43 protein-coding genes, 3 pseudogenes and 1 riboswitch (2 of these 47 cut by a window edge) are annotated in these 57,671 nt (G+C 47.4%); of the genes and pseudogenes, 24 read left to right on the forward strand and 22 right to left on the reverse strand.

The genetic code is table 11. The features are described 5' to 3' along the window. Window positions 1-862, reverse strand: partial view of an NADP-dependent oxidoreductase gene (locus LC073_RS13390; protein WP_319004730.1) — the 5' portion only. The gene continues 170 nt to the left of window position 1, outside the view; 862 of the gene's 1,032 nt are visible here — the first part of the coding sequence; its start codon is at window positions 860-862; its stop codon lies off the left edge, out of view. 258 nt (window positions 863-1,120) lie between these two features. Between LC073_RS13390 and metH the strand changes: the two genes are divergently transcribed. Both metH and LC073_RS13400 read left to right on the forward strand, forming a co-directional pair. Further along, window positions 1,121-4,816: a methionine synthase gene (gene metH, locus LC073_RS13395; protein ID WP_226647752.1), complete on the forward strand. Its 3,696-nt coding sequence runs from the start codon at window positions 1,121-1,123 to the stop codon at window positions 4,814-4,816. 4 nt (window positions 4,817-4,820) lie between these two features. Further along, window positions 4,821-5,042 (forward strand): DUF2970 domain-containing protein, encoded by a 222-nt coding sequence (locus tag LC073_RS13400; protein WP_226647753.1) that lies wholly within the window; start codon window positions 4,821-4,823, stop codon window positions 5,040-5,042. Between the two features lie 489 nt (window positions 5,043-5,531). Here the strand turns inward: LC073_RS13400 and LC073_RS13405 are convergent, their stop codons facing one another. The 3 genes and pseudogenes from LC073_RS13405 to LC073_RS21965 all read right to left on the reverse strand — a co-directional run. Continuing rightward, window positions 5,532-6,311, reverse strand: coding sequence for a hypothetical protein (locus tag LC073_RS13405; protein ID WP_226647754.1), 780 nt, complete (start codon window positions 6,309-6,311; stop codon window positions 5,532-5,534). A gap of 295 nt (window positions 6,312-6,606) precedes the next feature. Continuing rightward, window positions 6,607-7,146, reverse strand: a complete 540-nt coding sequence (locus LC073_RS13410; protein WP_226647755.1) for a hypothetical protein — start codon at window positions 7,144-7,146, stop codon at window positions 6,607-6,609. 189 nt (window positions 7,147-7,335) lie between these two features. Continuing rightward, a pseudogene (locus LC073_RS21965) lies at window positions 7,336-7,919 on the reverse strand (IS3 family transposase); the annotation flags it as partial. 430 nt (window positions 7,920-8,349) lie between these two features. Between LC073_RS21965 and LC073_RS13420 the strand changes: the two are divergent. From LC073_RS13420 to LC073_RS13430, 3 genes and pseudogenes are all read left to right on the forward strand, one after another. After that, a pseudogene (locus LC073_RS13420) lies at window positions 8,350-8,514 on the forward strand (transposase); the annotation flags it as partial. A gap of 869 nt (window positions 8,515-9,383) precedes the next feature. After that, a complete protein-coding gene (locus LC073_RS13425; protein WP_226647757.1) occupies window positions 9,384-11,045 on the forward strand; it encodes a nitrite/sulfite reductase in 1,662 nt (553 codons plus the stop codon). After that, window positions 11,029-11,577 carry a DUF934 domain-containing protein gene (locus LC073_RS13430; protein WP_226647758.1) on the forward strand — a complete coding sequence of 183 codons (549 nt, stop codon included), beginning with the start codon at window positions 11,029-11,031 and terminating at the stop codon, window positions 11,575-11,577. Before LC073_RS13425 ends, LC073_RS13430 begins: the two co-directional genes overlap by 17 nt. Before the next feature lie 154 nt (window positions 11,578-11,731). On the opposite strand, the gene LC073_RS13435 is transcribed toward LC073_RS13430, so the two are convergent. Both LC073_RS13435 and LC073_RS13440 read right to left on the reverse strand, forming a co-directional pair. Then, complete coding sequence (locus LC073_RS13435) at window positions 11,732-12,340, reverse strand: hypothetical protein (RefSeq protein WP_226647759.1); 609 nt, start codon at window positions 12,338-12,340, stop codon at window positions 11,732-11,734. A gap of 261 nt (window positions 12,341-12,601) precedes the next feature. Further along, complete coding sequence (locus LC073_RS13440) at window positions 12,602-13,393, reverse strand: DNA polymerase beta superfamily protein (protein WP_226647760.1); 792 nt, start codon at window positions 13,391-13,393, stop codon at window positions 12,602-12,604. Between the two features lie 637 nt (window positions 13,394-14,030). Next, window positions 14,031-14,147, forward strand: a riboswitch (TPP riboswitch). A gap of 57 nt (window positions 14,148-14,204) precedes the next feature. Between LC073_RS13440 and LC073_RS13445 the strand changes: the two genes are divergently transcribed. From LC073_RS13445 to LC073_RS13470, 6 genes are all read left to right on the forward strand, one after another. Further along, window positions 14,205-16,382 (forward strand): TonB-dependent receptor, encoded by a 2,178-nt coding sequence (locus tag LC073_RS13445; RefSeq protein WP_226647761.1) that lies wholly within the window; start codon window positions 14,205-14,207, stop codon window positions 16,380-16,382. 152 nt (window positions 16,383-16,534) lie between these two features. Further along, window positions 16,535-16,798, forward strand: a complete 264-nt coding sequence (locus LC073_RS13450) for a hypothetical protein (protein WP_226647762.1) — start codon at window positions 16,535-16,537, stop codon at window positions 16,796-16,798. Next, entirely contained in the window at window positions 16,791-17,456 is a 666-nt protein-coding gene (gene pnuC / locus LC073_RS13455) for a nicotinamide riboside transporter PnuC (RefSeq protein WP_226647763.1), read from the forward strand. Before LC073_RS13450 ends, pnuC begins: the two co-directional genes overlap by 8 nt. Before the next feature lie 28 nt (window positions 17,457-17,484). Continuing rightward, a complete protein-coding gene (locus LC073_RS13460; RefSeq protein ID WP_226647764.1) occupies window positions 17,485-18,360 on the forward strand; it encodes a choline kinase family protein in 876 nt (291 codons plus the stop codon). Between the two features lie 115 nt (window positions 18,361-18,475). After that, entirely contained in the window at window positions 18,476-18,937 is a 462-nt protein-coding gene (locus LC073_RS13465; protein ID WP_226647765.1) for a nuclear transport factor 2 family protein, read from the forward strand. A gap of 168 nt (window positions 18,938-19,105) precedes the next feature. Continuing rightward, a complete protein-coding gene (locus tag LC073_RS13470; protein ID WP_226647766.1) occupies window positions 19,106-19,549 on the forward strand; it encodes a YtoQ family protein in 444 nt (147 codons plus the stop codon). Window positions 19,550-19,642: 93 nt separating this feature from the next. Here the strand turns inward: LC073_RS13470 and LC073_RS13475 are convergent, their stop codons facing one another. Both LC073_RS13475 and LC073_RS21970 read right to left on the reverse strand, forming a co-directional pair. Further along, window positions 19,643-22,354, reverse strand: coding sequence for a putative Ig domain-containing protein (locus LC073_RS13475; RefSeq protein ID WP_226647767.1), 2,712 nt, complete (start codon window positions 22,352-22,354; stop codon window positions 19,643-19,645). A gap of 285 nt (window positions 22,355-22,639) precedes the next feature. Continuing rightward, window positions 22,640-22,882 (reverse strand): annotated as a pseudogene (locus tag LC073_RS21970) (Hsp20/alpha crystallin family protein); the annotation flags it as partial. Between the two features lie 405 nt (window positions 22,883-23,287). On the opposite strand from LC073_RS21970, the gene LC073_RS13485 reads away from it, so the two are divergent. After that, window positions 23,288-23,950: a class I SAM-dependent methyltransferase gene (locus LC073_RS13485; RefSeq protein WP_226647768.1), complete on the forward strand. Its 663-nt coding sequence runs from the start codon at window positions 23,288-23,290 to the stop codon at window positions 23,948-23,950. A 31-nt stretch (window positions 23,951-23,981) separates the two neighbouring features. On the opposite strand, the gene LC073_RS13490 is transcribed toward LC073_RS13485, so the two are convergent. Next, window positions 23,982-25,256: a hypothetical protein gene (locus tag LC073_RS13490; protein WP_226647769.1), complete on the reverse strand. Its 1,275-nt coding sequence runs from the start codon at window positions 25,254-25,256 to the stop codon at window positions 23,982-23,984. Between the two features lie 996 nt (window positions 25,257-26,252). Between LC073_RS13490 and LC073_RS13495 the strand changes: the two genes are divergently transcribed. Both LC073_RS13495 and LC073_RS13500 read left to right on the forward strand, forming a co-directional pair. Beyond that, complete coding sequence (locus tag LC073_RS13495; RefSeq protein WP_226647770.1) at window positions 26,253-27,383, forward strand: hypothetical protein; 1,131 nt, start codon at window positions 26,253-26,255, stop codon at window positions 27,381-27,383. A 2-nt stretch (window positions 27,384-27,385) separates the two neighbouring features. Further along, window positions 27,386-28,213, forward strand: a complete 828-nt coding sequence (locus LC073_RS13500) for a hypothetical protein (RefSeq protein WP_226647771.1) — start codon at window positions 27,386-27,388, stop codon at window positions 28,211-28,213. A 237-nt stretch (window positions 28,214-28,450) separates the two neighbouring features. On the opposite strand, the gene LC073_RS13505 is transcribed toward LC073_RS13500, so the two are convergent. Next, the gene (locus LC073_RS13505; protein ID WP_226647772.1) at window positions 28,451-29,458 is read right to left on the reverse strand and encodes a zinc-dependent alcohol dehydrogenase family protein; all 1,008 of its coding nucleotides are present in this window, start codon (window positions 29,456-29,458) and stop codon (window positions 28,451-28,453) included. Between the two features lie 220 nt (window positions 29,459-29,678). Here LC073_RS13505 and LC073_RS13510 point away from each other — a divergent pair, with 220 nt between their 5' ends. The 3 genes from LC073_RS13510 to LC073_RS13520 all read left to right on the forward strand — a co-directional run bounded on the left by LC073_RS13510 (window position 29,679) and on the right by LC073_RS13520 (window position 32,003). Then, window positions 29,679-29,984 (forward strand): hypothetical protein, encoded by a 306-nt coding sequence (locus LC073_RS13510; RefSeq protein WP_226647773.1) that lies wholly within the window; start codon window positions 29,679-29,681, stop codon window positions 29,982-29,984. Between the two features lie 483 nt (window positions 29,985-30,467). Then, window positions 30,468-31,340: a M91 family zinc metallopeptidase gene (locus LC073_RS13515; protein ID WP_226647774.1), complete on the forward strand. Its 873-nt coding sequence runs from the start codon at window positions 30,468-30,470 to the stop codon at window positions 31,338-31,340. A 288-nt stretch (window positions 31,341-31,628) separates the two neighbouring features. Beyond that, a complete protein-coding gene (locus LC073_RS13520) occupies window positions 31,629-32,003 on the forward strand; it encodes a SirB2 family protein (protein WP_226647775.1) in 375 nt (124 codons plus the stop codon). Window positions 32,004-32,068: 65 nt separating this feature from the next. Here the strand turns inward: LC073_RS13520 and LC073_RS13525 are convergent, their stop codons facing one another. The 3 genes from LC073_RS13525 to LC073_RS13535 all read right to left on the reverse strand — a co-directional run bounded on the left by LC073_RS13525 (window position 32,069) and on the right by LC073_RS13535 (window position 34,925). Further along, window positions 32,069-33,541: an alanine/glycine:cation symporter family protein gene (locus tag LC073_RS13525; RefSeq protein WP_226647776.1), complete on the reverse strand. Its 1,473-nt coding sequence runs from the start codon at window positions 33,539-33,541 to the stop codon at window positions 32,069-32,071. Between the two features lie 323 nt (window positions 33,542-33,864). Further along, complete coding sequence (locus LC073_RS13530) at window positions 33,865-34,719, reverse strand: 3-keto-5-aminohexanoate cleavage protein (RefSeq protein ID WP_226647777.1); 855 nt, start codon at window positions 34,717-34,719, stop codon at window positions 33,865-33,867. Window positions 34,720-34,769: 50 nt separating this feature from the next. Continuing rightward, complete coding sequence (locus LC073_RS13535; RefSeq protein WP_226647778.1) at window positions 34,770-34,925, reverse strand: hypothetical protein; 156 nt, start codon at window positions 34,923-34,925, stop codon at window positions 34,770-34,772. A gap of 87 nt (window positions 34,926-35,012) precedes the next feature. On the opposite strand from LC073_RS13535, the gene LC073_RS13540 reads away from it, so the two are divergent. Then, complete coding sequence (locus LC073_RS13540) at window positions 35,013-36,959, forward strand: S9 family peptidase (protein WP_226647779.1); 1,947 nt, start codon at window positions 35,013-35,015, stop codon at window positions 36,957-36,959. 38 nt (window positions 36,960-36,997) lie between these two features. Beyond that, complete coding sequence (greB, locus tag LC073_RS13545) at window positions 36,998-37,498, forward strand: transcription elongation factor GreB (protein ID WP_226647780.1); 501 nt, start codon at window positions 36,998-37,000, stop codon at window positions 37,496-37,498. Between the two features lie 131 nt (window positions 37,499-37,629). Here the strand turns inward: greB (LC073_RS13545) and LC073_RS13550 are convergent, their stop codons facing one another. Both LC073_RS13550 and LC073_RS13555 read right to left on the reverse strand, forming a co-directional pair. Further along, the gene (locus tag LC073_RS13550) at window positions 37,630-38,709 is read right to left on the reverse strand and encodes a hypothetical protein (RefSeq protein ID WP_226647781.1); all 1,080 of its coding nucleotides are present in this window, start codon (window positions 38,707-38,709) and stop codon (window positions 37,630-37,632) included. Continuing rightward, window positions 38,710-38,901 (reverse strand): hypothetical protein, encoded by a 192-nt coding sequence (locus tag LC073_RS13555; RefSeq protein WP_226647782.1) that lies wholly within the window; start codon window positions 38,899-38,901, stop codon window positions 38,710-38,712. A 168-nt stretch (window positions 38,902-39,069) separates the two neighbouring features. Between LC073_RS13555 and greB (LC073_RS13560) the strand changes: the two genes are divergently transcribed. Further along, window positions 39,070-39,528, forward strand: a complete 459-nt coding sequence (greB, locus tag LC073_RS13560; protein WP_226647829.1) for a transcription elongation factor GreB — start codon at window positions 39,070-39,072, stop codon at window positions 39,526-39,528. Window positions 39,529-40,045: 517 nt separating this feature from the next. On the opposite strand, the gene LC073_RS13565 is transcribed toward greB (LC073_RS13560), so the two are convergent. The 5 genes from LC073_RS13565 to LC073_RS21820 all read right to left on the reverse strand — a co-directional run bounded on the left by LC073_RS13565 (window position 40,046) and on the right by LC073_RS21820 (window position 51,489). After that, window positions 40,046-40,966, reverse strand: coding sequence for a helix-turn-helix transcriptional regulator (locus tag LC073_RS13565; protein WP_226647783.1), 921 nt, complete (start codon window positions 40,964-40,966; stop codon window positions 40,046-40,048). Window positions 40,967-42,343: 1,377 nt separating this feature from the next. After that, window positions 42,344-43,711, reverse strand: a complete 1,368-nt coding sequence (locus LC073_RS13570) for an alpha/beta hydrolase (protein WP_226647784.1) — start codon at window positions 43,709-43,711, stop codon at window positions 42,344-42,346. A 469-nt stretch (window positions 43,712-44,180) separates the two neighbouring features. Next, the gene (locus LC073_RS13575; RefSeq protein WP_226647785.1) at window positions 44,181-47,693 is read right to left on the reverse strand and encodes an amino acid adenylation domain-containing protein; all 3,513 of its coding nucleotides are present in this window, start codon (window positions 47,691-47,693) and stop codon (window positions 44,181-44,183) included. 1,156 nt (window positions 47,694-48,849) lie between these two features. Then, complete coding sequence (locus LC073_RS13580; protein WP_226647786.1) at window positions 48,850-50,100, reverse strand: CyaA/EF/ExoY family adenylyl cyclase toxin; 1,251 nt, start codon at window positions 50,098-50,100, stop codon at window positions 48,850-48,852. A gap of 684 nt (window positions 50,101-50,784) precedes the next feature. Then, the gene (locus tag LC073_RS21820; RefSeq protein WP_226647787.1) at window positions 50,785-51,489 is read right to left on the reverse strand and encodes a YopT-type cysteine protease domain-containing protein; all 705 of its coding nucleotides are present in this window, start codon (window positions 51,487-51,489) and stop codon (window positions 50,785-50,787) included. Between the two features lie 442 nt (window positions 51,490-51,931). Between LC073_RS21820 and LC073_RS21975 the strand changes: the two genes are divergently transcribed. After that, entirely contained in the window at window positions 51,932-52,168 is a 237-nt protein-coding gene (locus LC073_RS21975) for a GreA/GreB family elongation factor (protein WP_226647788.1), read from the forward strand. Between the two features lie 68 nt (window positions 52,169-52,236). Here LC073_RS21975 and LC073_RS13595 read toward each other — a convergent pair whose 3' ends face one another. Together LC073_RS13595 and LC073_RS13600 are read right to left on the reverse strand one after the other, a co-directional pair. Beyond that, the gene (locus LC073_RS13595; RefSeq protein WP_226647789.1) at window positions 52,237-53,460 is read right to left on the reverse strand and encodes an enterotoxin (HBL); all 1,224 of its coding nucleotides are present in this window, start codon (window positions 53,458-53,460) and stop codon (window positions 52,237-52,239) included. Between the two features lie 380 nt (window positions 53,461-53,840). Then, entirely contained in the window at window positions 53,841-54,275 is a 435-nt protein-coding gene (locus tag LC073_RS13600) for a hypothetical protein (protein ID WP_226647790.1), read from the reverse strand. A 325-nt stretch (window positions 54,276-54,600) separates the two neighbouring features. Between LC073_RS13600 and LC073_RS13605 the strand changes: the two genes are divergently transcribed. The 3 genes in view from LC073_RS13605 to LC073_RS13615 are tightly spaced (at most 18 nt apart) and all read left to right on the forward strand, a layout consistent with a single transcriptional unit that may run on beyond the window. Next, window positions 54,601-56,181 (forward strand): hypothetical protein, encoded by a 1,581-nt coding sequence (locus tag LC073_RS13605; protein WP_226647791.1) that lies wholly within the window; start codon window positions 54,601-54,603, stop codon window positions 56,179-56,181. A 10-nt stretch (window positions 56,182-56,191) separates the two neighbouring features. Then, complete coding sequence (locus LC073_RS13610; RefSeq protein WP_226647792.1) at window positions 56,192-56,554, forward strand: hypothetical protein; 363 nt, start codon at window positions 56,192-56,194, stop codon at window positions 56,552-56,554. An 18-nt stretch (window positions 56,555-56,572) separates the two neighbouring features. Then, window positions 56,573-57,671, forward strand: partial view of a hypothetical protein gene (locus LC073_RS13615; protein ID WP_226647793.1) — the 5' portion only. It continues 290 nt past the right edge of the window; 1,099 of the gene's 1,389 nt are visible here — the first part of the coding sequence; its start codon is at window positions 56,573-56,575; its stop codon lies beyond the right edge, outside the window.

Here is a 57,671-nt window from a genome sequence, read left to right on the forward strand (position 1 = left end):
CATATTGATCAAAAATAATGAACCCTTGAATTTTCAGGCGTTTCGTCAGGATTTCACGCATTAATAGGCTCAGGCGATCCGGGCCTTCAGGCAGGGAGGTGGCATTATAGTGCGCGACTAGCCCACACACGGGAATCCGGGCAAAGTCATTGAGAAGTGGTAAAACCGCATCAAATACGTCTCCCCCCACATTCTCGAAATAAATATCTACACCGTCCGGACAGGCCTCCTCCAGTTGCTCGGGAAACTCTTCGGCGCGGTGATTGAGGCAAATATCAAAACCCAGCTCCTCCACCGCGTAGCGGCATTTTTCTGCTCCGCCGGCGATACCAACTACCCGGCATCCTTTTATTTTGCCAATCTGCCCCACGGTGGAACCCACCGGCCCGGTGGCCGCGGCGACAACCAAGGTATCTCCTGCCTGGGGCTGGCCAATATCCAGCAGCCCGAAATAGGCGGTGATGCCCGGCATGCCCAAAACCCCAAGGGCATAGGAAGGATGACTGGGATTTTTACCCAAATTGATCAACCCCTCACCATCGGAGACCGCATAGTCCTGCCAGCCGCAGTAACCCAGCACCCAGTCGCCCTCCTCGAACCCATCCAGATGTGACTCAAGCACCCGGCTCACTGTGCCCCCCACCATAACGCCACCCAGGGGTACCGGCTCTGCGTAGGACTTGGCATCACTCATACGGCCGCGCATATAGGGGTCCAGGGAGAGAAATACGGTACGCAACAACACCTCACCACGAGCGGGCTCGGGTAACCCCAACTCCTCAATACTGAAATTATCTTCGCTTGGTGCTCCTTCGGGCCGGGATGCCAAGACTACCCGGCGGTTCTTATCCTTTGATTGCACGATTTTTTCTCCTTCCTAGAGCCAACCTTCCAATTGATGCAGCTGATACAGCCTTCAGTACCATTAGCAAAGCAGGCGCTCTCCTGGGTTTTTATGTCTACTGAAGGCCAAACTATAGATAGAAATTGCACGCCCTTAGTGAAAAATTACCGGTTATTGTGTCGTGGTAGTTTTTATCCATGAATTTAGCCCCTGATGGCAAGTTTCCTTGTGCTAAGATTGATGCCTTTCCCGCCATCGACAAATAAGGATTGGTCAATGTCTGCGCTGTCCCGCAATCAACGTCTGCAGCAACTCAAAGCCGCGCTCACTCAGCGCATCCTGATACTGGACGGCGCTATGGGAACCATGATCCAGCGGGAAAAATTACAGGAGGAAGATTACCGCGGCACCCGCTTTGCCGACTTCCACCAGGACCTTAAAGGCAATAACGATCTGCTAAGCATTACCCGCCCAAAGTTGATCGAACAAATCCACCGGCAATATCTGGAAGCCGGCGCCGATATTATCGAAACCAATACTTTTAATGCGACCGAGCTGTCCCAGTCTGATTACGACATGGAACATTTGGTGGTGGAGCTGAACCGCACCTCAGCGGAACTGGCTCGCCTTGCGGCAGACGCCCTCTCCACTCCAGAGCGCCCCCGCTGGGTGGCCGGTGTGATCGGCCCTACCTCGCGTACCGCGAGTATTTCCCCGGACGTCAACGACCCGGGTGCGCGCAATGTGACTTTCAACGAGCTGGTACACAACTATGTGGAAGCCGGCCGCGCCCTGGTTGAGGGCGGCAGTGACCTGATCTTGATCGAAACAATCTTCGACACGCTCAATGCCAAGGCGGCCATCTACGCCATGCAGCAGCTGTTTGAAGAGCTGGGCTTCGAATTGCCGATTATGGTCTCCGGCACTATTACCGATGCTTCTGGGCGCACTCTTTCCGGCCAAACCACCGAGGCGTTCTATTATTCCATCGCCCACGCCAAACCCATTTCCGTTGGCCTCAACTGCGCCCTGGGCGCCACCGAGCTGCGCCCCTATGTAGAGGCTTTATCCGGTGCCTGTGCCACTTATGTTTCTGCCCACCCCAATGCCGGGCTGCCCAATGAATTTGGCGAGTACGACGAAACCCCGGAGCAAACCGCTGCGATTGTGGCCGAGTTTGCCCGCAGTGGCTTTATCAATATTCTCGGTGGTTGCTGCGGAACCACGCCGGAACATATTCGCGCCATTGCCGAAGCGGTATCCGATATCCCTCCGCGCCAACTGCCCGAGGTCAAACCGGCTTTGCGTCTGTCCGGCCTGGAGCCTTTTGTCGCCGATGAGACCGCCCTCTTCGTTAATGTAGGCGAACGCTGTAATGTCACCGGTTCCGCCCACTTCAAGCGACTGATTCTGGAGGAGGACTACGATACCGCCCTGCAGGTCGCCGCGGCCCAGGTAGAAGATGGCGCGCAGGTAATTGATTTCAATATGGATGAGGCGATGCTCGATGCGCACGCCGCCATGCGCCGTTTCCTCAATCTCGCTGCCACCGAACCCGATATTGCCAAAGTGCCTTTTATGGTGGACTCGTCCAAGTGGGAGGTAATTGAGGCAGGCCTGCAGTGCATTCAGGGCAAACCCATTGTGAACTCTATCAGCCTCAAGGAAGGCAAAGAGGAGTTTATCGAGAAAGCGCAACTGTGCCTGCGCTACGGCGCCGCCGTAGTGGTGATGGCCTTTGATGAGCAGGGCCAGGCGGATACTTTTGAACGCAAAATCGAAATCTGTAAGCGCAGCTACGACGTTCTGGTAAAGGAAGTCGGCTTCAACCCCAGCGACATTATTTTCGACCCCAATATTTTCGCTGTCGCCACCGGCATAGAAGAACACAACAATTACGCGGTGGACTTCATCCAAGCCTGCCGTTGGATTCGTAAGAATCTGCCGGGTGCTCAGATCAGCGGTGGTGTTTCAAACGTCTCCTTCTCCTTCCGCGGCAACAACCCGGTGCGCGAGGCCATCCACTCCGTATTCCTATTCCACGCAATCAAAGCCGGCCTAAATATGGGCATCGTCAACGCCGGCCAACTGGCGGTCTATGACGAGCTTCCGGAAGAGCTGCGGGAAAAAGTGGAAGACGTCATCCTCAACCGCAATGCCGAAGCCACCGAGGCCCTGCTGGATATCGCCCCCAAGTACATGGGCGAAGGCGGCGGCACCGCACGCAAAGAAGACTTGAGCTGGCGCGAGCTACCGATCAACGAGCGCCTGGCGCACTCCCTGGTAAAAGGGATCAACAATTTTATCGAGGAAGATACTGAAGAGGCCCGCGCCAATAGCACTCGCCCCTTGGATGTGATCGAAGGTCCGCTGATGGACGGCATGAATATCGTTGGCGACTTGTTTGGCGAGGGCAAGATGTTCCTGCCCCAGGTGGTGAAATCCGCGCGGGTTATGAAGCAGGCGGTCGCCTATCTGCAACCATTTATCGAAGCGGAAAAAACCGAGGACAGCCGACCCAACGGACGTATCCTGATGGCCACGGTAAAAGGCGATGTACACGATATCGGCAAGAATATCGTGGGGGTAGTGCTGGCCTGTAACAATTATGAGGTGATCGACCTCGGCGTCATGGTGGCCGCAGAAACTATCCTGCAAACTGCCCGGGAAAAGAATTGCGACATTATCGGCCTATCCGGTTTGATCACCCCCTCCCTCGATGAGATGGTGCATGTCGCCGCGGAAATGGAACGCCAGAAATTCGATATTCCACTGCTGATTGGTGGTGCCACCACTTCCAAGGCACACACCGCGGTGAAAATTGACCCTCAATTCAACCGCAACCAGGTGGTCTATGTGGCCGATGCCTCCCGCGCCGTAGGTGTGGCCAGCAGCTTAATTTCCGATGAACTGCGCCCCGCCTTTGTTGAAAAGGTCCGCGCCGAGTACGAAAAGGTGCGCACCCGCACCGCCAATAGAAAGCGCAACGACACCCGCCTTACCTATGCGGAAGCCCGCGATAGCGCACCACAGTTCGACTGGCAGAATTACCAGCCCGTCAAGCCCAAAAAACTGGGCATCACAGTGATCGATGATTTTCCCCTGGAAAACCTGCTCGACACTCTGGATTGGACACCGTTCTTTTTATCCTGGGATCTGGCGGGTAAATACCCGGCAATCCTCAAGGACAAAGTGGTTGGTGAGGCAGCCAGCGATCTCTACCACAATGCCCAGCGCCTGCTGAAAGAGATGATTGCCAAGAAGCAGCTGCGTGCCCGCGCCGTATTCGGCCTATGGCCCGCCAACAGTGTTGGCGACGATATCATCGTGTATAAAGATGAGGAGCGCAGCGACGAGCTGGCGCGTCTGCACCATATTCGCCAGCAGGTACACAAGCTGGGCGGGGACGGTCTGTGCCGCTCTTTGGCGGATTTTGTCGCCCCACTGGATTCCGGTTACCTCGATTATGTCGGCGGCTTCGCAGTGACCACCGGCATCGGTGCCGACGAACTGGCACAGAGTTACGAAGCCAAACACGACGACTACAACGCGATTATGGTAAAGGCCCTGGCGGACCGGCTGGCGGAATCTTTTGCAGAAACCCTGCACCGCCAGGTGCGCAAGGAATATTGGGGCTATGCGGCCGATGAAGAACTGAGCAATGAACAGCTGATCAAAGAAGCCTACCAGGGTATCCGCCCTGCGCCCGGTTATCCCGCCTGTCCGGACCATTCGGAAAAGGCTACGCTGTTCAAACTATTGAATGCCGAAGAAAATGCCGGGGTCAGCCTGACCGAACACTTCGCCATGATGCCGGCGGCCGCGGTGAGCGGCTGGTACTTCGCTCACCCCCAGGCCAAATACTTCAACGTCGGCAAAATCGGCCGGGACCAATTGCAAAGCCTGGCCAAGCGGAAAGGTATCAGCGAACAGGAACTGGAGCGCTGGCTGCGCCCCAATCTCGAGGAGTGAGCCCATGCAGGAAAATAATAAAAAACAAACCGTAAAGCCACGCTTTGGCCAGATAGTGCTCAGCACCCTGGCCGCCGCCATTGGCGTGCAAAGCAACAAAAACCGTAAAAAGGATTTTCGCAGCGGCAATATGACCCACTATGTTGTCGCCGGAATTATTTTCACCGCGTTGTTTGTTTTGTCCCTGGCTCTGATCGTAGAGACAGTACTTAACAACATGGGCTGAGTCCCCGTCTTTGCCGAAAGCGGGCATCCGGCCCGCTACATCACGCATTCTCCGCACAAATACTTACCGAACCGGGTGGTTAACTCCACAGGGAAGTTTTGCTATGGAACTTTTATGAGTCTTAAAGAAGGATTACCCGGTACGGCTCAGCTCCGGGTTGGGGCTATTAATCGGGACTATTAATTAGCGGATGAATAGCGGATCAGCGGGTGGAAACCCAGAAAATACAAGTGGCGACAAAGATGGCGACGAGAGCCACAGCGGCGATGGCATCTACAAAATTGTCTTCTTCAGGGGTAACAGCTACTTCTTCATTCATCGAATTTCTCCGATTACGCATTATTGTTATTCAAAGTAGGTGGGCCGCAAGTAGCGGCTGATCAAGTAGAGCAAATTGAGTCTGCAGTTGCAAGGCGGTCTAGGGTTGGATCGTAGACTCATCCAATCATATCAATCAGACCCACCTCACCCATTATCTCATGACCTTTATTAGTCACGGTTATTACTCAGGTGATTAAAGACTCCCTCTCTGCCGGCATTAACCGTATTCGCAGGCGCGCCGGCAATCTGTTCACAGCTCAGTGCGTTGCGGCGTTTGCCCCAGGCATCAAAGCTGTAAACCGGCTTGTTGCCAGCAGTATCTTTGGCAACCAGACCCTTGCTATCGGTAATGACATCCAGGGAACCCTGCAAGTCTTTGTGTAAATACTGGGTGCTGGTACTGGTGATTTCATCCGATGCATTCAGCTCGACACGCTCGATAGCAATGCCTGCGATATTGCGGCGATAGAAGCTCTTGCTAGTGGCACCGGAGGTACTGCGCTCGATCACTTTCTCTACGCTGCCAATCTGCAGGGTGGTCACAGTGCCTTTGCCATTGTCGTCTACGCGCTTGTAACGGCTGCGGTCCGGGCCGTAAGTGAAGCGTGTATCGTGGCTGCCCTTAGTGACCAGGCTAGGTTTATCAAAGACGGGGTAGTCCTGCGTACGGCTGCCCGAGTCGCTACTCATGTTGCCGTTGTTGTCGTAGTGATAGCTGGTATTACCGGCTTTGGTTACCGCATGGGGGCGTGGGCCATTGTATTCATAGCTACCAACGCTAGTTTTATAGGTGATATTGCCGGCATCATCGTAGCGAACCTCTTGAGTGACAGTTTGACTGCCGGCTTGATAGAGGCGCCCATAGCGCTGGCGGTTGAGGCCGTCGTACTCAAAACGTTCCTGCAGTTCCTTACGGTGGCTACCATCGCCACTGAGGTCGATTTTCAAAAGTATTATGATGTTCCTCAGGCACAAGACCTGGCACTGAACTCGGTCAGGGTGATATACACTAAAAAAAACGGCAGATTACTCTGCCGGAGTTCATGAAGAATTACCCAGCTAGATAGAAAGTTTATTTTGGAGTCAATAATTTACTCTGACCTTAATTATTTCTATATATGGCGTCAATATTTTACTCTGACCCCAATATTTCATTGTTTCTACTAAACTTGGATAGTCCTTTTATTTAGCGCTTCGAGAAATAGAGCGCACTGCAAGTGCGTTCTATTTTTAATTGCTAAATTTAAGCTCCTCGATACTGATCAATGAGTGCTTTGATATTTTTTTTAAGTACAGCTTCGATATCTCCACCAGCACCACCCATCGATAAATCACTATCCGCGTGAGCTTTAAATTTAATAATGCCTGTTTCGGAGTCTTTAACAGTCAATACGGATTCAACGCCACCCTTCCCAGCACCAAAGCCAATAGCCCAGCGTAATGCTCGATTTCCATATTGAACATTCACATCAAGATCTACTAGTAACGTTTTGCCTTCAGCCTCACTTGAAGACTTGACAATTTGATAATTGCTTTCTCTGGCGTACTCCTCAAGTTTTTCACGAGAATATACTTCCCAACCCTTTAGTTTTTCTTGCAAGATGGAATTATTTTTGGCCGATCTTTCTTTTGAATACACCCTTACATCTTCTATTTGTATGTTCTTGTAGCCTTCAAAGCTTTGAGAATGAACATCTGTTTTAACATGCGCAACACCACATCCACCTAAAAGGGATAGCGTCATCATGAGAAAAAATAATCTTGGTGCTTTGTAATGCTTCATTCACTTTCCTTAATTTGAGTTTAAAATCTAACGCCTTTCGCACAGGCAGGCAAACTGTAAGTTTGATTGTCCAGTCGCGAGTCGGCAATTGTGCCACAACATGTATAGTTTTTCTTGCCCGATTCTGATACTGAAAATTCTTTTCGTAAACGGTCAAATTGATCCTACCCATCCACAACGGACACAGCATTAAGCAACTAGTTTTTCCTCAAACGCTTCAGGGCTGAGATAGCCATTAGCGCTGTGAAGTCGGGATCGATTGTAGTCTATCTCTATATATTCAAATACTGTTTCTCGCATTGAACACCTGGTGGAAAAGCGGTTTCCATGAATCACCTCCACTTTGAGTGAGTGGAAAAACGTTTCTGCACACGCGTTATCGTAGCAGTTACCCTTGGCGCTCATGCTGCTCTGAAGGTCATACGCTTTAATTAACGATTGATAATCTCTGGATCAATATTGGCTTCCCCTAGCAGTATGCACGATAACATTCTTAGGCTTTTTACGTCGCCATAAAGCCACTTGTAAAGCATCACAGACTAATGTAGCCGTCATTCTTTCGGACAGGCCCAGCCAATAACCAGCCCTCTTCTGTCCATAGGTAGGTGATATCCCCGACTATTTCTGATTCGGTGTCTCAGCGTATAAGTTCTGCTTAGCAGATTGGGAGCCATCGGCAGGTTATGTTTCGAGTAGATCGTGGCCTTATATTTCTTATCTGCTTTGACCTGAAGCCCCTGCTGACGAATACTGGCAGCCACTGCTTTCTGATTATATTATTTGTAATCACTAGCAAGCTCCTTCGTCAGGTGTGGTACGCCAAAACGCCCCCAACTGGCCATAAAGCTGCTTTCGGTATTGTAATCGCTTGGAACGGGTAGCAGCTCTTAGTACCCAGCCATAAAAGCCGCTACGAGATACACTTAACACCCTGGCCATTGCCTTGATGCTGAACTCTTGCCTGTGCTGTTGCAAAAAGGCCTACCTCATTTCAGTCTCTTTGCAAAGTACGTTGTAGCCTTTTTTAGGATAACTATCTCCTTTGCCTGCTCAGCTAGCTGTCGTTTCAGGTGAGCTTTCTCTGCGGTCAGCTCTCTTTCGGCATCTCCTTGGCTCTGATGCAACTTAGGGATCCTCTTGCAGAGAAGCGTAGTCGCCTGAAGCATCGCCCATGCCGAACTGAGTTACGAAAGGTAAAAAATAAAGGCGCAGGTTAGGGCAAAAGTAGAGCATCCATTCCGATATATTAAAAATATCTTCAGGTCTGGCAAAGTACGCTATCGAGGTTTAGAAAAAAACACTCAGCGCTTATTTCTGCTGGCTGGCTTTACCAACTTACTAATTGGGAAAAAGTATCTGCTGACCTAGGGTTAGTGTGCCTTAAATTCGCCAAACGCGGATCTAAGGCAGAAAAAATGGAGATAACTATGTATAGAAAGTAGGGTTTCGAGTAAAAAAGAGGCATTTATAGCTATAGGAAGCCTGATGCAAGGCTAAAGGCTGATTTTTCAGAGGATCCCTAGCATTATCAGCATACCACCCTGCAAGAATCCCATGAGTGGCCCTCACACAGCACTCCGGTTTGGTACGCATTGTTAAGGGGCCCGCGTGTGCTGGAATCTCAAATCAGGGGCGAAGGTGTACTCATAATCTACGCTCTTACAAGCGCGGCTCAGCTGCGTCAATTTCATATTAATTCTCTCCCTGCCAGCGAGGAGGGAATTACTTTCACAGTGAATACGCTGGGGAATCACTTGTAGTGTGATCCCCAGCGAGGCGCCATCATAGCTTCCTGGCCAACAAGATCAGATTCACAGTAATCCAAAACCGGCATTTGTGAGTGAACTACTCCCCTTAGAAACTTATTGTCAACGGCTTCTATAGCAAATGCCCATTATCAAAGACTATCAGGTGGGTACCCCGGCGCACTCACCCCCAGTGGTATCCCTGGGTTTCACGCGAGATACCCTAGCCACCTTCCAGAAAAGTGATGTCTCTATACTCAACAGAGACGGCCGCAATCAAATGTGATCAGTGTAAAGGGAAAGCACTTACCTGCAGCTCCGCAAGCCAACAACTCAACAGCGACCTGCTTATAACTGTTGGTTACAGACATAGCGGAAAATATTGTTATTTATTGCATAAGCCTACTGGTATGTTAGGCGCCAGCGGAGAACTGTCCGGGGCTTGCCCCTTTCTCCACCATCCGCGCACAAAGGCAATGGAATCAAGCTGTTATGTATCGATACGACGACCGGGATCGCGCCATCATCAACGATCGCGTTGTCCAGTTCCGCGGCCAGACGGAACGTTACCTCGCCGGCGAGTTGAGTGAGGAACAATTCCTGCCACTGCGCCTGCAAAATGGCCTCTATATTCAGCGACTGGCCCCCATGTTGCGCATCGCCGTGCCCTACGGCCTGCTCAACAGCAGCCAGCTGCGTCGTCTCGCGCGTGTCAGCCGGGACTATGACAAAGGATACGCGCATTTCACCACGCGTCAGAACCTGCAGTACAACTGGCCCCAACTGGAAGATGTACCCGCTATTCTGGCCGAGCTGGCCGAAGTGGAAATGCACGCGGTTCAAACCAGCGGCAACTGTATTCGCAACACCACCTCTGACCCTTATGCGGGTATTGCTCTCGACGAGATTGCCGACCCGCGTCCCTACTGCGAACTGATTCGCCAGTGGTCTACCTTCCACCCGGAATTCGCCTTTCTGCCGCGCAAGTTCAAGATCGCGGTGAGTGGCTCGGAGCAGGACCGCGCCGCGATTCGTGTACACGACATCGGCGTGCAGATTGTGAAGCACGGCGAGGAAATTGGATTCCAGGTGCTGGTTGGCGGCGGCCAGGGCCGCACACCGGTTATTGCCGAGACGATCCGCGACTTCCTGCCGGAAGAAGATCTGCTCTCCTACCTGGAAGCGATTGTGCGCGTGTACAACCAGCTGGGCCGCCGCGACAACAAGTACAAGGCGCGCATCAAGATTCTGGTGAAAGCCCTCGGCCCCGAAGAATTTGGTCGCCGTGTGGAAGAAGAGTGGCAGCACATTAAAGACGGGGTAGAGAAATTGACCCCAGAAGCTCTGCAGTGGGCCAAATCCTTCTTCACCGCGCCCGACTACAAGACCTTTGATGGCGCCGCCAGTGAAGCTGCCCTACAGCAACAGGCCGATAGCGACAAGGCTTTCGCACGCTGGTTGGATCGCAACACCTACCCTCACCGGGTACCCGGTTACCGCGCCATCAAGCTCTCCACCAAACCTACCGGTGTGCCCCCCGGTGATGTCACCGACCGACAGCTGGAGGCCATTGCCGATCTCGCCGATGCCTTTAGCTTTGGCGAAGCTCGCGCTACCCACGATCAAAATGTGGTACTGGCCGATGTGGAACAGGGCCAGCTTTACGAGCTGTGGCAACAGGCGCGCAAACACGGCTTTGCCACGCCGAATATCGGCACCCTTACCGATATGATCTGCTGCCCTGGTGGCGATTACTGCTCCCTGGCCAACGCTAAGTCGATCCCAGTTGCCGAAGCGATCCAGCGTCGGTTCGACGATATGGACTACCTCTACGACCTGGGCGATTTGAACCTGAATATTTCCGGCTGTATGAATGCCTGTGGCCACCACCATGTGGGCCATATCGGTATCCTCGGCGTGGACAAGAAGGGCGAAGAGTTCTACCAGATCCAGCTGGGCGGCAGCGCCTCCAACGAAGCCAGCTTGGCCAAGGTACTGGGCCCCAGCTTCTCACGGGCTGAAGTTCCCGAAGTAATCGGCAAGATCCTCGATCTCTACGTCGAGCAACGCCAGGCCGAAGAGCCCTTTATCGATACCTACAACCGCATCGGCCTGCAGCCCTTCAAGGAGAGAGTCTATGCCAAAGCCAATTAAGCTGGGCCCACAGCCGGGCAACCCCACCGAGTTAATTCTCAACGGTGAAGTGGCCACTAATGAGTGGAAGATACTGCCGCAGCTGGAAGAAGGGGAAACGTTTGATATAAACGCCCTGCCCCCCGGCAAAGTGATACTGCCGTTGCGTCAGTGGCAGGCACACCGGGAGGCCCTGGCCAAGCGCAGTGCTGAAGTGGGCGTCTGGCTAGATAGTGACGAAGGTGCAGAGCTTATCGGCAGCGAAGCCGCAAATTTACCCTTGATTGCCATTCACTTCCCCGCCTTCGCCGACGGCCGCGGATTTTCTGCCGGTCGTTTACTTCGCGAACGCTTTGGCTTCAAAGGAGAGCTGCGCGCGGTGGGCGGCTTTATGCGTGACCAGCTCACTTACCTTCAGCGCTGCGGCTTTAATGCCTACGCTTTCGAAGGCGAGCAGCCTCTCACCATCCTGAAAGAGTCCTTACACGATTTCGGGGATAGCTATCAATCTGGCGTGGATCAACCTCTGCCGATGTTCCGCAGACGCTTCTAAAGCCTACGCCACGTTAAGTGTGCCCTGCCTTCATTGACCAGGGCACACTATTCCCCTGCCACTCTTCATGCCAATACCCGACGTCAAAGCCCCACTTCAACCCGCTCTCAAACTAGCACCTTCTCCTCTCAAAGAAACTACTGCCCTCAATTATTTAAACCGCCGCATCCAGAAGCGCCAACCCATTACCATAAACAACATCAGGCCCCGCCCCCGATACACGAAATGGTATCTGATTTAAATCCCCACCGAGTGTACTAATGGCAAGTGCCACCCGCTTTAATTCCCGAGCACCCGGCCGATAGTGGCCACTGTGGTTATTGACCTCGAGTATTTGATAGCCGGCACCCAGTACAATAGTTCCTGCACCCAAGACCGGACCACCAGCCATAAATGAGGAATGATGAAAGTGACCTAAATTTTTTCTTCCGACATAAAAATTTCGCTGTGAATCCACAACATAAATAATGTTTCCCGCAGTATTTTGCAGGATACCCAGCTCAAACCTTCTTTGCGGAGGAATAACCAACGTGTTTCCTGTAAATGTTACGCGGTGTTTCAGCCTGTCCCGATCGGAGAGATAACGGACATTGCCATTGCGGCCATGGGTCGCCTGATGGTTGGGATGATGAACTTCCGGCCAATAAGGAGTGGCTACCATTTTTGCCCCTCTTGAGCGGCCTAAAAGTCCTAGCGTTGCCAAAGTGGAGCGCAGGTGCCTCCAGCGCCCTCTAGCTCTCTCTCTTTTTTCTTCCTCAGTCATTAGATGCTTCCTTCCATGAAGTGATTAAGATTAATAGGGGCGCTCTAGCCCCAAACATCACTTAATAGAATATTGAAAGCAGCATGAACAACTTATGAATAATACGTGTTAAAAGATGCCTCGTAAGGAGTTTTCCCTGGCCAGGCTAAGCTCTGAATAGAGATATGCAATGAGCGCTCGACGAAAAACCTCTATATTTCAGACACTTTCACCGAGCACAAACTATGGATCAATACTTAACGTTAGATACGTCACCCAATATTAAACACCTAGAACCCGATGAAAAAGCCTATCAAAATCCGTTATATCCAGCTTTGGTCGCTCCTCAATTGAGTTGGCCACCCCATGGCCCAAATTTTCTTGAATCCAGTTATCAAGGCGAGCATCCAGAACGACAAGACTGCCTTCATCCAGCCCTTTCTTCTTCTCAATCAAACTGGATATCAACTGCAGCAACCATTCCTCTTGTGCGTTCGCCAGCAACTCTTCGCACATCTGCAAAAAATCGACCGGGGGAATAGCCATAAATCTTTTTATGTAAAGTGCACTTAGGATAGAACGCATTACATAAAGCAGTTTTTTGACTTGAATTTCTTTGGAACCCTCATTATTGTTTCGAGCAAATTTTGAGTAACAATTAAATCCCATACTTATATAATGGTGCGCCAAGGCTCGTGGTTGCCAGCATTTTTTGGCAAGGCTGCGAAGTTCATCCAAAACCTCTTGCTGACTAAGATAAACTTTTGGAGAGAACAACCATTCAATCAATGTCGGGTTACTTCCCCGCAACAAACCCAATGCTTTGCTAATATCCCAGCCAACCAGATCAAGCTCATCACCCAGTGCTTTATCAAAGGGCACCTCCACAACATCCCTTGGGTTTCCAAGAGTCAGATAGTGGTTAAGATCTCGCTTGTAAATAAAACGTACATCCCAGTCACTATCTGGTGACTCAAAGCCCCATGCCCGGCTGCCAGATTCACAGGCATATAAAATCTCTATGCCTTTCTCCGCCTCAAGTGTTCTTAATCTATCCTGTATCACCAATTCCATAGAATGCTATCTATCAATTTGCCACTGTAGAGAAGTAAAACTAAACCGTTCACTGGAGGCTCCTTCCCTTTACCTTATAGCCACCAACCAAGTATCCCAGCAATGACCCAATAAGAACTGGAATAGAGATCAAACCCATTAACAACCAGCGATCCTGTTTAAAATGCACATCGAAGTGAACCAATGAAACATAAGCCACTGCGCACATCGCGACAACAATGGCAATCAGCACTCCCCAAGTCACAAGATTCGCCGACAAGACCGCACCGCAACTTTTACAGGCGCACTGTATCGAGTTGATGCCACTACACCAGCCAATCAAAGATATGGGCTTTTCATTACAACCAGGGCAATTTTTCATTTTTACATCAACCTCTAAATCTAAACTAAAACCTAGCTAGAGCCCCACCCCAGCGACCTGAAATTATATTTAATATTCTTCTATGCAGAAACTTCCCCTCTACATTAACCCGAGCTTTGGAGGAAAGAGAATAACAAGGAGGAACGCTGCCTATCACGCCTCTCCAATCCCTATAACACCGCTACCAATACCCAAAACGTCCCATAGAAACCCAAGCTCGAAGGATAGAGTGCCTTCTTCCCATAATGAGCGAAACATCTGCTATCATCGCGCCCGCAAAAACCTAAGGGGTGGCCAAGGCCTGAGATGCTGCGAGATCAAGAAGATCTGTTGAAGCAAACCCTTGAACCTGATCCGGTTAATACCGGCGTAGGAATAGGTAGGCATGCCAAAGCCCTCCCCTCGTCGCGCTCCGGGTCTCTTTCATTAGTGTTGATCCGAGAGAGAACCATGAAGAAACTGTTCACAATCCACCCGATTGCTTTATCCATCGGCCTTGTTGCGGGCTCGCCTAGTGGATTGGTTTTAGCTGCAGAGCCCATGAACAGGGGGCTTGAAGAGGTGGTAGTGACGGCTCAACTGCGCGATACCAACCTGCTCGATCTACCAAGCAGCGTCAGTGTGATGGACGCAAGCAGTATTGAGGCGCGAGGTGCTGGTAACTTGGACCAACTATTGAATATGGCACCAAATGTCAACTTCTCTACTGGCGCTTCACGGGGACGCTTTATTCAGATTCGCGGTATTGGTGAGCGCAGCCAGTTTATCGACCCAGTAAATCCTTCCGTAGGCTTGGTCATTGATGGGATCGACTTTACTGGTCTTGGTCTGGCTGCCAGCACCCTGGATATCGAACAGGTAGAGATCCTCCGCGGCCCTCAAGGCACCCTGTATGGTGCTAATGCCCTGGCGGGCCTGGTCAACATGCGCAGCGCCGCACCCACTTTAGAAACTACAGGCAAGGTCTCTGCCGAACTGAGTGAATATGGTGGCCGCAGCCTCTCTGCCATTGGCAGCGGCAGCCTGACCGAGCAGCTTGGCTTCCGTGTTGCCGCCAGCGAACGAAAGTCCGATGGCTATATGGAAAACCAGTACCTGGGCCGCGATGACACAAACAATATTGATGAGTCCGTGCTGCGTGGCAAACTGGCTTACTCACTCAATGATGACTTACAACTTGGCCTGACACTCTTCTACCTTGATGCCGATAACGGCTACGATGCCTTCTCTTTATACAATACCCGCGAAACCCTCTCCGACAAGCCCGGTCGGGACCAGCAGGAAACCTGGGCAGGCGCTATAACTGGGCAGTGGTCGGGTAACGAAAATTTCACTCTTGAAGCCACCCTAAGCCTCGCCAACTCCGATACCGAGTACGGATACGATGAAGACTGGAGTTATATTGGTTTTCATCCCTGGGGTTACAGTCAAACCGATAATTACCAGCGGGACAAAGACAATACCAGCCTGGATCTGCGCCTCCTCTCCACCGAGACCTCCAAACTCTTTGCGGGGCGCACTAGCTGGGTACTGGGGGTTTATCATCGCCATGAACAAGAAGACCTCCTACAGGTTTCAGGAGCAACTGAAGGCACAATCACTGAATACAGCTTTTTTAGCAGTGAGTTTGATACCAAAAACAGCGCAGTTTATGGGCAGCTGAGCACCACACTGAGCGACACCCTCAACCTGATTAGCGGGCTTCGTCTGGAAAGGCGTAGTGCAGATTATTTTGATTCCTATACCACCAAGGCAGATAGCAGTGAGGACTTGTGGGGGGGAAATATAACCCTGGAATATCATTATTCCGAAGACACTTTATTGTACGCCACCGTTTCACGAGGCTATAAGGCAGGGGGTGTAAACGGGGCAATCATCGCAGAGTTCGCGGGTAATGTAGAAACTTACCGTGAGATGTTCGAGTTTGATACAGAGCATTTACTTAACTACGAACTTGGGGCAAAAGGCAATTGGCTGGATAACCGTTTACAGGCCCAGTTAGCGGCCTTCTACCAGGACCGCAACGACGTCCAAGCCAAACAATCACTTTTTAACCCAGAGAGTAAAAAGTTTAGGGAGTACCTGGGCAACGCCGCAGGTGGTAAAACTTTCGGCTTTGAGGCGGAAATAAATTTCCAAGCGACTGAAGCTGTACGCCTCTTCGCCTCCGCAGGCTGGCTAAACGCCGAGTTTGAGGACTTTATTAGTAGCACCCACGTAGATACGGAGAAGGACGATAAAACCGGTACAGTACTACCGGTAAATCTGGATGGGCGTGATGTAGCTCATGCACCAAACTATCAGTTCTTCACTGGCACCGAGATTGATCTCAGTGCCCACTGGGTACTGCGCCTGGAATTGGAAGGCAAGGATGAGTTTTACTTCTCCAATAGCCACAATGAAAAATCCACTGCCTACGAATTGCTCAACGCCCGCCTCACCTACCGGGCTGACAGCTGGGAAATCTCCCTGTGGGGCAGAAACCTGACCGACGAGGACTACTACACCAGGGGTTTCTATTTCAGCAATGAATATGGCAATAATCCAGCTAATGACTATGCTCCGGAGCCTTACTATCAACAAGGTGAACCACGTATTGCCGGGGTAACCGGTACTTATACTTTCTAACAAATCACCGGTAATGTAGCCGACAAACTCCGATAACTGCCCGTGAAATATTAGATACATAGCGTACCTGCTATTCACGGGCTTAATCTGGTTAGGTAGCGAAGAATGAAGAATCGTTGCCACTAGGCTCTCTGCGGATAACGAGAAAATCTATGCAACTCTCTGTAGAAATCAGCATGTACCCACTAAAAGATGAATACATCCCTAGTATTCAAGTTTTTATTGAACGCCTGAATAGCCATTCAGGCCTGAGAGTGATCACCAACACCATGAGTACTCAGGTATTTGGTGAGTATGATTTACTAATGGATATCCTAAAAATAGAAATGCGTAAATCCTACGAACAGTTTGGACGCGCCATTTTTGTTTGTAAATTTATCGATGGCGACCTAGCTCCGGCAGAACCCCATGCTTGACCCCGAGTTTCTTGAAATTATTCGCACCTCAATTGCGGCCATGTCCCTGTGGGAAGTTGCAGCAGTTATTCTGGCCCTCGCCTACCTGTTGCTGGCGATGCGAGAGAAAATCAGCTGCTGGTATGCTGCATTTGCCAGTACCGCAATCTATTTGGTTTTATTCTGGGATGTCAGCCTACTGATGGAGTCGGCACTTCAGGTTTTCTATCTAGTCATGGCTGTCTATGGCTGGTGGCAATGGCGCCACCACAGGGATAAAAACAAAGATCTTAAGATTCACCGGTGGGGACTGCAAACCCACTTAATAATGTTCAGTGGAGTTGCCATACTAACCCTGATATTCGGTTATCTGCTGGATAACTTTACCAGCGCCGCCCTACCCTATCTTGATTCCTTCACCACCCTGGGAGCCGTGGTAACCACCTATATGGTGACACGCAAGGTCTTGGAAAACTGGATCTACTGGATTGTGGTGGATGGAGTCTCTATCTATCTCTACCTGGATAGAGGACTCTACCTCACCGCGCTGTTGTTTTTGCTCTACGTGGTGTTGGTTGTTATTGGTTTTTTCCAATGGAAATCCATCTATAACAGGCAGAATCAAGCTGAGCAAACCCGGTTTGCCCCAGCAAAGAGCGGCCAAGTTTCCAACGCTTAACAGCGATGTGATCTAGCCCCCAGTGCCTATGAGCGATACTCAGAATGACATTATTCCTTGCGACTGGCATCAGTGGAGCCAGTCCAGGCCAAGTTTTATACGAGCTTTGGCAGGTGGGCAAACCAATAGAACCTATCTAGTCTCATCAGGGGAGGTGCTTCTGGTTGTACGCCATAACTCCCCTCTCAGCCAGGCGCTGGACCTGAACCGGGCAGCTGAAGCCCAAGTCCTCAGCAGAGCCAGTCATGCCAGGCTCTGCGCGCCCCTTATTTATTGTGATCCTCAATACCAATATTTGGTAACAGGATTTATCCAGGGCCAGCCCTGGCGCACAGAGACCCCTGGCGCCTTGGAACGACTTGCCAAGCTGCTCCGTAATATTCACGCTCTCCCGGCAATAAACAGTCAACTCGATATTGAACTGAAAATAGACTACTACTGGTCATCAATTGATACTCAAGCCGATTTCTATCCACTTCTGGAACAGTTAAGCGATGAAGTATCAACTAGTATTAACGCAACAAAGGCTATTCATGATAACCCCTGCCTTTGCCACAACGACCTGACCAAAGAAAACCTAATTACAAGCAGTAGCGGGCAGCTTATCGCGATCGATTGGGAATATGCCTCCATGGGGGATCGGTTTTATGACCTTGCCGCACTGGTCGAAGAACACCATCTATCCACAGCACAGCAGCAACAATTACTGGCTATTTATCTTCAAAGAACACCAGTCAATAATGACTGGTGGCGCCTGCACCACTGGCGGTTAATTTATAAATACCTATGTGTACTTTGGCATGCTCTGCAGTGGAGTGCCAAAAAAGAACCCTGTGATTCAAGCGCCATTATCACTCAGTGCCAAGCTTTATTAACATTAGCCGCGTCCACTCCCGATCGCTAATTAAGGAATACCCTTTACAAACCAGCATTGACTGGTTATTGCTCTACAAATATATAATCGTTGCAATCCTGCACGGATTACCATCAACACCAACGAGTATAGGGAGATACCTGTTATGGCCAGAACGTTCTTTATCTTTTTACTACTATTTGCGACAGCCAGTAGCCATGCCGAGAAGAGACCGGAAGCATTCAACACTATCGACAAGCTTTTCGCGGCTATGTCGAAGTTTGATCATCAGGCAATGAGAAGTACAGTTACCGATTCCTTTATTCTATTGGAGCACGGCGAAGTCTGGACCATAGAGGATCTGGTTAAAGTGGTTAAGCCTTCTAGCTATACCAGAACGAATTACTTCAGCATCATCAACTACGAGCAGCAAGGTGATTTACTCACTGTGAATTACTGGAACAAAGCCAACTTTACCCAGAAAAACAACAGCGAGGAGGTTATCTGGCTTGAAAGTGCAGTACTGGCGAAGGTAGATGGGAACTGGTTGCTCACCCAAATGCATTCCACTAGGCTGCCAACGGGTAAAACTCCCGATAAGGTTACTTTTATCCAGCAAAAGCTCTAAGGCAAAGAAAAGCCAGTTCGAGTGGGCAGGCCTAACGGCCCGCCCATTATCCATTGTAAGGATCACCGCCAGTACCACCCCAGCGCCTTTCCCTCCTCCCCATGGCATCATGTAAAATATGCAGCAACAATACGATGCAAAGCGTTTATTACCCTAGGAGGCGGCTTTATGAAGCTAAGAGTGTACCTTTCCGGTGAAATTCATTCTGACTGGAGAACCCAAATCATCGAGGGTTGCAAGAAACAAGGATTGGACATCACCTTCTCATCCGCAGTTACCAATCACGATGCCAGTGACGCTGCCGGAGATGGTCTTGGCCAGGAGTCCAACTCCTTCTGGCGGGATCATAAGTCGGCCAAAGTCAATGCCATTCGCATCAAACACTCGATTGAGAGCTGTGACCTGGCCATTATTCGCTTTGGTGAGAAGTACAAGCAGTGGAACGCTGCATTCGATGCAGGCTACTGTGCGGCCCTAGGGAAACCTTATATTACCCTGCATGATGAATCTCTGGTTCACGCCCTGAAAGAGGTCGATGGTTCTGCGCAGGCCTGGGCCCAGAACCCAGCACAAATAGTCGACATTCTGAAATACCTCTCTACCCAAGCCTAATCTCCTGTATTGCCACCGCCAGCCAATGGCGGCGGTGGCTTATGAAATATCAGTATCCCAGCCTATTTGTACCGGTATTTAATGGACAAATCCTTAATGGAAAAGGATATACCCGGCTCTTTCCGCGGAACCATGTTTTCTTCCGGTTCCACTTTCATCCACTTTTAATGAAAGCGAACCCGTCGGGCTTCCAGGGTCTCCATTCAACACTAGCCAACCACCATCACGACCATCAACGCCCATAATTGAGGCAATAGCATGGCTACCCACTGCCGTTGGATACAAAGACTCTCCGCTATTAAGCATGCCTTCTATGAGATCCGGCCCTACCGCTGCCGTGAACTGCACACCGGAAACTACATAAGTACCTGCTTCAACAACAATCAGGCCAAGCTGCTCATTCAAACGGCTTCCCGAATTGGTACTGATCCCCTTTCCAGCAACAAATGCCGTTTCAACGGGCAACCCCAGATCTTTAATACCTGACTCACTGGCACTCCAGAAATGAGAAAAATTGCTATCGTTATAGGTCATTACCTGTCCTATAACCACCGGTTCTACATAATCCTCTGCATTAAGCATTTGCCGATCCTCGGCTTCCCAGTTTCCCTTTTGCCCTGTAAGGCCGGAAGTCACTCGTTGCGCTTCCATTTTAACTCCATGCTCCTGTTCCGTATAAATCCCTTGCTCCACCACAATATAAGTTAGAGACACCGATACGGTACTACCGTTACCCCTGACATCCTGAGCCATTACCTGAAAGGTATTACCTTGTGCATTACGTATCCGTGGTACCGTTGCCACATGAACAGAGGTATAAACTGGTGTTGCGACTACGACCATATTGTCATAGTGGTTTTCAAGCGTAACCGTTTGCCAGTTGCTAGTGACATTCGTTAAAACGCCATGCTCCATTTTTAAGCCGCACTGTGTTCCCTCAACTACCATCGAAAATACTTTGGAGTTATTCGTTGCGATGCCATCCGATATTTCAAAATGTATACCGTTAGTGATTCCCAAGTCCGAACAAGAGGGCGTACCAGAAATTTCGCCCGTTCTGCTATCGATTACCAACCATTCTGGCGCATTAACAACTGAAAAGGTCATATTGACCGTATCCTGCTCGTCTCCGTCATGCCAGGAAGGAAAAAAGTAAAATGAATCGCCCACCTGTACTGTATGATCTTTTATAGAAGCATCTATAAAAACTGGAGCTTGGTTAGCAACTAAAGCATCTTCAATATCCACATACCAAATGCCCGAACCAACAAGCCCTCCTCTCTCCCCCCGATGAGAGGCCATTAACAAATCCCCATTGTTATCAGAAAAGACATCAAGTATCCCATTTAAAAACTTAGTGTCTTGAGGTTGATGTGGACCGGAGGAAATTAATCGGTCCAGTGACCAGATACCTCCTGATTGATTTAATAGAAATACCGCATTTTGTTCACTCCAACTCCCCATAACTACACTCTGAAAATAGCTTCCAGCCGCCGTCACAAAATCAATTCCACTGGGAGGTATCTTTTCTCCGTTATATTCAAGCATTAAAACAGGCCTCCCTTGTTGAGAGGGGTCTGGCTCTATCAGTCCCAGCGACTGAGCCACAATCACATTCGGCTCCCCACTTTGTTCATCACGCCAGTCACCCACAGTACTATTCCGCTTAGGGCAACCATAATCGGTTCCCCGTATCAGCTGATAAAATTGATCCCTTGGGGTCCCATCCTCGGCAGTAGGGTTAGGACAGCGGAAATTGATTGAAGAAGCATCATTTACTGCATGCATTGTGGTATACAAGCTTCCTTGAGAATCTGCAGCCAATCCAAATGGATTGCGTAATCCCTGGGCGTAGCTACGTATCTTCCCGGTATCCTCGCTGGTAAACACCTGAATATCACGGTCATGTTCCTGACGCAGTGCCGATAGATATTCAGCATGACTACCAAAACTGTCAGGGTCCAAATCACCTCCAATATCGAACCAAGCAATATTTGAACTTGCGGTATCTTCCAGCTTCAGTAGATTTTCAATAAATAAAACGGCTGCCGTATAAGCATGCTCATTGGTTTGCGTATCACCTCTTGACCCCAGAGAAATAAAGAGAGAGTTACCACTGACATGCAAGTGTTGGATTTGGTGATGGGCGACACTTATGGACTCGGCAATAACTTGGCGCACCTCATCAACTGCATTCCCCTCGGCCTGGGTTTCTCCCCAAATACGATCCCCATCATCATCACTGAGCCGGATAATATTCTGAAAGAAGTTACTGCCACCACTATTGTGTAAGACCACGGTAGGGGCTAGGTACATAAAGACCTTTCCAGGAAGGCCCGTTTGTGAATTGATCGCATTGGGGTCATAGTGAAAAGCCATACCAATCGCACCATGGCAACTATCTCCTGGAGACCGGCCTGGGTTGCCCTCATTACAGTTCCCGTTAAGGGGATTTCGGGTGCTCTCAAACACAGACCCAGATACGGCAGTCAAGAAATCATCCTCGAACCCTCCTTCCACTTTGTCTGCTACCTGGTAGCGATAGGCAATTACCCCATGAGTTAATGTGGCGGCGTAAACATACTCCGTATCTCCCGGAGCCATGGAAATTTGTGTATAGCTCGGCTGACTAAAAGATTCATCAGAAGTTGGGTGCTCAATCAAAGTAAAGGTCTGCTCACCAAATACAGACTGCTTATCTTCATCTATAACAAAATACCTTGCATGCAGCGGAGGACTCAAAAAAGAAAAATTAGCCACTAGGACAAGACAAATATATCCAATATAAGATCTAAGTAAAATCATCTGTTCCTCAACAACTCACAAAATTTAAAAATTTCAGTTAAATGCACTAGCAACCTAACAGCCAGGTACTGAGCATTAACCAGTAATGCAGATAAAAACCAGCCCTAGATATGAAAGTAAAAAAAGTGGAACTCAAATCTAAGAGGTAAAGAGATAAGCAATTGTTGCTGGACCGTTGCAAATAGGAACTAAATCCATCGAAAATCAACAGCCATCGCCAGACTACATGCAGGCAATTACTGAATAGTAACTTTTTAGGTTTATAAACCTCACGCTTATCGATACTTACCGTTCAAACACCATCTTTTTAACTTTGGCAGAAATATTCTCTGGATCGACAGCCCCAAGAAGGTAGTAGCGTCTACAATGCATTCCTCTGGCACACTTAGCACCTATAGACTTATCTTTTTTGATCTCATGATTCCATTTACGCTCACCCCGGATCAAAAGATTGCCGTTATCCAGAGTAATATCAATATCACCAGGATCGAATTCAGGAACATCCGCCTTTACAAGAAAACGAGCATCTTCTTCAGCCGTATCAACCTATGGCGTTCACTCACCCCCCTCTTCTTCGAAAAAGGGCGGCTAGCGTACTGATCTCTTCATATATTGCATTCTCGAATTGGAGTTAATTAATCTATCAAGGGTTGGTATGGACGCAAGCTAGTATAGCCATGAGAATATAAGCCGAATAAAAATGGCGCTAAATTCAGACTATAGATACTGTCATTAAAAAACACAAAGGCATAACGTTGATGAGTAAACTCAAAGAACCTACTCAGGAGAAGTCGAGATAACTTTAACGCCACTCTGACCCTGCCTGATAGAAGCGTTAAGGTTTACAGATAAAAGATTTGACCAGAGTGAACTCTAAACCAATTTGTGATGAGCCCATCACAAGTTATCCCATTAATTATCCTGGAGGGCATCGTGACGATTAGCAAAGAGGTGTGGCAAGGCCAAGCCGTATATTCCAAGGCACATTTATGGCTCTATGATTTTTGGGTGCTTTATTTGTCAAATCGTTATATCTGGCACTGTCCAACCCCAACAATCCTTGAACAATTCAATCAATACACCAGTGCAAACCATTTGGATGTGGGTGTTGGGACCGGCTACTTTATGGATAATTGTCGCTTCCCATCTTCTCAGGTTAGGCTTGGACTTATGGATTTGAACCCGAACTGTTTAGATGTTTCCGCCAAACGAGTGGCAAGATATAAGCCTATAAAGTTTCGCACAAATGTTCTCGATGAAATGCCTAGCAATGTCGAGCCTTTTGACTCCATTTCTCTCAACTATTTGTTCCACTGCTTGCCGGGCAGACTTTCAGAAAAGCTTATAGCGATCGACCACCTTAATACACTACTTTCAGATCACGGCATCGTCTTCGGCTCTACACTATTACATGAGGGGGTACACAAAAGTGCTATCGCCAAAAAATTGATGGCCTTTTACAATAAGAAGGGAATATTCTCTAACACCCAAGACTGCAAGGAAGATTTAGAAGAATTTTTACAAAGTAGGTTTTCTGAACACTCTATTAGAATACAGGGCTGCGTTGCACTTTTTATGGCAAAGAATAAAAAGTAATCACAGCCCCAATTGTTGAAAATAAACAATCTTATTGTTTTTTAGAGCCTCGCAGCCATACACCTTCCTTGTTTTGGTCATGGTAAGCCAACCAAACCACAGAAATTCCGGCCGCACTCTTGGCCTTCATAAGGCGCGCATTGTCATAACCATTGTAGGGAACATCAAAAACAGATCCCGGATACTCATAAGCACAAGCGGCCTCTCCTTGGGACCAATCAGCCTCAGTGAAAGTAACTTTCCAATCGCTTCTATCACGACAGGCAAAATGATAACTATTCAGGCAAGGGACATCATTAAAACGGCCATTAGCCTTAGAAACAGCACAATTCTCATTTCCACGCCAGTTATTAGGCTCTGTGCTTTCCCAAGACCAGAGCAAATCGTCAGGCTCAAGGTGCCCCGCACTACCACCGCCATTGAACCAGAACATCTCAAAAATGTTGAGGCCACAGGAGAGGTAGCCACTCACATTGGATTCGGTAATTTCTTTGTCTTGCGGCCCTTTACCACCGCTACCAATACCATAGAGGGTGCTTGGATCATGCAGCCGAGTCATTTGCTTCCTAACATCAGATGTTATCAGCTCACAGGCGTTAGAATCAGACGGCTTGCTAAATTTATCCTTATAGAAATTCCTATATTGCAGGCCCAAATGAACCACTGACCTAAACCTTTCGGACTGCGGACATACGGAATCTGTATTAATAGCAATTACATTCTTTCCGGCATCCAACACATCCTGCTTGCTTATAGAATCCACCGGCAAACCCACACAGCTATTCGAGCCCCCACCTGAGCGATTAGCTTCATAAAGATAGTTGCCCAACTCACCACGTAACTGGTCTGCTATCTGGCCATAATGATCGGAGTTAATTTCAAGCTTTAGCATTATCACTGACTGAAGATTTCCCTCCTCCAACCACCGAACAATGCTTTCCAACCCCCTGCGAAATTTCTTTTCACCACCAGCACAGATACCATGACATAACCGTAATTGGTTTTCTCCAAGGAATGTTCCGTAATCACCGACATCTAAGGTAAGCTCTCGCACCCCGGAGTTTAGCTGGTCATAGATCGATATATCCTGATTGGGATCAGCCCAATAGGCGCTATCCCACTCACGCGCATTATAGGAGTTGTGGGTACCCACCCACTGGGAATGGTTGAAAGGTACATCTTTATCCAACTGTTCTTGTAGGGATAATTGCATCACACCCTGAGTGGTAGTCGATTTAACAACTGAAGCCAGAAGCAGGCCTGTTATGAAAATCACTAACCGCCCAAAAGATGACACTTGGGCCATTTGGTTTTTTCTTATCATGATATACCTGTGTCACTATCGTGACATTATTGTTAATATTTATTTTTATTTTGCCCTACAAAAGACCGCGGACCCCAAGTCAGAGCTCTTAGATATTAACCAAACCGATAATCAATTCATAGAGCCGAATCAAACCTGACTGACCGGTTAGAAACACCAGAAATTAAAGCCCATAATTTATGCAAAAAGGAAAACAAATTTCCAGTAGCATATTCTTAATTAGACTATATGAGCGTCATATAAATAATAATAGTGGCAACCCCTGCAAGCCGCACAACTGATCTGTACGTAAATCCATATTTTGAACCGCACCGGCAAGCAGGTTAAGACTACCCTGCGTTTAACCGGCCAAACTAGTTTATTATTTTATTAGAATCTCAATTTAACAAGCCAAATAAAAACAGAATTTGTATTTTAACAGAAAAAATAAATTCAAGCCTCGGATTTGCAAACCAACCAAAAAACAGGGCAGTAACTTCACAGATGAGCACCATCTTAATAGACGCTCTCATATTTTCCATAAAACCGGCTACATGAAAGGAATAGAACTTGGATTAAGTGGCAAGCAATTGTTTACAGTAGATTCTCCACACAAAAAATAACAGCAACTATTTTCGAAACAAAAAAAGTACGCACCACAACACCACAAAAAAATTACCAAGAAGACGAGAAATTAAGACTTTAAACAATAAGCATAACCTAACAAACCCAAAACCAACCCCCTCCCAAATAACTATGTCAAGGTTACTCTCAACAATAAAAATTACAGCCACTTACACTTAAGCAAGGCATTCAACTTGTCACCCACAACCCAAAATATTACATGCGTACCAGGTTTTCCCCATGTGAAGCAAATCACACAAAAACCCTCATGGGCGATAGTAAAGACTGGCGGGTATCAGATCATTTTATGATAAGATCGCGTAATGGATTTAGCGCCTAAGCGCTAAGATGAACAATTATCAGGGATGAGAATATATGGCTAACCCTCACAATACGGACTATACACACTTTATCTTTTTCCACGAAAAAACTAAAGGACAAAATGGAAAGCCTGTCTTTATCGATCCCAAATTACTTCCCCGGTTTATTGATTTGATCGATCTCAATTCGGAGGCAGGCATAAAAACGGCAAACCAAATGAATCTGCTCAAGGGTCCCACTGCCGGGATTACCTCTGACAGCAACCAAAGTAACGGCTTTGAACATCGCGAATATATAGGAACTGTACAGGTTACCTATATCGTGTATCAAGAGAGCAATAGTCATAATAGAGGTCCTGGTGTTTATATCACTGAGCTCAAGCGAGCCAACGGAAGTTCAGACGGTAAATCTCTACCGGCAGGATTTTACCAATCAGAATTTGAGGGTGAAAATTGGAAGCTGAACTCGATTAAAGACGATATTATTCCTACAGCAATAGGGGCAATTGGCGCCTTCTTTGATGGTACTAAATATGATGCGTTGTCTACCGCTAAAGAATATGGTAGCTACTTAAAGAGCACAGGAAATGCGGACCAAAAGCAACTAAACAACTGTTTTTCACTCTACTATGCACCAAGCTATCTCGTCGATGAGCTTGGTGTATGGAAAACATCGGCTCAGAAACTCTCTGGGCCGGACGCAGGACCTCGAGAGCTTGCCCGCCTGCTATATAAATCGCTACCTTGGGATGAGAGAGATGAAACCTTAAAGCATCATTGGTATGTTTTCGGAGAGGGTGCCAAGATGCTTCACCGTACCTTGAAGGAGTTTAGCCAGATAGCTGGAGGAAAAAGGCTACAACAGCATTGTTTTTATTTTGTCAACCCACGAGAAAATATTGGACTTTTGGTGCAGGAAGTTGAAAAAGTAGGTGCACAGACGAAAAAGACCAGTTACAGGCATAGCCTAGATGATATAGCCAGTAAAGTGCATCAAGTGAAGGATGGCAATAGCGCTACAACCGGTCTACAGAAAATTGACGCCTCCTGGACTAAGTTTGACAAAATGATACAGGGGAGCAGCAATTATTATCAAAACAAATATATTAATAGCCTTGATAATAATCGTACTTTTGCAGATGCGGCTATAAAATTTGCAAGAAACTTCAAAGATGGATGGGGTTAAGTATGGCTAAGGTAGATTCACTTGACTTAAGCCACCCTATTATTGAGCAACTTGACGATATTTACTGGCTACCCTTTGATACGCAACCCGTACACCATTACGACTTAGGCGATTGGCACCTATCTTTTACAGGAAAGTTAGTAAAGCATATTTATGGAGGCAATCATTATGTTCCATACACTACACCAATCGACAAAGAAGATAGCTATCCAAGGTTCTATGGTGGACAGCCACTTTGGGGCAATGAAAGCCCCTACATTTGGTTGGAATTTCACTCAATCAATGTCGGCTGCAGTGTAGATGTGGGATCTGATGATGTATGGATTGTTGGCACCGCTAGCTTTGAGATCCGAGTGATCCAAATACGGGACCCATCCAAATCTGGAGTCTTCGACCTCTCTGATCACAACCAGTTAAAGCAATTTATATTTACAAAACATAAGGATTCTCTAGATCGCCTGCTAAAATCGGGGCATGAGGATCGCTTTAGTGCCTGGAATTTAGACGAAATTGTTAACTACAAGGTCAAAGGAAGGAACTGGTATGAAATAATTGATGGTAACCGAGGCGTAAATTGGTGCTTCAACCTATATACCAACCTGTCAGACAAGCATCTTTTATATATTAAATATATCCCCAGCCAGTTCTGGCCTCCATATCATATTCCCAGCGAAAAAGCCCTGCACATTAGCAAATCTCCTTTGTGGGACTTTATGGATAACCTGGAGCTTTCCAAAATGGAAGAAGGCAGCCAGGTTGTTACCGGTACTATAGAGCGGGAGACTACTAGCTCCTGGGGAGAGGGCACAGAAGATCTGAGCAGCTGGTAAACTATTTTATTTAGCGGACTTTCTTAGCTCAGATTGCATATTTACACATTATTCATTTCGAAAGCTATACTTTATAGATTCTTGATTTCTTCGAAGAGATCTTAACCAGCTGGCTAGGAAGCAAAGTTTGGATAGCCTAAGGTTTTTGAGCTACTGTCTCAATTCCTGTTGTATGGTGCCCCCAAAGGGCACCAACAGGTAAGTGGGCGCTTTTACGACCAGCCAAATGTTCGTGATTTAAACGTTCAGCGACTCACCAATTAAAAGAACCTTGCCATTGCGCTCACCTGCCGCAGCGACTTTAACTGCTTCCTTCACATCACTAAGGGGGTAAGTAGCATGTACCGGTGCTGCCAACTTACCTTCAGCGACCAACTTGGTAATCGTTCCAAAAACTTCCCGCTGTCGCTCTGGGGAAGCATTAGCAAACCACTTGGCCAGCCAGAATCCACGTACGGTAATATCTTTAAAGATAATCACTCCTGGCGCGAGGAGACAGGGCTCACCACTCAGAGCGCCATAGTTTACCAGCGTGGCGCCTTCACTAAGGGTCTCGCCCAATCTAGCAGTAGCCATTCCCCCGACGGCATCTATGCCCAAGCGAATCTCAGCACCTCCGGTTGCAGCTTTAACCCTTTTAGCAAGGCTCTGCCCTTCCTGCTCACCATCCACCAGCACCACATCGGCACCGGCTTCCAGCATAGGCTCGATCAGTGAGGATCTGCGCACAACATTGACTACCTTAAGTCCGCGAGCTTTTGCCAAGCTGGTCAGATAGGTTCCCACCGCAGAGTTTGCTGCGTTTTGAATCACCCAATCCCCTTCTTTCAGGTCGACAAACTCACTGAGCAAGAGGTAAGCCGTGGGGGGGTTAATAGTGATCATAGAGAGCTGTATGGGATCTACCTCATTTGGCAGAGGGATAAGCCCTTTGGCATCCGCCACCATATGGCTAGCCCAGGTGCCACTGCCAACAGGTAACAAGACGGTTTGACCTATTTCCGGCGCCAACACATTTGGACCATGCTTGACGACCTTGGCAACTCCCTCATTCCCACCGACGGCAGGCAAAGGCGGCAACATGCCGTATTCACCTGTCAGTGTGAGTACATCTGAGGGGTTAATGGGTGTGGCCAGCATTTCCAACAATACTTGCCCCTCTTTCAGCTCCGGCTCACTAAATGAAACCGCCTCAATCACATCTTGGGGTACTGGGCCGCGCTCATGATATTCTGCCTTTAGCATGTCACCTTATCCTTTAATAAGCCTTGTATTCACTTAACCGTAAACAATCTCTGTTTCACGGCCAGTCGAAGCGGTTAAGTCTACTTAACATGAGAGAGAGTTCAAGAATATCAATCGGGCACAGATAACCTGAGGCAACCGTTCAAAGTTATCTGTAAGTTTCACTTCAGCCTAGACAAAGGCTACTTTTATTAATATATGTCATGTTTTTGTTAGTGACATGACGCCATTAATTCAGGATCATTATGTAAGAGAGGGAGATGCCACAAGAGCATTTTGTAAACCTGGAGCAATTACGGAAGGCAAGCTGACTAACAAGCATTTGCATCGAGTGAAATTAAAATTAACTCCTCTGTCCCACTATATCTTTGCTTGCCCCTCACATTTAAAATGTAAAATATTATCCACCGCTTCTATCAACCTCCCCAAGATCACAGACTTAGCTTCAATTAAAAATTACAACCTAGAAAGCACACTCAACGAAAACCGAGGCAATACCAAGATGCAGCACTTTGCAGAGGAATAAAATCTTTAGGAAAATTTTATTGAACAAGGAACTCGCCCCAACCTGATCAAGTATTACGCCTACAGTATCGCCCCCCTAAACCGACCACCCTGCCCACAAAAACATCAACCAACAATAAGAAAACCCAGCACTAAGCAAATATTTTTTGAATAAAAGTAAAGTTTTATAAAAGTATGGCAACTTGTACCAAATGTTAGTAAGGTTTGAAAAAGTGCCAAATAAGTCTTTCTCTTGGTCAATTATCAATGGAAGTACTGGCTAAGCTGTATTTTCTGCTCCAGAAGCAGGATCGTTTTTCCGATCAGAGTGGTGGGATAACTGGGCATATAGAGCTCTCAATCCCCTTCCTGCTTTTGGCCTCTGCTCTGAAACGGATACCCCTCACTCCCTCAGAAAATTCACAATGGGAATTTTCATTCCCAATTTTTCCACACCAAAAAACTCTTATTTCAAGATCTGCCATGAAGTATAAGGAGAATAAAAATGGGACTCTGTATTGATTCAAATAACATCGTCTTTATTACCCAGGTGAGAACGGCGCTTAACACCCTGTTAGGCGGAGTTGGCACTGCTCTTGCCTACACATCCGAGAAATATCGTACCGGTGGTCGCAATGTGTTACGAGTGAGTGAAGGCGCGGGGATTCTGACTGCTGCTGGACTCAGGGCCAACAGCACAACACTGGTAAGACGCCTGATTGCCAGCCGCCACGATACACGAATTACCGAACATCATTCGCTGGGATTCAGGCCCGATAAATGGCTGAAAGACCAGATCTGGAGTGGATTCAAGAATTATATTCCCTTGATAAGTGCCGACCAGGGCTTTATGGCGAAAGTGATGAGCACTGGCGCCAGCGGTGTAGTTATGTGGAATAACAATGTTTTTCAAACAGCCAATCTTACCAATACCGGAACTGTAGTTATGGGCAACTGCCCAAGCTATATTACGCTGGCCCATGAACTGGTGCATGCCGACCGCTGCAACCGTGGACTGCACCTCTCTGGCGCTACCAATTCCACCTACCTTGCCGACCAAAGGCAAAATCCCATGAATAGTGTATTCCGTCAGCAAGGTAATGGACTGCTTATGGCCAGGGTTACCAATGGTGGCAACAACCTCGTATATAACAATACGACAGTGTCCAATCTCAATAATATGATCACAACCAGAACCGCAGGTTGGATTTGGGTTGGAGGGTCTATGGAGGCGAAAGAAGAGATAGCCACAGTAGGCCTGAGTGATGACCAGAATAATGTCCCCAATGACCTTTTAGCCATCAATGAAAATATGATACGTGCCGAGCACAATGTTCCCCGTAGGATGAAGTATGGGCGTATCGGCAACTTGAACTAACCCAGCCGTTAATATCAAAAGAATGAATCAGGCTAGCCCGGCACAAGGATGTGCAAACTTTTCCGGCTTTCGCTTTTAAACTTCTGCTGAATCAGTAATCCCCACCAACAAAATCAAAGCGATGGGTTCTTCCACTTACCTCACTATTGCATAGAATTGCAAAGGGCCGTTATCATCAGCAACAACTTGAACTGCGCTCTTAGCAAACCCAGTGACCTTTTACACCGTGACCTTTTACACCGTTTCCAAGAACTGCATTTATTTGAATTAACTCATTAGCCGTATAAGATGTTTACCTACACACTAATTAAGCATACCCATATCACCGCTGCAGTACTTAGCATCTCTCTTTTTCTGCTGCGAATGGGAATGGAATTCTCTGGTAAGACGCACTGGCGAAAGACCTTCCTGCGTTGGATGCCCCACGCCAATGATACTCTGCTGTTATCTGCTGCTATAGCCCTGGTTATTATTGGTAGCTGGAACCCGGCTGTTTTTCATTGGCTCGCGGTGAAGATCGCACTGGTTTTCGGTTATGTGATTGCCGGTTTCTTCGCACTTCGCCAGTCTGCGTCTCAGCGCACCCGTATGATTGCATCGGTTTTGGCAATAGTACAAGTTGGTTTTATCCTCTATCTAGCAATTCAAAAGCCTGTTCTCTAATATTGATTTTTTCTCTATTCTGCCTGCCCGCGAAGCCAGTGCTCACAGCTCTGCGGGCAGTGCACTTAATCTTGATCCCACACTTCGTGGTCTATCCCCTTAATGTCGCATTTCCGGGCATCAAATACTGGCTCTTTCACCCCCCTGTTAAGTTGTGCCTCATAATCCCCTAATACTTTGAAGGCGACACCGGAAAGCAGGGTAATAGCCAATATATTGGTCGAAGCCATAAACCCCATAGCGACATCTGCCATCCGCCAAAGCAGGGTAAAGTTCTCAGTACTTCCACTGTAGGAAACCCAGGCTCCAAGCAAGATAAACAGTAAAAAAATTATCCGGTAACAAAAGATAGAAACGGGGGTGTGGTAAAGATAAAAAATATTGGTCTCACCGTAATAGTAATTACCAATAATCGAGGTAAAGGCAAAGAACAGCAGTGCAAAAGCCACAAAACCACTTCCCCAGGAACCCACCTCGCTGGCGAGGGAATCCTGAGCCAGCTTAACCCCCTCCACATTACCCACCATATAGACATCAGCGACTAAAATAATCGCCGCGGTACAGGTGCAGATAACAATGGTATCCAAAAAAACGGAGGCCATTTGCACATAGCCCTGTACCAATGGATGCTTAACATCTGCTGCCGCGCCAACATTCGGTGAAGACCCAAGCCCTGCCTCATTGGCGAAGAGGCCACGTTTAACCCCATTTGAAACCACCGCTCCCAGGGCTCCGGCACCGGCCTGCTCCAGGCCGAAAGCATTTTTCAGGATCGTGCCCAGTATCTTGGGCAAGTCCCCCAGATTCATCAGTAGAACCGCCATTGCCACAGCTAAGTAAGCGATAGCCATAAAAGGCACCACCACTCCAGCAAAGCGAGCGATAGAGCGGATACCTCCAAATACAATAATGGCCGCAGTCACAGCCACGACAGTCCCCACCAACATTGGGTTGATTGCCCAGGCGTCATTGAGGGCCGTGGCCATGGCATTCGATTGAATAGAGTTGAAAATAAAGCCGTAGCACATCAGCAAAAAGATGGAAAAACTTATTGAGAGCCATTTCCAGTTAGGACCAAGGCCTTTATTGATGTAGTACGCAGGCCCCCCTCGAAAGGTTCCCGGCTGCTCCCCTTTCTCTTTGTAAACCTGTGCAAGCGTGTTTTCGACCATACTGGTAGCCATGCCGAGCCATGCCACCATCCACATCCAAAAAACCGACCCTGGCCCTCCAGCAGTAATGGCCACGGCAACGCCCGCCAAGCTGCCGGTGCCAATTCGAGCGGCGGCACTGGTGGCAAATGCCTGGAAAGCGGAAATTGAGCCCGGATGATCTTTGTGGATACCGCGCACCATTACCATGGTCATATGGCCAAAGTGACGGAATTGGATAAAACGGCTGCGGATAGAGAAGTAAAGGCCAATGGGCAGCAGCGCTATAATCAGGACACCGAGCCACCACTCCCCTTCAATCCCCCCCCACAAAAGCCGGTTGGCCCAATCAATCGCCCTGATTATTCGGTCCAACAACTCTTGCATTCACTGCTCCCTACTACAGACTGTTTTTTATTGATCGGCCAACGACTGGAAAGGGCTTTTCCCACTAAAGACTAGCAGCCACTGCAGTGCTAACTGGTGGATAACCATGCAGGCCAAGTACAGACATCGAGGAAAAGAAATGCCTTCTTTGCTGGCACCTGAGAAATCCAGTCAGGCTTACAAGGACCAAAGAAAAGAAAACACGGCGCTCAAAACTCACTTTGAGCCCTAGAAAGCAGTGGAGAACCGGAAGGAAAACAATTCCCGAGGGATAATTAGGCGACACCGATAGCGCCGCTCTAATTTGTGTATGGAATAATGCGCTAGCAGAAGATTTCCCGCGCCCGCTCTGGAGAGACCACCTTGCGACCACACTCTTCAGCGACCACAGCCAAAGCCTCAATCAGCTGGCCATTGCCAGAGGCGCGCTCGCCACCGGGCAAATAGAAGGTGTCCTCCACCCCGGTGCGTAAATGGCCTCCCAATTCTGCGGTCTTGCGATGCACCGGCCAGATTTCCTCACGCCCAATCACCGTGCTCTGCCACAAGCTGTCCGCATGCATGTATTTAGGCAGCAATGCCAACAACTCCGGGTCGGCAGGCATACCAGAGGCCACCCCCATCACCAGGTTATAGTTGGGTTTATCCACCATACCCACATCGGCATACATACCTACAGAACGGACGATACCCACATCAAAGCACTCGAACTCAGGCCTGGTACCTGTTTCGCGGCAGACCTCGAGCAGCTCCTCTACTTTGTCCACCGGATTATCAAATACCATCGGCGGCCAGGCCCAACTGCCGTTGGATCGGGCTTTCAAGTAATTCAAACTGCCAGCGTTACAGGCGGCGATTTCCGGCTTACCGGCACGCAAGCACTCAAGCGGGCCGCGCTGGTCCCGGCCAATAGTGCCCGTGGAGAAATTTAAAAGTACGCCGGGGCACTTATCACGGATGGCATCGGCTATCTCCAACGCCACTTGCGGGTCCCAGCTGGGTAGGTGCCCCTTGCCCGGCTCCTGAACCCGAAAGTGCACATGCATTACCGAAGCCCCGGCATCAAAGGCCTCGCGAGCCGAATTTGCCATTTCTTCCGGCGTTACCGGAACCGGATGTTGTTGCGGATTGGTGAGCACCCCGGTTAGGGCGCAGGTGATTACCACTTCATCGGACATCGCAGGCTCTCCTGAATTATCTTTATTTGGGCCGCTTTAGATTCGGCGCACTAAGCTTTGCCGAATTCCGCTGATTGCCATGCTCTCAGTACCTGCGCTTCAACCATGCGCGAAATACCCAGAGCCGCATCCATACTTTGGGTTTGTTGTGGGGTGGTATCAACCCCCAGCACCAAGCGCTTGCTTGGTTCCCGAGAGACTAACACAGGCCTCTACCTGTAAAAAGGCAACTTGTGTCGTCAAAACAGGCCCGGCAAAATGCGAAAAAATCTAATTAAGGAAACCGGTACCCGATGAGTAATAACCCCAAGTCAATCTCCACCCCTTACGGCAGCTGGAAATCCGCGATCAACGCCGAACTATTAGTAGAAGGCAGCGTGCGCCTTGCGGAAGCCAGCCTGGTGGGTGGGCGTTATTACTGGCTAGAGTCGCGCCCCTCAGAAAAGGGGCGCAATGTTCTGGTGCAATATTGTCCGCAAAATGGACGGCGCGACCTCACGCCCGCCCCACTGAGTATTCGCTCTAAGGCGCACGAATACGGCGGTGGTAGCTACCTGGTTCACGGCGATACCCTGTATTTTGTACTGGCGGAAGATCAGCGTATTTACCGTATGGAGATCAGCAGTAACTTGCCCGAAGCCATCACACCAGAAAACGAATCCCGCTATGCAGACCTTCACCTCGATATAAAAAGAAATCGCCTCATTTGTATTGAAGAAGACGACAGTAGTCACGCTCAGGGACTAGAGGCACGGGCACGGATTATCGCCATCGACTTGCAGGCGCCTCTGGCTACAACGCCCACGGTATTGGTTGAGGGAGCAGACTTCTACTCAAACCCCACCCTGGATACCAGCGGGGATCAATTGGCTTTCTTACGCTGGCATCACCCCAACCTCCCCTGGGACGGCACCGAGCTGTGCCAGGCCAGTTTGAATGAACAGGGAGAGATCACCGAGATTACGCAAGTGGCTGGCGGAGATAACGAATCCATCTTCCAGCCACAATGGTCCCCGCAGGGAGAGCTTTACTATGTCTCCGACCGCAACAACTGGTGGAATTTATATAAGCTGGGGCAAGATACACCTCTGTGGAAAAAGGATGCTGAATTTGCCACCCCGCAATGGGTGTTTGGCATGTCCACTTATGGTTTTATCAGTGCCGAGGAAATTCTCTGTACCTACACCGAGAATGGTCTTTGGTACCTAGCCATCCTGAATACCCGTACTGGCGAACACCAGCTGATTGAGCAACCCTACTGCGATATCGAGAGCCTGCGCTGTGAAAGTGGCAAAGCGATAATGATTGCCGCCGCAAGTGACAGCTTCCCTGCAATCGTCTCTTTTAACCAAGCAAGGGAGGCGCTTGAGGTTATCGCCAGCAGTAACCACCGTGAACTGCCCGCCGAACTTTTCTCCCGTGCCCAAGCAATCACTTACGATGTCGATGGGCGGGTGGTACACGGCTTTTACTATCCACCGCAGAACCCAGACTTCAAGGCACCTGAGGGCGAAAAACCTCCGCTTATTGTTTTTAGCCACGGCGGTCCTACAGGTGCCACCTCTGCCGGTCTCAATTTAAAAGTACAGTATTGGACCAGCCGAGGCTTCGCCATTCTGGATGTGAATTATTCCGGCAGTACCGGTTATGGACGAGAATACCGCGATCGCCTTACCGATAAGTGGGGCATCTACGATGTGGAAGATGTTTGTGCCGGCGCCGACTACTTGGTCAATCAGGGCCTGGCAGATCCTAAGCGACTGCTGATAAAAGGTGGCAGCGCAGGCGGTTATACCGTATTAGCGGCGCTAACTTTTCACAACACTTTCAAAGCCGGAGCTAGCCATTATGGAATCGGCGAATTGAGCAGCCTGGCTAAAGACACCCACAAGTTTGAATCCCGCTACTTGGACAAGCTGGTAGGCCCCTGGCCATCGGCTGAAGCAATTTATCAGCAGCGCTCTCCTATTCATCATGTAGAGCAGCTGAACTGCCCGGTGATTTTTTTCCAGGGCATGGAAGACAAGGTGGTACCACCAAACCAAGCGGAAACCATGGTTAAAGCCCTTAAAGAGCGTAATATCCCGGTTGCCTATATCACCTTTGCCAACGAAGGACACGGCTTCCGCAGTGGAGACAGCATCAAAATGGCCCTGGAGGGAGAGCTGGAATTTTACAGTCGTATTTTCGGCTTCACCCTGGCAGAAACCGGCCCCGGTATTACCATTGAAAACCTGTAATCAATCATCCCAGACCTTGAGAGGAAGCCAATAACACCATGGGAAGATGGAGACCGCCGCGCCCGCGCGGCTCCCGCTATATCACTGCGGAGGGCGCGCGACGTATGCGTGCCGAAGTAAAGTTCCTTTGGGAGGAAGAGCGCCCCAGAGTCACCCAGGCGGTCAGTGACGCCGCCAAGCTGGGCGATCGCTCGGAAAATGCTGACTATATCTACGGCAAGAAACGCCTGCGGGAAATAGACAGCCGTGTGCGGTTTTTAACCAAGCGCTTGGAAGAAATCACCATAGTTGACCAGGTGCCCGAAGATCGCGAAAAAGTCTTCTTCGGTGCCTGGGTCACGTTGGAAGATGAAGAGGGGGTAGTCGTAAGCTATAGAATCGTTGGGCCAGATGAGTTCGACGTAAAGGCCGGCCTGATTTCCATGGACTCCCCTGTGGCTCGTTCACTGCTAGGGCGCAGACTCGATGATGAGGTGGATATCCGTCAAGGCGAAAAATGGTGTACCTACTACATCATCGAAATTCGTTATGAAGAGTAGAGAGTCGAGATGACAGTAGTTAGAGCTAGCAAGCTTTGCTAGCTCTTATTAAGCTTCCGGTTTTCTATAATACAATTCTTTGTTTTTTATCCAACAATACTATAATCCCGCCTGCAACCATAACTTGGCCACTAAGGTAGGGTATGTGGCGAAAACCGTTTTAATAATTCATGTTTTTTATCGCCCAATGTTTTTCTTTGCTGCGCAAGATTTCGATCTCTGCGAATCGGCTGTATAAATTTTCCGGTCTTGATGACATCATCGATTAGATTTGCGCGATATTGCCTTTCAAAATACTCTCGATAAAATTTTGGCATCCAATACTGCCCTTCACCTTCGTATTCCTGTTTTAGCAGTGTTTCAATTTTCTTTTTCTCAAGACTTTCCCAATCAAAAGGCTGTAAATTTTCTGCCTGTACTATTCTCGCATATAGGTATACCACCCAGGCATACTGGTGATACCTGGCTGAATCAGCTGTACCCCAGGGGACTGGATTCTCGTAGAGATCCAAGTAATCAGTAATTTTAATGCCCCGTTCAGCCATATGGTACGCTTGTATTTGTACTTCGGCATCCTCTCCTCCAGAAAAATGATTTTTTACAAAATCATTTAATACATCTCTCTCATCTTCCGTCTTCGTATCAAAGCCCAATGGCCGAATTTTACGCGACCTTATCTGACCATAGTGGCGCAGTGCAATTTCATACATTGTCATCCGAGACGGCAGATGGAATCTCAATGTGTGCAATAAACCGAGCAATTGCTCTACCTTTTGTACATCGAGTTCCGAACGTCGACTTTCTAGGAATTCAAACGCACTGTATAAGATGTTGTTACAGATATTGATTTTTACAACTAGGTTTCCCCAGGCGCTTTCTGTATTTATCCACTGGTCAAGCTTCAATAAGTCTTCGCTGGCCGCCAACCACTGATCAAACGGCAACTGATAATAAGCAGGCTGTTGCTGTTGCAGAAAATGCAATAGATCTCGAGTCGTCTGTCTAAGGTCGGCATTATCTAAAAGGAGAAGATTATTTTCGATTGTCTTCTTTGAGTAAACAGCTGAGCTTTCATAAAAAGATATACTGGATTTCAGAGCATGTGTATGCTCTTCCAGCCCGTCTTTGAATGACCCGTAATCATCAGCCAGCGTCCATACGGGTAATAAGGCGGGCACTACCAGAGACATTACCGTTAACAAAATTTTCACTTAGAAATCTCCTGTAGTTTCGAATTTATAACTAAAAATTACCTCAGTGACAAAAATTCCACCGGTGATCCTAGAAGCCTCATAACCCAATTGTATCCATGCCCCATCTGAATTTAAATCGAAAATAGATGTAATTTTGCCCATATTAAAGCCATAGAAATTAAATACCTCACCTTGCGCCTCAATGGTCAACTCGTAATCCAAAAACCCACACACACTTTCTTCGCCCGCACATGCAATGTTGCCTAGAACCTAAGGCAGCGGTCAAATCTGCAGCAGTAAAACCGGTCACATAGAAGCTAAACACTACATCGATATCATTGTGAAACGAAGAGAACAGGACCGTGCGGCTCCCGCTATATCACTGCGGAGGGTGCGCGACGTAAGCACGCCGAAGTAAAGTTTCTTTGGGAGGAAGAGCGCCCCAGAGTCACCCAGGCGGTCAGTGATGCCGCCAAGCTGGGCGATCGCTCGGAAAATGCCGATTATATCTACGGCAAGAAACGCCTTCTGGAAATAGACAGCCGTGTGCGGTTTTTGACCAAGCGCTTGGAAGAAATCACCGTAGTTGACCAAGTGCCCGAAGACCGAGAAAAAGTCTTCTTCGGTGCCTGGGCCACGTTGGAAGATGAAGAGGGGGTCGTCGTAAGCTATAGAATCGTTGGGCCAGATGAGTTTGACGTAAAGGCCGGCCTGATCTCCATGGATTCTCCAGTAGCTCGTTCGCTGCTAGGGCGAAGACTCGACGATGAGATAGATATTCGTCTGGGAGAAAAGTGGCAGACTTATTTTATTACTGAAATCCGTTACGAGGAATGAGGGATAGTGGTAAAGCTACGTTGCCAATATAAGTGGCGTGCTATCCGGCAAAAATCTCTAGAGACTTTGGTTATTTGGTTATTTATCACTTTATCATGTCTTGATGTTGAATTAGAGCATCGCCTCCTCAATAGGTATTTGAGGTAATTTGCCAAACTCCTTCATCCTCGGGAAGAAATGTTGTAGTGGCACTCTGTGGGCAATCAACAACTTGGAGGCTCGCCTAACCAGTGTCACCAGATGGCTCTGCGACCCTTAAACTGTAGCGTCTTCCCAGTTTTTAATTTTGGTATTTTCATCAATATCTGCAGAACCCTTATCAATGTCAATTCGGCCAAAAATTAACCTAGCGCCCGCTTCAGAGCCTACACTTTTACAATAAATTTTTTTGTTTGGTAAGCCGGCCGGGCAATTAAGCCATCTGATCCAAGAATATATAGCAAGAGCTACTTCATAATTTAAATCGTATAATAACTACTGATTTTATTTACACTGCAATTCAGTGCGAAAAAAATATTTAAACCCATGAAACACACTCTTTCCTTACCAGAGAAGGTGAGATTCGATATTTTGACTTATATAATTGTGTAAAATACGACTGACTAGAAAAACCACTCTCCAACGCAATATCCACTAACCGTTTACTTGTAGTATGCAGTTGAACATCCGCGTATCGGAGGCGCCTTTCGTTAATCCATGATTTTGGAGAAGACCCCCTAAAAACAAGACTAAACATATTCTTAAATGAAGTCAGGCTCATACCTATCTGCTTAGCATAATCGGCCAAAGACCAATTATTAGTAATATTTGTCTCCATGAATCTCCTAAAAGCTTCCTGCTCCGGATTTACCTGATTAAGCAATTCATTAGCCAGCATCTTCCCATGATCACTGTTCAACTTGAGTAGCAATAACTCCTCTAACTTTAGAGCATTTAATCCGTCATTATCCAACTGACCAAACAATCTAAATGAATCCAATGTTAGCTTTGTCAGTTCACAACTTGGGAAAATAAAAGGTGCTTTACCCCTAGGCAGAACTGATTTCATCATATTAGGTGCCTGTTTTTTATGAAGCAAGGCATTATCGTATCTTTCATAGAATCTAGATAGCATTGCTGCACGAACACCAACACATATTACAACTGCATCCTGATTTTTGTGGATATTACCTAACCGAAAACTCTCATCTGAACTTGCCAACCAAACTTGCCCCATTTTCAATTCAAAGTTCGATTGGCGATTCGTAATATTAGCAGTTCCGGACACCATCATAACTAAATTAAAAAAAGGTGAAGATGTAAGAGCAATAGATTTACCACTTGGAATTGAGAATATCTTAAACTCATATAAATCTCCACAATGCTGACACTCGACAACCTCTTCCCCATTGGTGATATCATCTTGCCACTTACAGGAGGGAATATTCATTTCTTTCATTACCCCTTATAGAGTCACTATCTAATGTTGGAAGACCGGAATTTATTAGCAACATCTTTAATATTATTTAATACTTCCCTCAAAACTTATAATTTCCATTAATAGGTAGCTGGATCAATCGACCAAAACTCTTTGTTTATTATTAATTTCTAAGATAGCTCCACCTACGGCCACGTGACACCTGAAAGGTGAACGCCATCTAAAATTAAAACCAGCTTGTTGGTATTTGGGGCAGACTTTATCAAAGGATGAGTGTTACATTTTTTATCTATCAACCACATAACAACAGAATATATTTTGAACAAAATGCCTTTATTACGGTCAACTTAGAATACATATACTTAGGTTGAAACATAAGGCTATCCATTGCCCTACTATTGGCGCTCCTAACTTGGTCACCCTCTGTCAACTCAGAGTAACGTTAGTAAAACCTATTCCCGTTTGAACCATCGTTTGAACCACCGTTGTAATTACCAGCTATCCTTACCCTTTCTTTATCACCTCGTCAGCTTGGTGATACTCCCGAGGGGCCTAGCCTACTGAGAGCGCTAGAAAACTGCCATTGAGTTGGTACTAAGGTCATAATGGATAAAGCTTATGAAGGAGATGATATATGGCCGTCGGTGCTGAATCTAAGCATAATTCCGGTGGTCCCTCCGAGAGTTAACCAGTTGAGACCGCGGGAGTATGATCGAAAAGCATACAAGAAGCGGAATGAGGTGAGGTGCTTATTTCGTCGACTAAAAGGATTCCGTAGAATTTCCGTCGCCTTGATAAATTGTATTTTTATATTCTTTCTTTGCTTTTCACTTATTGCAGGCAGATTTATTAGAGTAGGCAGTAAAGGCGTGCAAAATATAAAGACGTAGAAAAATGTCTTGGTGAAGCTTCTGAATACCTAGAACACTGGATATTATATGTGGGCAGTAATTCACCATCTTCCAGATCATAAGATAATAATATATCATTTATAATATCTATAATAATTCCCTTACACTAATCCCCTGGCACTAACTCTTTTACACTGATCACACTTAATATGAAACCTGGCCCGTTGAAGACAGGCCATATTTGATTTCAATATAAGATTTTGGCCTCACTAGAGATCAAGAAGCCAGTAAACTATCTAACCCTCGGAGTTCCAATAAATAAGCCTTTATCAAGTAGTCGAGATAAACTTACGCACTTCCTCAAGAAACTCTTTTGAAGCTGGTTCACGTCCCAGTAACAAATGCCCATCACTATCTAGACCAACAAATCTAGCGTTTGGAATACTTGATGCGATATCGCATGCTGTTTTTACCGGAATCCGTTGATCTCCTAAAGAATGGATAACCAATGTAGGAACAGTGACTTTACTGAGTTGATCACGAACATCTATGCTGCTAAACACAGAAAGAAAGCGAACTGCATTTCTGGAGAAGTTGTTAGGCGTTGAAATTCATTGAACCAAGCCAACTCACTAGTATTAGCCCTTGGCATAAATGTTGAGGAGAATATCTGTCGGTATGCGGGGTTATCTTGCCCCCAGCCGGCTTTAGTAAGAGTCATTACCGCTTCTCTCTCTTTTATCACAGACTCTGTAGCCCCAATCCGCCAGCCGGCTGCGTAACCACCAAATAAAATAAGTTGCTTTACCTTTTCCGGGTGTCTAACTGCATATTCGATAGAGACAGCCGCTCCTTGAGAAATACCAAGTAGCGTAAAGTTATCAACGTCGCAAGCATCAATAACAGTTTCAAGATCTGTTACGAATGATTCAAAAGAGATATTGTCAACATCCCAGTCTGAAAGACCATTTCCACGTTCATCATAGCGTATAAACCGATGGTCAATAGATAGTTCCCGGAACAAAGGGCTCCAAATTGGAGAGTCCCAATCATACTCCAAATGACTCAACCAATTAGCGGCCTTTACGATTGGTGGGCCATCACCAATCGTTGCGAACGCGATGCGGGCGCCATCCGAGACAGTACAAAATTCAATTTTCTGTTCGCTCAGAAGTTTTCTTTCGCGAAGTTGTTCATTGGTGTGAACATTGCAGGTCTCTACCTCCGCTGGCTTATATGGTGACCAGGCGATTCCAGCCTTTCTAAACCTTTCCACCAATTGTGGTCTAGTACTCGCCATTTCCCGTGTAAGCCCCAGCCTATCCATCTTTTCCAGTAGCTGAGTCGCTGCGAGGGGGTTGTATGGTTCAAGACTTTCCCAGCAGCGCGCCCACCTCAATTGGTTTGGAGGTGAGATATCTGGGTGAGTAGACAGACGGGAGAGTATTTTGCCACGCAAAAGCCCTACCTCCTCCCGCTCAGCAAGCAGCCACTGCTGGAATAACTCTTGATCAGACAAATCTATCCCTTCAAGAAATGGCTCCTGCAGTTCAGAATTGATAGCCTTGAGGTCATCTGCTGATAATTCAGATTCTTCGAGCTTAGACATAATTGACTTAATATCAATTTCAATGTCATCTGTCTTTAGGCTCACCCTCTCTCGATCCGCAATCAATCGTTCTGTATCGGAGTGATTGACAATGGGGCGTATTTTACTTAATGACCACCTGAGGGATGCTCTAGGATCGTCAGGTAACTCCCAAAATATTTCACACAAACGATCACGACGATGCGGCCGAGCGGCCAAAACCAAGAACGCAAGAAGTGCACGTGTCCTTTTAGATCGTGGAAGACTTACTCGCTCTCCATCACGATAAACAGTCAGCTCTCCAAGCATTTGGATTGTAATACTCATAGCCGAAATACTTATCCTTAAATACAGTAATGCTCTTAACCAAATGAATGAAGAAGATCTTGAGAAAAAATCAATCAGACTCGTTTACAAGTCTAATTACACTAACCAAAAATGACTATCGCAGTTCATCGGGCAGGAAAAATGCCTATAATCTTCTCATTATCACGATTACCTGCAAATAGACAGGTACATAGATGTTATGCAATGTATATTGAAAGACGAGGCATAATTTCGGCTAGCAACCCACTAGAGTTGAGCCCATCTGATACGGAAGTTTAGCACCTGCCTCATTAACATGGTATTAACCGAATAGATTAATATTTGATCAAACCTTTAGGTCTAACACTGACCACACCATGAACACCAGGATTCCTACTGAAGGGTGATGAAAAACCAGCAACCTACTTTCCATAATGGCCCCTCATAATTTAATGAAGGGCCAATTATGCAGGTTACTTCTACAGCTCAACTAGTAAATAGACTCCTCTTGACATAGTTCAATGCCTGCAGATTGCGTTGAACCCCGCCGTAGATCAACCATACGTGCGATAAACCAAATAAATGGTTCTACTTGGCCATTTAATACACAGCTTCCCGTGGAAATACTACGGAGTAAGCCCTGTACATTCGATGAGTGCAGCGCAGAAACTGCCTCTTTATCTTTAAGCACCAGTGAACAGGAAGGCAAGCCAGAGATGTTGTGATCACTCAGTGTGGCATGTCCGTCGTAACATAAAATTCTGACAGGCTCCGATGGTTCAGAGACATGTACGGCCAAGGTCAGATTTGGAGTTGGACCAGAATGACTCACCATAAATTGTTTAAGATAGCCTGAGAAAGTCGTTGCCCAGTCTTCCACTTCAGACTGCGCCCAGCGTAAGTCCATGGGTTCTTTTTCAGTCTGCACCAACAGAGCATCTACTTCCCGCTCTGCTTCGATAAGCGCTTGAACGGTCTTATCGACATCCTCTTTCGTATGAGCCGCCGAGCAGATCAGCCTGAGGCGGCCACGCCCTGGTTCTACAATGGGATAAGTCACTGCCGATGTTTGAACACCGCGCTTGTATAGTTCCTGCACAATAGCAAACAGTTTATCTTTGTCGCCAAAATGCGGCGTGACAATGGGGCCATCTCCCGTGCCCAAATCATAGCCCGCCTCTTCAAATTTCTGGCGCATGTAGCGGGTGGTATCCCAAAGCCGCTCGCGCAATTGGTCGTCAGATCTCAAGCGACGCAAAGCAGTGAGTGCTGCAGCAATATCGGCAGGACTGACCGAAGCCTGGAAAATGTAAGCTCTGGATGATGATCGCAACAGATCGATATATTCTTGCTTCGCCGCCACAACACCTCCAAGGCTCCCAAGCGCCTTACTCAGTGTTGTCATAATGAAATCGACCTGATCCGTAACTCCCTGAGCGGCACAAATGCCAGCGCCACCTTCGCCATAAAATCCGAACGAATGGGCTTCATCTACCAAAACGAGTGCATTATATCTCTTGGCCGTACGCACAATTTCTGCAACCGGTGCGGCGCCCTCCCCCATACTGTAAACGCCTTCGAGAACCACAAGAATCGTACGGTAAGGAGACACTTCTGATTCGAGTACCGCTTCCAGGTCTGCGGCATTATTGTGTTGGAATGTTCTGATCGTGGCCCCACAAAGGCGGGCACCGTCAACGATCGATGCGTGGCATAGCTGGTCGATAACGACCACATCATCTTTGCCAAGAAGCCCGGCAACCGCACCGACATTTGCGGTATACCCTGTCGGGAAAAGGCAGGCACTGGGCTTTCCTACCAATTCAGCAAATTCCGTTTCGAACGCCAGGTGAAGATCCGTTAAACCCGATGCAGCGGCTGAGGTTCCCATACCAGTACCAAAATGCTTCGCAGCAGCAATAGATTCCTCGATCACCTGCTGATCCCGATTCAAACCAAGATATAAATTGGTCGTCCAGATAATGGCTTCCTGCTCTTCATCGTTATACACATCGCTAACCGTACCCCGAGTCGCACTGCCGGTGCGCAACACTTTGCTGTAAGGGTTTCTACGCTGGTTGTTAACCATGTGCATCACTTCCTGTACCAGCTTACTCTTATCCATCGCAGACCAGGAAGGCGCTTTTGCGGCCTGGAATGTTGGGTGGCTGGACTGAATATGTGACTGGAAGTCGGCGAGGGAATCCGATGCTACAGAGTACGCTTTCTCTCTATGTCCCCTGCCAATACCACTACTCATCAAGTCAATAATATGACTCGCCAGAGCTTCGGGAGTGGAGTACTCGTTAATTGCCTGTGGAGGCAATGTAAGCCCAATATTGTTCGTCAAGCGACGCGCAAACTCCAATGTTGTCAGTGAGTCGAGGCCCAAACCCGTAAACGAATGTTCTGGCGATACTTCTTCGGAATCGCCGATATTAAGTAGAGCGGCTATTTCCCCCTGAATAATCGACAGTACCGTAGCTTCCTGCTCATGCCTTGAGCCCATCAAACGCTGCAACAGGTTGCTGTTGGAACCACTGGTGTTATCGGGGCCTTGTTCTCGATGTCTGCTCTTTTCCAACTCTATAAGCTGCTTTCGGTCGAGCTTGTCATTCGGTAAAAACGGTAACTCCTCTAGATGTCTTACGATTTGAGGAACCATATATTTTGGCAGTCGCTCTGCCAAAAACTCTTTAACTGAAGTGTCTGTTACACTTTCATCCCGACTCACGACAAAGACGACAAGCATTTTCTGACCGATACCACCCTCTACTGCCGCAGCAGCCGCTGCGTCAACACCTGGCATAGACTCGAGTGTCGACTCAATCTCTTCAAGTTCTATCCGGTATCCTCTCACCTTCACCTGCTGATCGACTCGACCAAGAAATTCGATTTCTCCATTCCCTGCCCACTGGCACAAATCCCCAGTTTTATACAAGCGAGAATCAGGGATTAAATCGGTAGGTTCCAGCTCAATAAAACGTTCTTTGGTTTTTTCCTCATCGTACAAGTACCCTCGTGCAAGCTTACTCCCTGCCAGATACAACTCTCCCGCAACACCAGGAGAAACCGGCTGCATTTTGTCATTCAAAATATACGCGCGGGAATTAGGTACGGACTTTCCAATTGTGACTATTTTAGAGCCAGGTGGCACTTTAGCAATTGTGGAATACACCGTATCTTCTGTGGGTCCATAAGCATTGAAGACCTTTAATCCGGGAGCCATAGCCTGTACTTGCTCAACCAGTGATCGCTTTAGCGCCTCGCCACCAAAAACGAGACAACGTAGCCCCTCAGGTAATTTTTCTGTCGCCAGCAATGTCTGCATTGCCGACGGCACGGTTACGCAGGTTCTCACTTGATTTGCTGAAGATAGCTTTGTCATCTCAAGAATATTCTTGCCCAGTATTACCGTGCCCCCAAGCGACAGGGTGCCCAAAATTTCCATAACCGAAGTATCAAAACAAACTGAAGCTCCAGCAAAAACACCCTTGAGTTCCTCTTCATTTAACAGTTCGTCCATCGACTGGCACATAGCGACAATGTTTTTATGCTCGACAGCAACACCTTTTGGCCGCCCGGTTGAGCCGGATGTGTAGATAACATAAGCCAAATCATTTTCGGACGGCTCCGCGCAGCGGATTGCCTTGGCACCCACTCTATCGATCCGTACCAACTCACGCACTCCCTCGCATAAGTTTTCTGAAGTATCGCCATCCACAATGGCCGCCACCGCGCCGGAATGTTCCAGCATATATCGTACCCGATCCCTCGGATATGCAGGGTCTAAAGGCACATAGGCGCAACCTGCTCTCATCACACCAATTAAAGCAGCGACAAGTTCCCAGGAACGGTTCATGCAAACTCCGACCAAAGAGCCTGGTAATACACCACGAGCTTCAAGCTCACCCGCAATGGCATTGGACCGGATAAGTAATTGATTGAAATCAATTGTCGCATTGCCATCGACAATTGCCTTGCGACTGGGGTGATGTTGCATTTGCCTTTCGATTAAATGCCAAACTGTCTCTCCCGTTGTTGGAAGGTTTGAGCATAGGGTTACATCACACTGAGACTTTATCTGGGGGCTATCAACAGAACTATTCACTAAATAATACCTTTTATTTTTATTTAAAGATCTAAATTTACTTTTTATTTTAATCAGAAATCTTTTAAACCTGGTTACAAACTCCTTACTTAACAGAATTGTAAAATGAAGGGCTTGCGCCAACTAGCGGGCGTAAGCCGTTGATGGAGATTTCTCTCAATCTCTACTTTAGCGATGTGGCGGGAATCACTCACTTCTGTTATGCAGAACAGACGCCTTCGTCGACTTTGAGGCAACACCACCGATCGTAGTGGGGACGAGTGCTCTGGCCTCGACCTTCTTCAGGTTCAATGCCGTATCTGGATAATCTCCTCACCCCTGCTAACCGTGTCCCAGGCAATCTTCAGCCTAGCCCTATCATGGTGTAGCACGGCAGCCTGAACCCAATGTTGGCCGCAGATAATTCAATACTGTACGCAAAGAACTGCCCAAGCACTAGCAACTATCCATCCCTAACCTAGTTCACGATATTATCTCCGTAAGGAATTGCGCAGAGTGTGACACATCCCCAATATCAATAACCCCAAGAATCGTATTCCGTATCGTAAAGCTGGCAGAGCAGCACTCAATCCAACAAATGTCAGAACATCAGTCTGTGAAAACACAAGCGGCAAAGCTCATTGCTTCAAAAGTTGGCAATTATCCCAATATAGAGGGGGAATAAAGAGGGTAAAATGGGAAGAGTTGATGATTATACCATCTGAGTTAAAAAATACTGTCCAGAGTGAGTCAATATTTATTTTTTTCACATCAACCATCCAATTCGGATATTTAATAGGCCCGATGATAAAGCCTACAACTGAATGAATAAATAGAAAACATAGGAAAGGCGAATAAATTATTGAATTAGCTACAAACCTCTCATGCAATTCGTCATGGATTAGTTGAGCCATTTTCAAAAAGGACTACGTAGTAGCTAAGGATCTGCAAAGCGAACAAGATAAGGATTTTCTTGGTACTTTTGGTGAAAATTGAAAGTGATTTTTTCCAGTGTAGAAACTAGTGGCCACCCTTTACGTGACCACTCTCATTTCAAACCATTAATTGGCTAAGCATTGTACCATGGGGGGACGATCCACTGCCCAAAGTACCAGTTACGAGGTACAAGCGCTCCGTAACCCTGCCCTAAGCGGTCAGGCTTGTTAATGGTGGGGTTCATTGCCCACCCCTCTGCCAGAGTAACCTTGACACCATTGATTGTACACATCGCTATAAACTCTCTAAATCCCTGCAAGCTTTGAATGACCACCTCACGGCGAGCAGGAGTAAATGCAATAAGAGGCAAATCGATGTCATTTACAAATGGGCGTGCTGCTTCGTCACTATGCCAGAGTACATTTCTTCTCGGGAATGGTCCCCAATGCCCTCCCCCAGTTCTTGGGGTGTGGACATTAGAGATTAAAGAGTTGACTGTCTGGCTTACTTCATAGATACGGTTAGTGATGTTACCAAGCTTTGTACCCTGCCCTTGAGTTGTAAAATTTCTTTCTAAATGGGTTTCGATATGCTGACGCTGCGACCAAGCTTGCATGGTACCAAGAACACGACGGTCATCTCCGTACCTATCATATTTTTTAGCACCCTGCTTAAATGGCCAAATAGCAAATAGATCATAGTCTCCCGTAATGGCATTAAGTGGATGTTCATTTCGGAACTGCCGATGTTCGACAGGATTAGTCATCGCCAGCAGCGGTTCGTACATATCTTTGTATTTAGTGTCATATTGAACAACAATATTCCCACGCTCCTGGATAAAACCCGACTGCCTACTCTTTTCCTTATCAACATAAACTCCCCACATATCCCCTAAACATGTACCAACTTTGATAAGTGAGTAATGGAAAATAATACCGCTAGGATGACTGGCTACCCCTTCATAGCGATCATCCGTTTTTCTTATAACGTTAATTTTCCCATTGCGGATGAGCCAATCAACCCTGTCTTGATGTAAACGAAGAGGCGTTGTTGATGCAGTCCAGCCCGCAACAGAGTGTGTGTCGGTGAAAGCCTCATGATGTTGATCTCGGTTATACCCCGCCTTTCCCATACCGTGTTTATTTAATCGAGGGTCGAGCAAAACAAAACCGGCCATAGGCCCCCAGTCACAAGACTTACCATGAATTCTAAAGCCTTTGGTGTCATATCCTTGCTCAAGTAACTGAGTACAGGTTGGTCCTGTTGCACGCACAATGATGACGCAGCGGTGCGATGCTGCAGTAACTTTAAAAGCCTCTGCATGGGTGGCTGGGCAGCCTATAAGATTTTCACGTAATATAGCATTGTTAAATATAAGTTCCATACGTCAGCTTCCTGCTTGAAGGCTACTAATGATATATTTTGAATTGAATATTCTTGAGGTAAATGATAGAAATATTAATACTCAGAGTCAGTGCTTAGTACATTTATTCCATAGTGAAAAATCCTTATCGCCGATAAGGCGCCACTAAATGGCGTCATCATGTCTTCACTGAACTTTCAGAAATCTCTCGGGTTACTCATAAGCTCTCCAACCGTAAATGTCAGAGTGAAGCAGGTAGGGCTCACCAGGACTCTACCGATCATTCCTAGCGACAATATCGATTCTTAGGCTGATATGTTTTGCAACCTTACTTCTCCAGCTTGGGGGCTATCCACTGCCTGTCTCACACTGAAGACACAGGTATCTTATCCACCATCTAAGAGGATTGCTTTAGATTTTCACCCACTCTTTTTAGAATTTAGCCGTTATTTCAGTTTTTTTTACTGTCTGATCTGGAGCATTTCGAACAAGGACAAAAGAGCACTCAGTATCATGAGTGCCTATTTAATAAGGAGGGTGACAAAGATACCGGCAGGTCACTCTCTAGTCTGACAGCGCATCTAGAAATGATGTCATCTACTATTGACCAGCCCCATCTCTTTCATTTTGACTACAAACAAGGGAGTCGGTAACGATTTTAGGAAGACCTTCGCCAAGGTTAACTGAAAGCGCCAAAAAAATAGTTTACCAAACCCTATTGGTGTAAGCTTTAACCTCCCAACTGTTCCTGAACTGAACCCATCCAGACATATAAGCATGCCGATAATATGCATCAAAAAAGTCGAAGAAATCATCTCTCGTTGCAAATCGATATTCACCATAGTTAGGATCAAAGAAAAGAGCCCCAATATCTGAATTCACCCTATCATCCGCCACCCAGGCAGCAATGGCATGTCCGGCCCGCGCTCCTGAAAAAGAAATATATGCATAAGCATCCTTCAAGCGGCGCAGTGCATTCACTAAGCTTACATTAATCGGAGGAACAGCTCGAAGTGGCGGGGCTGGCTGTCCGGGCCGTATAACGACCATATTATTAAGCGCCTCATCAATGGAGCTGTTGCACCAGCGTATCTCCTTATGTAACCCATGGTTTATAAGCCAATTTTCAATATTTATGCACTGACGCCCATTTCCATGAGTCCAAGTATGGAAATCCCTTCCCACCTTTATCAGCTCACCAACATTTAAGGATCGATAAGTACGTACAGAAAACAGACCCAACTGATGAATTCTGGGTGTCAACCCTAATTTTGCCGGCAGACTTTTGCCATCTTTTGCATTTGACTTTATCCAGTGTGCGGCTAATGCCGCACAAATTCCAAATGCACCAAACCTAAAGTAGAAAATATAGGTGCGAGGCGATGACTGTGAAAACCCCCAGGTTTTCACACCATTATTCCGCCTGGCAATTCTATTAACCCCCATGTCACTCTTACTCCCTGTCTCAATTAACTTTTTTCAGAAACCCTAATACTGCAATCACATACAAACCAAGAAAGACTTAACTTAAATCCATCATGCATAAAGCCATTTGTATACTTTACCCAAAATCTCAAATGTCTACTTTCAATTTTGGGCATTTATTTTTAACTTTTCTAAATTGAGCAGGCAGTGAGTACTGGCGTACAAGGGGGAAACTTCACAGGATAGAAACATCAGGCAATAAACTACCATTTTATAGATGTGGTGTTCGTTTAAGAGTTTCCTTAGATTTGATAAAGGATAAGCAACCTAAAGATATCACTCAATCTATGCAAAGCCTTCGCACAACAGTAAAAGTAGGCACTTTAGTTACCCTGATGTCTGAGCCATATCAGAAAATAAAGAGGGAGTGGCCGTAAGCTATAGAATAGTTGGGCCAGATGAGTTTGATGTAAAGGCCGATATAATTTCCATGGAATCTCCCTTGGCTCGTTCGCTGCTAAGGTGTAGGCCTGATGATGAGATGGGTATTCATCTGAGGAAAAATGGCAGACTTATTTTATTATTGAAATCCGTTACGAAGAGTAGAGATAAGTTCCTTCAAACCATAAGAAAAAGAGCGGCTCAAGTACAAGGGAGCTACTAGATTTAGAAACAAAAAAAGGCTTATTTCCCTTGAAATAAGCCTTTGAAGCTTAATTATTCATCTATTTTCTAGAGGCTGTTGTAGTACTGAATCACACCAACCGTTTTCCCACTGGCAAAGGCAGACTGAACTTGATCTGAACTCATGCCAATTGTCAAATCTGCATCGTTCACATTAAGATCAAGATACAAGCTTCCCGCCTGGGAGTAGGCATCGTCCCATTCAGTAATCGCATCATTAAGATCATTGATTACCGCTGTGTAGTTAGCCCCTTCTTCATCTGCAATGGCAGTCTGAATATCACTAACAGCTGCTGCTACATCATTTTCAAGGGTTTGCCACTCCTGCAAAACAGCTTGCAGATTTTCTTCAACTTGCTGAGTTTCGTCCGCTAGCTGGCCAAAACTTTGTGACAACATTTGAAGAGTAGAAACATCTGCAGTAACCAGATCCATTTCGGCTTGCTTATCCTGGATACTCTTTTGATCTGCGACGATTTTAGCGGCATCCAAAGCAATAAAGGTGGTTGCTACCGCAGCTACTGGTCCCATAACGAACCAAGTCAGTAATCCTTCTGGGAAAGCCACAATAGAGGCTACTGTTCCCAGGGAGATAGCTGTAGCATCTGCGATACCAAGCGCCACTATACTGGCGGTCAGGGATTTGATATCTGCCTGTAAATTTTTGATATCGTTCTTTAAGTCAGCAATTTTTTGCTCATCAGCCTGAGCATCCTGAACAGACTTATCGGCAATTGACTGCAATTGAGACGCCATATCGGGCAGTTTATCTTGGAATCCTTGAATAGCCTGAATTGCTCCACTAATAAAGGTAGAAACAAGGCCCAATTGAGACGTTATCGAGTTCAGATCATTCTTCAAGATGTTAAGAGCCGAAGTATTACTAGGGTCACTCTCAAGTGTATTCGCCTGGGTTAAGGCATCCTGCAATAATTCGCTGATAATACCGTTGTAGCTTTGTACTTCACCGGGTACATCCAAGAGCCTGGCCAGTACATTATTCACCCAATCAAGCGCATCTGAATTGGCCTGAGTGTAAGCCGCGACAAAGTCGCTCCAATCCGGCGGATTTTGATTTAAGGTAGGCAAGCTTGAGGACAAAACACTGGTCACCAGAGTGTTTATCGCAACGACATTCTGCTTATAAGTATTCTGGGTATCGCGAATGGACTGAGCACTACGATTAAAAGCTTTTGCCAGTGAAAGTTTTACCACTACTGGGCTAGTACTTTTTTCCGCCACCAAATCTACGTCATCACTTACCTGTGACATATTTATTTCTCTCTTAATGATTATCTAAGATGAAACCTGAGACCTCCAAGAAAAAAACCTTGACTTAGGCGCCACCCAATATAGCAAGGTTTACAGTACATCAATATGCCAACACTTATAATGAATCGAAAATATAAATTTCTTTATATTCACATCGCTAATAAAGAGCACGGCGCCAAGCAATCCAACATTAAACTGGCCGCCCTATTCGATAAAAAAAGGATAGATTCACCTAGGGGCATGCTTTAGGGGGAGCACTCAATATTCGAGCTGACAAAGCTACGACCATTCACTCCATTAAACTAAACTACACAAAATTTTCGTTAGGCAACGGGAGATGTAACCAAAAGCTACTTTGACCATGACAGCACTTCAGAAATCTAAAGCTTGATTAAACCGTTCCTAAATTTATATAAAGCTCTTTCCTCATCGTAATTGAGACGCCGGCGAGAAACGGCTAAACAACAGAGTATATTCAGCAGCGGCAGCAAGAAAGTATATATAGAAATACCACCCAAACTGACCCAAAGAGAAACAATCAGCCCGCAGAACAACCCGGGAATAAGACGATACTTCACTGTCACCGGCCTTCCCATAAATTTAACTAAGATCCCCGCAACAAAACCAGGAATAACATAGACGTACAAGGGAATAATCCCTCTGGCAAAAGATAGCGCGATCAAGATCCCTAAAGTTCCCAGCAGAACGGCAAATAGTGAAAGCAACAGGCTTTGCTCTTTTAACAAGCGGCTGATCAGTGTGTGACTCGGACTAACCTCCAGATCACTTTGTGGGCTTTTATAATCTTCATTCATTTTGATTGATGCATCACATTTAAAAAATCAGTCTGGATTATAAAGGACATTTTCGCTACAGCACAAAGATAAGCCTTTACTCCACCAATAGTCATTATACTTTCTTTAGCCATGGGCTGGATACAGAGCCCTTAAATCTAGCCTCTTGTTCTAGGGTCTGATATTGGCGGAATAAAGACCAACATCTTTACAACTAATAAACCAAATATCCCTTTGAGAATACGAGTTTGTAGCAATTTACTATCATTACTACCGGGCCAAATAGAAAGGATTGCACTCCCGCCATTAGTGAATATTAAGCCTACCCCGCCTCCAGGAGGCATAGATGCCAATGGCCAATGATCATCACAACACTCTCACCGACTCTTTAAAGCGCGCCCGGTTTGACTTGCTACCGACCTATTCCACGCATCGGATAGAGTTATTGCGACTCTTTCGTGAGACCTTAGCGCTACAACAGCCAATCCTGTCTCGATCTTGGAAACAGCTGGAGGCGCAGGCGCGCTTGTGTATGGGATTGGGCTATGCAGAATATCGCAACCTCCAAAGCCAACTGGAAAGTACAGCCCAAATCGACAACCTGCATCATCGTTTGGGTTCAGAGTTCCTTTTTGTACTCCGCGGTATTGCTATCAGTGGCGATCGGGATCAGTGGGTTAAAAATCTTAAGGAGCGACTTCGTAACAAAGACCCCGCTGAACACTTGAACACACTGCTCGCAAAGGCGGAAGAACTGACCGGAAATAAACTCTCTGAACAGACGCTTACACGTTTACGCAAAAAAATTACCGGTTTGGACGAAAGGCTAGACCTGCAGAAATCCATGGTTGTCCTAGCCAATGGAAAGACAAAAAACATCGACCTGTTGAAGCCTTTCCTTCCAGAAAACGAGACCTCAATGGCCGTGCGGGTAAACAGCACTGCGAATGCCGTCATTATGTGTCTGTGCCGAGGACTGCAGGGCCTGGTACACGCTCAATTCAATATTGCCCTAAAAACAGACATCTCCAGTGCCGAGTTTTCCAAACAGAATATCCCCACGATTAAGGCAATTACAGAGAGCTTTGCCAATCAGCTCACAATGGGGCAAAAACGTATTTATAGCGCCCTGCTTTTAAGTGAACCCCAAAGAATTACCCAGGCATGCCTAATATTTGCCGGTGATATTGAAAGTCAGCTACCCCAATTCGTAGGAGCTCAGGCTGTCATACACAATGCCATCGAAGAATTATTGCAACGCGGCAGTGGTGGCTTGGCGGAAAAGCTTGGGGATCTCGCAGTTGATGCGCACTTTCTCACCCGCTCCGCCATCGCAAGCCATGCCGCCTGTTATCGTCTTGCCATCGGCTGCAGAGATTTCAATACCGATAAAGATATAAAAGCCCTTCTGAAAAATATTCCCTCTCTGGCTTTCTCTACACCCCTGCCCAACGGCAAAGATGTAGAGCTATCGAGGCTTGAGAACAGCTCGGAGGGAGAGTTTGTTGAAATCAGAGGCTTTGTCGAAGAAGTCAGTTCACCTCCCCAGGAGGGCGGTATGCTACTCAGTCATCTTGTATTGAGGGACCCTTCCAGTAATGCCTTGGCAAATGCCGTGGTGCGCTTTGCGCACCTACCCCATGCCGGCGTCTGCCAGGGGGCTTTTTGCAGGCTCAGCGGCACCTACCGGGAACACTCAAGCTTACTTGATGGCAAAGCCGCCGTTGAGGTCGACACTCTGGCCCTGGCCGAGATCGCTGAGTCCAGTTTTGAGATCTGTTTCTTGAGGCTCGCCAGCCGCTGGTTCCACCCATGGCGCAGTAATACCAACCTTTACTGGTCTCTCGGTGCTCACAAAACCGAAGAGGACTCCGAAGCCACCCTGGGTGCCGGAGAATTGCTTTTCACGCCCCTAATTCGTCAGTAGGAGAGCGACCATGCCACCAGATGATGGATGTATGACGGAGCTGGATAGTGTCCACGACCAGATTGCGGAATTAGAAGTGCTGCTGGCAATGGCACAGCTGGCAAAAGCGGAGTGGCACGCCGCCAAAGAAGCCGTACGTGCTGAGTGCCTGGAAACGGCGATACCCAATCTGCCCAACTTGCATCAAAAAGATGAATTGGATTTTCCCATAGAGCCTATGGACCACGCGGTAGCCGAATGTATAGAAAACCACCCAGATGTGCTTGAAGCCTGGGACCTGTTCGAACAGGTAGCCTTGGAGCTCGAAATTGAACTGGAAGTGGCCCATGCACTACTCGACGAATACAAAGCCTGCTCTCACGCGCTTGTTTGAAGAGTCATCAGCAGGCCAATGACTACCATGCGGTTTATCGCCAACCTGCGCCGACAGACGTTGGAAGCCTTTGCCAATCACAAGGTTAACGCCGGAGGCTATCTCCTCTCTGCGCACCGAATTACCACCCCCAATCTACAAATGGCTGCAGAGGTTCGCCGCCGAGAGCTGCCTCTCTTTGCCGATAACGGCACCAAACTATTGATTGACACGGTTATTTCCCAGTTCTCCAAAGAAGCCCGCCAAGTGACCCAGCGGGTAAAGGCCCTACGCCGTCAGTTGGGACACCTACCCCGCGGCCGTGAAGTCCCAAAAGATTTACGCATACTGGCAGATACACTGGCAGAGAGAGTGCTGGCCATTTGTAGTGGGCACTCAAATACCATCGACACCGAAACATTGCTGCAACGCCAGTTGTTAATGAACCCCACCCATCTGATCGCCCAGGAAGATTTCGCCACAACTTGCCTGGTGGCTCTCGATCTGGAGCGGGAAATTACCGATTGGCGGCCGAAGCGTATCGCCGCGCGCAATCGCCAAAGCCTGAAGCTGTGGAAGAAAGTTGCTGAACACCCTCTGTGCCAGGAATTGAATGTTTATGCGGTGCTAAGCGCCATGGATTACAACACTGGCCGAGAGGCTGGCCGACTGGCTGCAGAAGCCGGGTCGGATTCCGCAGCCATAGGCTTGGCCGGAATTTGTGGCGATTTGAATGCAACCGATTTCTATGTACTCGGTCGAGCCTCATTCAAACTGGCCCGGCCGGTTCCCCGCCGCTATGTGCGGCTGGCACAAGTACTAAAAGGCATCGCAGATGGCTACCATGATGGCAATAGACCTCTGGAGAGGTTCCACTGCCTGGGTCTCGGCGCTCCATCATTACTGCCCATTGCCGCAGCCGCCCTACCGGTAAATACCCAGATCACTGCAGATGCCACCAGTCCAATTCATGCCGCTGCCAAAGACCGCGTGCTCTACGACCCGGAAAGTTTTGGTGACCGGGCAACGACCAGGGAAATCGTTGAGCGAATCCTACATGGAGGTGACTGGCCCTTCCTCAGTCCATTTACCCAGACTTTTAAGCAGCGTTTTGGACACGACCCCGAAATCGCCAGAA

It is taken from the genome of Microbulbifer variabilis, assembly GCF_020524905.1.
Taxonomy (GTDB): Bacteria; Pseudomonadota; Gammaproteobacteria; order Pseudomonadales; family Cellvibrionaceae; genus Microbulbifer; species Microbulbifer variabilis_A.

Bases quoted from the DNA above. Each gene is read 5' to 3' on its own strand.
- LC073_RS13400 (WP_226647753.1), top strand. From the start codon at position 4,821: ATGCAGGAAAATAATAAAAAACAAACCGTAAAGCCACGCTTTGGCCAG.
- LC073_RS13520 (WP_226647775.1), top strand. From the start codon at position 31,629: ATGTTTACCTACACACTAATTAAGCATACCCATATCACCGCTGCAGTA.
- LC073_RS13580 (WP_226647786.1), bottom strand. From the start codon at position 50,100: ATGGAACTTATATTTAACAATGCTATATTACGTGAAAATCTTATAGGC.
- LC073_RS13475 (WP_226647767.1), bottom strand. From the start codon at position 22,354: ATGATTTTACTTAGATCTTATATTGGATATATTTGTCTTGTCCTAGTG.
- LC073_RS13525 (WP_226647776.1), bottom strand. From the start codon at position 33,541: ATGCAAGAGTTGTTGGACCGAATAATCAGGGCGATTGATTGGGCCAAC.
- LC073_RS13425 (WP_226647757.1), top strand. From the start codon at position 9,384: ATGTATCGATACGACGACCGGGATCGCGCCATCATCAACGATCGCGTT.
- LC073_RS13440 (WP_226647760.1), bottom strand. From the start codon at position 13,393: ATGGAATTGGTGATACAGGATAGATTAAGAACACTTGAGGCGGAGAAA.
- LC073_RS13570 (WP_226647784.1), bottom strand. From the start codon at position 43,711: ATGAGTATTACAATCCAAATGCTTGGAGAGCTGACTGTTTATCGTGAT.
- LC073_RS13460 (WP_226647764.1), top strand. From the start codon at position 17,485: ATGAGCGATACTCAGAATGACATTATTCCTTGCGACTGGCATCAGTGG.
- LC073_RS13575 (WP_226647785.1), bottom strand. From the start codon at position 47,693: ATGCAACATCACCCCAGTCGCAAGGCAATTGTCGATGGCAATGCGACA.
- LC073_RS13610 (WP_226647792.1), top strand. From the start codon at position 56,192: ATGCCACCAGATGATGGATGTATGACGGAGCTGGATAGTGTCCACGAC.
- LC073_RS13465 (WP_226647765.1), top strand. From the start codon at position 18,476: ATGGCCAGAACGTTCTTTATCTTTTTACTACTATTTGCGACAGCCAGT.
- LC073_RS13510 (WP_226647773.1), top strand. From the start codon at position 29,679: ATGACGCCATTAATTCAGGATCATTATGTAAGAGAGGGAGATGCCACA.
- LC073_RS13530 (WP_226647777.1), bottom strand. From the start codon at position 34,719: ATGTCCGATGAAGTGGTAATCACCTGCGCCCTAACCGGGGTGCTCACC.
- metH (WP_226647752.1), top strand. From the start codon at position 1,121: ATGTCTGCGCTGTCCCGCAATCAACGTCTGCAGCAACTCAAAGCCGCG.
- LC073_RS13430 (WP_226647758.1), top strand. From the start codon at position 11,029: ATGCCAAAGCCAATTAAGCTGGGCCCACAGCCGGGCAACCCCACCGAG.
- LC073_RS13445 (WP_226647761.1), top strand. From the start codon at position 14,205: ATGAAGAAACTGTTCACAATCCACCCGATTGCTTTATCCATCGGCCTT.
- greB (WP_226647780.1), top strand. From the start codon at position 36,998: ATGGGAAGATGGAGACCGCCGCGCCCGCGCGGCTCCCGCTATATCACT.
- LC073_RS13515 (WP_226647774.1), top strand. From the start codon at position 30,468: ATGGGACTCTGTATTGATTCAAATAACATCGTCTTTATTACCCAGGTG.
- LC073_RS13505 (WP_226647772.1), bottom strand. From the start codon at position 29,458: ATGCTAAAGGCAGAATATCATGAGCGCGGCCCAGTACCCCAAGATGTG.
- LC073_RS13595 (WP_226647789.1), bottom strand. From the start codon at position 53,460: ATGTCACAGGTAAGTGATGACGTAGATTTGGTGGCGGAAAAAAGTACT.
- LC073_RS13495 (WP_226647770.1), top strand. From the start codon at position 26,253: ATGGCTAACCCTCACAATACGGACTATACACACTTTATCTTTTTCCAC.
- LC073_RS13565 (WP_226647783.1), bottom strand. From the start codon at position 40,966: ATGAAAGAAATGAATATTCCCTCCTGTAAGTGGCAAGATGATATCACC.
- LC073_RS13540 (WP_226647779.1), top strand. From the start codon at position 35,013: ATGAGTAATAACCCCAAGTCAATCTCCACCCCTTACGGCAGCTGGAAA.
- LC073_RS13470 (WP_226647766.1), top strand. From the start codon at position 19,106: ATGAAGCTAAGAGTGTACCTTTCCGGTGAAATTCATTCTGACTGGAGA.
- pnuC (WP_226647763.1), top strand. From the start codon at position 16,791: ATGCTTGACCCCGAGTTTCTTGAAATTATTCGCACCTCAATTGCGGCC.
- LC073_RS13605 (WP_226647791.1), top strand. From the start codon at position 54,601: ATGCCAATGGCCAATGATCATCACAACACTCTCACCGACTCTTTAAAG.
- LC073_RS13500 (WP_226647771.1), top strand. From the start codon at position 27,386: ATGGCTAAGGTAGATTCACTTGACTTAAGCCACCCTATTATTGAGCAA.
- LC073_RS13435 (WP_226647759.1), bottom strand. From the start codon at position 12,340: ATGACTGAGGAAGAAAAAAGAGAGAGAGCTAGAGGGCGCTGGAGGCAC.
- LC073_RS13490 (WP_226647769.1), bottom strand. From the start codon at position 25,256: ATGGCCCAAGTGTCATCTTTTGGGCGGTTAGTGATTTTCATAACAGGC.
- LC073_RS13600 (WP_226647790.1), bottom strand. From the start codon at position 54,275: ATGAATGAAGATTATAAAAGCCCACAAAGTGATCTGGAGGTTAGTCCG.
- LC073_RS13410 (WP_226647755.1), bottom strand. From the start codon at position 7,146: ATGAAGCATTACAAAGCACCAAGATTATTTTTTCTCATGATGACGCTA.
- LC073_RS13450 (WP_226647762.1), top strand. From the start codon at position 16,535: ATGCAACTCTCTGTAGAAATCAGCATGTACCCACTAAAAGATGAATAC.